We start from the raw sequence: 57,671 nt of genomic DNA on the forward strand, positions 1-57,671 counted from the left end.
CTTCGACCAGGCCGGAAACGCCGGTGAGGTCCGCACCTACCAGTTCCGGGTCAAGGCCGGACAGCCCGAGCGCGCGATGTGGCAGATGGACGAGGAGGCGGGGGCGAGCCAGGCCGTGGGTTCGGCGCCGGAGCGTGTGCTCGAGCTGCGCGGCGGCGCCACACCGGGCGTGCCCGGGGCCAAGGGTACGGCGGTGTCCTTCAACGGAGTCGACGGCTACGCGGTCTCCGACATTCCCACCGTGGACACCTCGGTCGGGTTCTCCGTCTCAGCATGGGCGAAGCTGTCGAAGATGCCGGACCAGGCGGCCATCATCGCCGCCCAGCCCGGCAATTACGCCCCGGGCTTCGAGCTGTACTACTCCAAGTCCTATGACCGGTGGGTGTTCAACCAGTACAAGGCCGATGCCACCGGCGCGGGCATCGTGCGGGCCATGGCGCCTTCCCCGGGTGGGGTCAAGGCGGGGCAGTGGACGCATCTGGTGGGCGTTTACAGCCTGGGCGACAAGGAGTTGAGGCTCTACGTCGACGGTGCACTGGTCGGGAGCACGGCCTACAGCACGCCCTGGGACGCCCGCCGGGGTCTTCAGATCGGCGCCGGCTTCTATGACGGCGGCAGGCTGGCCTCGTTCTTCCCCGGGGCGATCGACGAGGTGCAGATCTTCGAGAAGCCGCTGTCGGCCAATGAGGTGACTCGCCTGTACGGCAAGCAGTCGCTCACCGCGGGCCGTCCGGCGCGGGCGGTGTTCTCGATGGACGAGCCTGCCGACGCGACGCAGCTGGCCGGGAAGGCGGAGGTGCCGGCGGCCACGTTCGTCGGAGGTGTCACCTCCGGGCAGTCGGGTGTCGCGGGCAGGGCGCTGACGCTGAACGGGATCGACGGTTACGCCACCACCAAGCGGCCGCTGCTGTACAACCAGCGCAGCTTCGCCGTGTCCGCGTGGGCCAAACTGCCGAAGACCAAGCCGGACCACGCGGCGATCATCGCCACGCAGACGAGCACGCACAGGCCGGGGATGGAGCTGTACTACTCGGCGGCGTACGACCGCTGGGTGGTCAACCATTACGTGACGGACACGCCGGACGCCAAACTGATCCGGGCCATGCAGCCTGAGGGGCAGACCGCCTACGGGGATACGTGGACGCATCTGGTCGGGGTGTACGACGAGGTCGCGGGCAAGCTGATCCTGTACGTCAACGGCGTGAAGGCCGGCGAGACCGAACTGAAGGTCAACTGGTACGCGGGTGAGGCGGTGCAGATCGGGGCCGGTTCCTATGACGGCAAGCCGGGCTCGTTCTTCCCGGGCCAGATCGACGACGTACGCCTCTTCGACCGTGTGGTGGGCGCCGAAGAGGTCCAGCAGATGTTCCAGCAGCGCCCGCTGGTCGAGAGCCGGTGGATGTTCGAGGAAACCACCGGGACCGGCCCGGTAACCACCCCGAACGCGGTGACAGGAGGCAGCGCGCTCACGCTGTACGGGGGCGCGAAGAAGTCGGACTTCGCCTTCATCGACTGGGGCAGTCTGGAACTGAACGGCGTCGGCGCCTACGCGGCCACGACCTCTGTACCGGTCGACACCAGCGGCAGCTACACCGTCACCGCCTGGGCCCAGGCCGCCGCGCTGCCGACCAGCGGTGTCGCGCTGGTCAGCGCCGAGGGCTCCCACCAGAGCGCCCTCACCGTCCGCTTCGTACCGGACACCGCGAACCCGGAGGGCCTCGGCCACTGGGAGCTGACGCTGCCGGACAAGGACGGCGCGGACGCGACGGTCGTACGCGTGAAGAACAGCGAGTTCTACGACGCGCGGGACTGGAACCACCTGGCCGTCGTCTACGACGGCTTCACCAAACAGGCCCGCCTCTACGTCAACGGAACGCTCCAGGAGGTCTCCTGCGGCAACGGTGACGACGGCGAGGACTGCGGAGGCGGCCAGGTCTCCTGGGCCGAGAACACGCTCGCCTTCAAGGCGGCCAAGTCCTTCCAGGTCGGCCGCGCCAAGACCGACGGGGCCTGGGGAGAGTACTTCCCCGGCCTGGTCGACGACGTCTGGGCCTTCCAAGGCGCGCTGACCGACGAACAGGTCCAAAAGCTGGCCGCCAGCTGGTTCGACGTGCCCACCGAGGTACCTGGCCTCGGCTGACCCGCCCCTTTCCTTCGTTCCTTCTTTCTTCCGCCGGCCACGCCCCTCCGGGGGCGTGGCCGGCCTGGACATCCACGAGGAATTCAACCGCATATGTCTGGAAAAACCAGATCTCGACTGCGCAGGGCAGTGCGACGAAGGGTGGCACTGACGCTGTCCGCCGTCATGGTGGGCACAGTGCTGCAGACCGCCGCCGCATCAGCGGTTCCGACCGCCGGCCGTGACCTGCCCGGTCTTCCGTCGGCCGAGAAGCCGGTCAAGGGCGCCGACATCCGCACCGGTGAACCACGTACCGTCGCGAAGGGACCGCGGACGCCCAAGGGCAAGCCGCGGGCGGCCTGGCCCAAGGCGGGCGAGGCGGTCATCACCGTGACCCGGGCCGCCACGGTGAAACCGTCCGCACGGTCCACACGGAGTAACGCCCAAAGCGACGTCGACGCCCGCGTCCTGGGCCACGCCGCCGCCGAGCGCGCCGGTGTGAACGGCATGGTCTTAACCCTTGAAGCCAGGACGAGCCAAGGCAACCGACCCGGTACGGTCGACGCCTCCCTCGACTACTCCTCCTTCACCGAAGCCTTCGGCGGCAACTACGGTTCCCGGCTCACCCTGGTCGAGCTGCCCGCGTGCGCCCTGGACAAGCCCGACAAGGCGGAGTGCCGTACAGCGACGCCCGTCGAGACGGTCAACGACACCGAGCGGCACACCCTGACCGCGCCCGACCTGGCTCTGCGCCAGTCCGGCCCGACGGTCCTCGCGGCCGTCGCCGCGGAGACCGCCGGCAAGGGCGACTACACCGCCACCCCACTGTCCCCGTCCGCGACCTGGGACACCAACCTCAACACCGGCGACTTCACATGGTCGTACGACATCCCGGTGCCCGATGTCCCCGGCGGCCTGACCCCGGACCTCGGCCTGTCGTACTCCTCCGGCTCCATCGACGGGCGCACCAGCAACACCAACAACCAGTCGTCCTGGGTGGGCGACGGCTTCGACCTGTGGTCCGGCTTCATCGAGCGCCGTTACAAGCCGTGCTACGACGACGGCGTCAAGAACGCCGACGGCAACAAGCCCGGCGACCTGTGCTGGGGCTACGACAACGCGTTCATCGCCTTCAACGGCAAGGGCGGCGAGCTCGTTCCCGACGGTGACGACAAGTTCAGATTCAAGCAGGACGACGGCAGCCGAATCGAGCGCCTGCGCTCGACCGACCGGGGCAACGGCGACAACGACGGGGAGTACTGGCGCCTGACCGATCCCGACGGCGTGCGCTACTACTTCGGCTACAACAGGCTGCCCGGTTGGACGGACGGCAAGGAGACCACCAACTCCACCTGGACGGTCCCGGTCTTCGGCAACGACTCCGGCGAGCCCTGCCACAAGACGGCCTTCGCGGACTCCTGGTGCCAGCAGGCCTGGCGCTGGAACCTCGACTATGTCGAGGACCCGCACGGCAACGCGGTCGCCTACTACTACAAACAGGAGAAGAACTCCTACGGCCGCAACCTCGACCCCAAGAACAACACCCCCTATGTGCGCGGTGGTTCTCTGGACCGCATCGAGTACGGCCTGAAGTCCGGCTCCGTGTACGGCACCAAGCCGCTCGCCAAGGTCGGCTTCACGACCTCGGAGCGCTGCCTGCCGGACACCAGGACCGACTGCTCGGACATCGGCAAGGACGCCTTCTACTGGTACGACACGCCCTGGGACCTCAACTGCGACAGTGGCAAGGACTGTGACAAGGGCCGCCTCTCCCCCGTCTTCTTCACCCGCAAGCGGCTGACCGGCATCACCACCGAGGTGCTCAAGGGCGACACCCACACCAAGGTCGACTCCTGGACGATGGGCCACCGCTGGGGCATGGCGGACACCGACTACCAACTGCTGCTGGACTCCATCCAGCACACCGGTCACACCGCGACCCCGGCAGTCACCCTGCCGAAGACCACCTTCGCCTACACCCAACTGGCCAACCGGCTCGACAGGACCGGCGACGGCTACGCGCCGTTCATCAAGGCGCGGCTGTCCACCGTCGCGGACGAGTACGGCGGCCAGGTCGACGTCAACTACTCGGCGCCCGCCTGCTCCTGGGACGCGCTGCCGACCCCGGAGAAGAACACCACACGCTGCTTCCCGCAGTTCATCGGCGGCGACTCGCAAGACGATCCGGAGCGGCAGTGGTTCAACAAGTACGTCGTCACCTCCACGACCACGACCGACCGCACCGGCGGCGCTCCGGACGGCGTGACGCAGTACGAGTACCTGGGCGGCGCGGCCTGGCACCACGACGATGACGACGGGCTGACCAAGCAGAAGCACAAGACGTGGTCGCAGTGGCGCGGCTACGGCCAGGTCCGGGTCACGTCCGGCGGCCAGGGCGGTGCCTCGGCCATGAAGACCCAGCAGGACAGCTACTTCCTGCGCGGCATGGACGGCGACCGCGAGAGCACCTCCGGCGGCACGAAGAAGGTGTCCGTCCCGCTCGGCAGCGGCGAGGGCGACCCGATCACCGACCACGAGTCGGCGGCCGGCTTCGCCTACAGGACCGTCACCTACTCGGGCGTCGGAGGAAAGGTCCTGTCGAAGACCGTCAGCCGGCCCTGGCACCACGAGACGGCCCGGAAGGTCCGCGACTGGGGCACCGTCACCGCCAACCTCACCGGGACCGCCCGGGCCGCGTCCTGGACCTCCCTGGACGACGGCGCCGGCAACTCCTGGGCCACCACGGCGTCCGAGTCGACCCACGACTCCGTGGCCGGTCGTGTCACCCAGGTCGACGACCTCGGCGACACGACAACAGCGGCCGACGACCGCTGCACCCGCACCACCTACGCCCCCGGCGGCATCCTCACGCTCGTCGCGCGGCAGGAGACCGTCATCGGCGCCTGCGCCCGTACCCCGGACCGCACCAAGGACGTCGTGTCCGACGTCCGTACGGCCTACGACGGCGGTGAGTACGGCGACGCCGCCACCAAGGGCGACGCCACCGCGTCCGCGACGCTCAAGAGTCACGACGGCACCAAGGCCACCTACCTGGAGTCCAACGCCACGTTCGACTCCGACGGCCGGCAGCTGACCACCACGGAGCTGACCGCCGACGTCACGGTGACCGGCACGGGCAAGCCCGTCCGCACGGCCCGCAAGGACGGCCGTACGACGACCACCGCCTACAGCCCCGCCACCGGATTCCCCACCAAGGTCACCGAGACGACCCCGCCCGCCACCGCGGGCGTCGCCTCGACGGCCCAGTCCACGGTGACCGAGTTCGAGGCGCTGCGCGGCCGGCCGTCCGCCCAGGTCGATCCCAACGGCAACCGATCGGAGTTCACCTACGACGCCCTCGGCCGGTCCAGCCGGATCTGGCTCGCCGACCGGCGCACCAGCCAGACCCCGAGCTATGAGTTCACGTACTTCATCGACGAGAACAAGCCGGCCGCGATCCGCACCCAGACCCTCGACAACAACGGAGGCCAGCGCGCCTCCTACGTGATCTACGACGGATTCCTGCGCGAACGGCAGACGCAGGAACCGGGTCCGGACGGCGGCCGTGTCCTCACCGACGTCTTCTACGACGAGCGCGGCCTGACGGCGAAGACGTTCGCGCCCTACTACAACGACGAAGCAGCCCCGAACCGCGCCTTGTTCGGCCCTGACGACGCGCTCAGCGTGGAGACCCAGACCCGGCTCACCCATGACGGGCTCGGCCGCGAGACGGAGATCCGGGACATCGCCGGCAACGGTGACGGCGGCGCCGTCCTCGGCATCACCAGGAAGATCTACGGCGGTGACCGCACCACCGTGATCCCGCCGGAGGGCGGGACCGCCACCACCGTGATCGCCGACGTCCGCGGCCTCGTGACGGAGCTGCGCCAGCACCACGCCCGCAGCGCCGACGCCGCCTTCGACACCACCAGGTACACGTACACACCCAAGGGAGAGCTGGAGAAGGTCACCGACCCTGCGGGCAACACCTGGCGCTACGGCTACGACCAACTCGGCCGCGAGACCAGCGTGGACGACCCCGACCGGGGTACGACCATCCGCACCTACGACGACCGCGGCCTGCTCACCACCACGAAGGACGCCCGCGGCACCGTCCTCGCCCACGTCTACGACGGCCTCGACCGCCAGACCGAGCTCCGCGAGGGCTCCGGCACGGGCACGCTCCGCTCGAAGTGGACGTACGACACCGTCAGCGGCGCCAAGGGCCTCCTCGCCGAGGCCACGCGCTACGTCGACGGAGCCGCGTACACCACCAAGGTCACCCAGTACGACCGCCTCTACCGGCCGGTCAGGACCTCCGTGGTCATCCCCGGGCAGGAGGGCAGTCTGCAGGGCACCTACCAGACCGGCACCTCCTACCTGCCCTCCGGGTTGATCGGCGGTGTGAGCTACTCCGCGGCCGGCTCGCTCCCGGGCGGCAGCCACTCGCTTACGTACCAGCCGGAGACGCTGCGGCCCATCTCCCTGCTGGGCGACGGCTTCAAGGCGGAGACCAGCTACTCCAAGACCGGCAAGCCGCTCCAGTACACGATGTACGGCACGGCCGCCGGCGCCAAGCCGGTCCAGGTCACCAACACCTACGAGTGGGGCACCCAGCGTCTGGCGACCTCACGGGTGGACCGGCAGGACGTGGCCGGAGTCGACCGGTACCACACGTACCGCTACGACCAGGCGGGCAACGTCCTGTCCGTCTCGGACACCTCCCGATCCGGCACGGACACCCAGTGCTTCAGCCACGACTACCTCCAGCGCCTGACGGAGGCATGGACCCAGGGCGACAAGACCTGTGCCGCCGCCCCGTCCGGCGGTGTGCTGGGCGGCCCTGCCCCGTACTGGCAGTCGTACGCCTATGACAAGACCGGCAACCGCCTCACCGAGACCCTGCACGACCCCTCGGGAGCCAGCGGCAAGGACACCCGGCGGACCTACGGCTACCCGGCGCCGGGCAGCGCCCAGCCGCACGCGCTGACGTCGGTCACCACGCAACACCCCGACGGCACCAGTGCCGAGGAGTCCTACGACTACGACGCCATCGGCAACACCACGACCCGCGGCGCGCAGAAGCTGGACTGGGACGCCGAAGGCCATCTGGCCAAGGTCGTCGAGCCCGCGGCGGACGGCACCGAGAAGGTCACCGAGTACCTCTACGACGCCGACGGCAACCGTCTGATCGGGCGCACCGACTCGACGACCACGCTCTATCTCGGCGACACCGAGGTCACCCTGGCCCAGGGCGCCGCCAAGGGCAAGGCCACCCGCTACACCTCCCTCGGCGGCGGCCACCAGGCGGTCACGTCCGACGACGGGACCATCACCTTCGTCCTCGCCGACCACCAGGGCACCGGCCAGCTCGCGGTCGACGCCGCCACCCAGGGACTGACCCAGCGCCGCACCCTGCCCTTCGGAGGCATCCGGGGAGCCGCATCCGGCTCCTGGGCCGGCACCAGAGGGTTCGTCGGCGGAACCGACGACACCTCCGGCACCGGGCTGACACACCTGGGCGCCCGTGAGTACGACCCCACGACGGGCCGCTTCCTCAGCGTGGACCCGGTCATGGATCTCACGGATCCGCAGCAGCTCAACGGCTACGCCTACGCCGAGAACGCGCCCGTCACCTTCAGCGACAGCACCGGCCAGTGGAAGTGGCTGGACAACGTCATCAAGAAGGGCAAGCAGGCCGCGTCCGGCTTCAAGAACGGTGTCGTCGACGGCTACTACGACCTGGCCGAAGGCTTCTACTCGTTCACCGACACGATGGGCTGGACCCAAGGCAGCGCCCAGAAAATCAAGAACGACCGCGCGGGCAAGGGTCTCGTCAGCGTCTACAAGACCGTCCGGGGACCGGATCAAAGCGGCTCCTGGTACAAGGTCGGGTACTGGGTCGGGAAGTTCGTCACGCCCTTCATCCCCGGGGCCGGCGGGGCCGGCGCGGGGGCCAGGGCAGCTTCGAAACCCGGCACCGTCGCGAAGATCGCACGGGGTGTGCTCAGCAAGCTGTTCTCCGGGGCCGTGAAGAAGGCGGAGCGGCCGAGAGCGGCACCGAAGATCACCTTCGTTCCGGACGTCAGTACGCGCGGCATCGGCGGCAAGAGCATGCCCGCACTGGAGATCCAGAAGGCCCCCGCCGGCTGGACGCATGCCGACCGGATGCAGGAGGCGTCTTCCCAGGTCGCCGATTTCGCCCTCAAGAACTATTCGAGGAAGAAGAGGCTCAAGACCTATGCGGGCGGCTACAACATCGAGACGGGCGACATAGCCCTGGCCCAGTCGGGCGGCTGCAAACCCGGTCCCAGCTACTGCGCCGAGGGCAACGTCGTACGTGCCCTGGGCGGTGACCCCACAAAGGTACGATTCACCATCGCCTACACCGTGGAGTCCAAACCCGACAAGAGCCTCGTCGCTGTCGTGAAGCCCGTGTGCTGGGAATGTCAGTTGGACTACCCGTCTCCGTTCCAGTTTGAATTGGGCGCCGTGCCGGAACCCGGCGGCATCTGGGAGAAGCAGCACTTCTGAGGGGGACAGCAATGGGCACCATGGAGATGGAACTGAGCCTGTACGACTGGGCCCGCCTTCCGTGCCGCCGATGCAAGTCCGCGGAGCACGTCCCGGAAGATCTGCTGCGGATGGCCGGTGGGCACACACGGGAGGAGACCGAGCCACGGGGCATCGAAGGCCATGTCTTCCAGGAGACCTGGGGGACGGAGACCGTCGTGCCGGTCGCCCGCGTTCTGATGGCGGGGCTGGCCGGGCACAGTCTCTCCGTCGAGGCCCGGCATCGGTTCCTGGATCTGCTGTGGGGCTTCGTCGTCCTGGACGACGACCATCTCGCCGAAGCGTGCAAGGACGTGGTGCGGAGCGGGATCTGGTCCCTGTACGAGGAAGTGCTCTCGGGCCGGGACAAGGGCAGCGCACGCTTCGCCTACTGGCTCCTGGAGGAGGTGGAGACCGCTCCGGCACGGGTGCAGCGGCTCCTCCAGGTGGCGAGAGACCTGCTGCCGGAGAACCTCGACTAGCCGACGGCTGAGCGCTCCATGAGCGGGCAGGAGTCACGCCGAGAAGGCGGGGCCCTGCCCGTTCTGTTTCACGGGGCTACGAACACATCGACGGCCCGGCCTCTCTCCGTGATGATGGGCCGTAGCCGCCCCAGCGCTGGGCGCGCCATCGTGGACCAGAAAATCGCAACAGCTCAGTGGCGATGAGGGACGCGAGGGGCCTGAGGGTCGTAGTCGAGTGCCCAGGCCATCGCACCGGTCATGACGTCTCCTGCAGCCCAGCGCTGACTCAGTACACGTGTCAGGAAGGCGTCGGGGCTTGACTTGATGTACGGCATGCAGCGGCGTCCGTGCGTGGGGACCCGGACGCCGGCGGAGACCGGCCTGCCCAGGATCTCCTCGCCCCACGGGTCGAGCTCATTGGCAAGCCGCCCGTCGAACTGCATCTCGTCGAAGTCGAGTTCTCCCCTTCCGACCCTGACGACGTGATCGAAGACTTCCCGCTCGATTGAGACCCACACGCCCACGGTTGCCGTCCTGCCGTCGTCGAGGCCGATGGGCAGCAGCGCACGGGCGAACGCACCGAGGTTGTCGGTCACGACAATCGCATCGTTGACCAGCTTGACGTGCTGCTCGTAGTCGGCTTCGCCCAGGGCCGCAACGGGCTGCGGCAGCGAGAGATCGAAACGAGGATCCGAGACATCCACAAGCCCACCGCAGCAGGGACACGGGGGGACGTCGTGCTGGGGGTGTGCGATTTTGCCGGTCTTGTGCTTGCGCTGCCATATCGCCATGGAGCAGCAGTGAATCACCTCGACCAGCCGACGCCCAACTGGTGGTCGTGCGGGGCGGCCGGTGCGGTTCACCGCACCGGCCGCCCTGGCACATCTCCCGGAAGGGCGACGCGTCAGAGGAACGAGTTGATCTCGATCGTCTCGTCGCGGCCCGGGCCCACGCCGATCGCGGAGATCGGGGCGCCGGACATGTCCTCCAGGGCCTTGACGTAGGCCTGGGCGTTCTTCGGGAGGTCGGCGAAGGTCTTGGCCTTCGTGATGTCCTCCTGCCAGCCGGGGAGGTACTCGTAGACGGGCTTCGCGTGGTGGAAGTCGGTCTGGGAGTACGGGAGTTCCTCGACGCGCTCGCCGTCGATCTCGTAAGCGACACAGACCGGGATCTGCTCCCAGCCGGTGAGGACGTCGAGCTTGGTGAGGAAGAAGTCGGTCAGGCCGTTGACCCGGGTGGCATAGCGGGCGATCACCGCGTCGAACCAGCCGCAGCGGCGGTCGCGGCCGGTCGTCACGCCCCGCTCGCCGCCGATCCGGCGCAGCGCCTCGCCGTCCTCGTCGAACAGCTCGGTCGGGAAGGGACCGGAGCCGACGCGGGTGGTGTAGGCCTTGAGGATGCCGATGACGCGGCTGATCTTCGTCGGGCCGACGCCGGCGCCCGTGCAGGCACCGCCCGCGGTCGGGTTGGAGGAGGTGACGAAGGGGTACGTGCCGTGGTCGATGTCCAGCAGCGTGCCCTGGCCGCCCTCGAAGAGGACCACCTTGTTCTCGTCCAGCGCCTGGTTGAGGATCAGGACCGTGTCGGCGACGTACGGCTTGATCTGGTCGGCGTAGCCCAGCAGCTCCTCGACCACCTGGTCCACGGCGATCGCGCGCCGGTTGTACAGCTTGGTGAGGATCTGGTTCTTGGCGTCGAGGGCCGCCTCCACCTTCTGGGTGAGGATCGACTCGTCGTACAGGTCCTGCACCCGGATGCCGACGCGGTTGATCTTGTCCGCGTAGGTGGGGCCGATGCCCCGGCCGGTGGTGCCGATCTTCCGCTTGCCGAGGAAGCGTTCCGTCACCTTGTCGACGGTGACGTTGTACGGCGTGATGACGTGGGCGTTGCCGCTGATCAGCAACTTGGACGTGTCGACGCCGCGCTCGTTCAGACCGCTCAGCTCGGAGAGCAGGACAGACGGGTCGACGACCACACCGTTGCCGATGACCGGCGTGCAACCGGGCGAGAGGATTCCGGAAGGAAGGAGGTGCAGTGCATACTTCTGGTCACCGACGACGACCGTGTGGCCGGCGTTGTTGCCGCCTTGATATCGCACTACATAGTCCACGGAGCCACCGAGCAGGTCGGTGGCCTTCCCCTTGCCCTCGTCACCCCACTGAGCACCGAGCAGCACAAGTGCGGGCACGCGCGTACACCCCTTCCGGGCGGGGCATGTCCAGGGTCAGGGGCGTACGCGGAGGGTTCACCGCCGCGTGCACCGCGACCGTCGTCGGCCGCTCAACCGTCGGACCGGATGCCCCGGAATAGACGAAGCCCCCGGCGCAATAGCGCAAAGGGGCTCTTGCACAAAGATGCTACCCGAGGAAGCGAGGCAGGACCGAGGTGGCGACTTATCCGACGTCCGATCAGCTGCTGGTGGTCATCGACCCGGTCGCCCGGAGGACGGACGGGGAGTCCGTACGGATCGCGAAAGACGTGCTCAGCGCGGGTGCGTCCGCCAAGGTGTGCCTGCCGGACGGGCCGGAGGAGTTCACCCGTGCGCTGGCACGGCGCGGCTCACGGCGGCCCGTGGTGATCGGCGACGACCGGGCACTGCTGCGGGCGGTGTCGGCGCTGCACCGGCAGCGGGAGCTGGCCGGATGCGCACTGTCGGTGGTGCCGGTCGGGGGTGCCCTGTCGCTGGCCCGTTCGCTGGGGGTGCCGACGGGACCGGTGGCTGCGGCACGGGCCGTGCTGGAGGGCGCCGAGCGACGGCTGGACCTGCTCGTCGACGACAGCGACGGAGTGGTGCTGGGCACGCTGCGCATCCCGCCGGTCTCCCCGCGTCAGGAGGATCCGGCGGGGCCTGCGGCGGTCTCGTCCGCAGCCGGACATCCGTGGCTGCGGACCTGCCAGTCCCTCGTACGGACGCTGGTGACCCGCCCGCCGAGGGCCACGGCGGTCGCCGGGCCGGGCGGCCCCTCCCGGCTGCGGGTGGAGGTCGACGGGGAGACGGTCGTGGACCTGGAGCAGCCGGTGGAGGCGATCTCGGTCACGCCGGGCGGCGGCACGGGGAAGGCCGAGGTGGAGGTGCGGCGGCTGTCGGTGGGCGCGGAGGCGTCGCCGCTGCTGGCCCGGGGGCGCACGGTGACCGTCTCGGGAGCCGGCTTCCACTACCGGGCGGACACGGTGGTGTCGGGGCCGGTGCGAACACGGACATGGCGGGTCGTGGAGGGGGCCTGGGGCCTGACGCTGCCGGTGACGGGGTGACGCGCGCCACCGGTGACGGGATGACGCCGCCGGTGACGGGGTGAGCCGGATCCGGGAATGCGGCAGGCCGCGTCACCCGCGGGCGTTCTCCTCCCGGTGGCGGCGCCAGCGCTCCAGCATTCCGGCGACGTCCTGCTCGATGAACTCGAAGAAGGCCAGCGTGTCGGCCAGCCGGCGTCCCGCCGGGGTCTCGGCCCCCAGGCTGGCCACACCTTCCCGCAGGGCGTCCTCCCACCGCTTGATGATCGCGTCACGGCTGGTGAGCGCCTCGTACCACTGGTCACTGTGAACCCGGTAGCGCTCCCGCCGCGAACCGGGCTCCCGCTCGCGGGAGACCAGGTGCACCTGGGCGAGGTAGCGCACCGCGCCGGAGACGGCCGCGGGGCTGATCTTCAGCTGACCACCGAGCTCGGCGGAGGTCAGGGCGCCGGCGTCGGAGGCGAGCAGCGCGGCGAAGACCCGGGCGGGCATGCGCGGCACGCCCGCCTCGACGAGTTGGGCCGCGAAGTGCTCCACGAACTGCGACACCACCTCGGGATCCCGCTCCACCGCCGCTTCCCGCTCCGTCATTCCGGACCCTCTCCCCTGCTCTCCCCTGTTCGGACAACCACCGTCGAGTCTAACCTCGCTTTTATACGCTTCCTTAACTTCACAACTTTGTGAAGTTAGCGTACGTTCCAAAGCATGACCAAGGCAAACCCCGCCATCGAGGTATCCGGCCTGCACAAGTCGTTCGGCGGCACGCGGGCGCTGGACGGCCTCGACCTGAATGTCGCCGCCGGCGAGGTGCACGGCTTCCTCGGCCCCAACGGCGCCGGCAAGTCCACCACCATCCGGGTCCTGCTCGGCCTGCTGCGCGCCGACTCGGGCGCCACCCGGGTACTGGGCCGCGACCCCTGGGCGGACGCGGTCGAGGTGCACCGCCGGATCGCCTACGTGCCCGGCGACGTGACCCTGTGGCGCAACCTCTCCGGAGGAGAGGTCATCGACCTGTACGGCAGGCTGCGTCAAGGGGGCCGCGAGAAGCGCGTCAGGCAGGGTGGTGGTGGACGACGGGCGGGCGGTCTCGACCGGCGGCGCCGGGACGAGCTGATCGAACGGTTCGAGCTGGACCCGACCAAGAAGGGGCGGACGTACTCCAAGGGCAACCGGCAGAAGGTCGCCCTGGTCGCCGCCTTCGCCTCCGACGTCGACCTGCTGATCCTGGACGAGCCCACCTCGGGCCTGGACCCGCTGATGGAGGAGGTCTTCCAGCGGTGCGTGGAGGAGGAGCGCGACCGGGGCCGCACCGTCCTGCTCTCCTCCCACATCCTCAGCGAGGTCGAGGAGCTGTGCGACCGGGTGAGCATCATCCGCAAGGGCCGCACGGTGGAGAGCGGCTCCCTGGCCGACCTGCGCCACCTCACCCGCACCAGCGTCACCGCCGAACTCGCCGGCCCGCCCAACGGACTCGCCGGGCTGCCCGGCGTGCACGACCTCGACGTCCAGGGACACCGGGTCCGCCTCCAGGTGGACACCGACAAGCTGAACGCGGTGCTGCGCTCGCTGAGCGAGTCGGGCGTGCGGTCGCTGACCTCCACCCCGCCGACGCTGGAGGAGCTGTTCCTGCGGCACTACCAGGACGAGGCCGAGGCCGAGGCCGGCTCCGGAACCGACGCGGAAGCCGCGGAGGTGGCGCGATGACCGCCGCCGTCTCCACGCCCGCCGCCGCGCCCGCCGGCCGCTCCCGCAACCTGGCCGGCACCGGCACCCTGCTGCGGTTCGCCCTGCGCCGCGACCGCGTGATGATCCCGGTGTGGGTCGCGGTGAACGCGCTGATGGTCCTGTCCATGCCGAACACGCTCAAGGGTCTGTACGCCACCCCGGCCGAGCGCGCCGACCTGGTGCGCCAGATGGCGACGAACGCCTCCCTGCGCGCCATGGTCGGCCCGGTGTTCGGCGACTCGCTGGGCGCGCTGACGGCCTGGCGGGTGGGGGTCTACGCGGGTGCCCTCGCCGCCGTCATGAGCCTGCTCGTCGTCGTCCGGCACACCCGGGACGAGGAGGAGAGCGGACGGCAGGAACTGGTGTCGTCCGGGATGGTGGGCCGCCGGGCACCGCTGACGGCGGCACTGCTGGCCGCGGCGGTCGCGAACGCGGCCCTGGCCCTGCTGATCACGGCCGGCCTGGCCGGGCAGGGCGCCGCCGGCGCCCTGGCCTTCGGGCTCGGGGTGGCGGGCGTGGGCATGGTCTTCGCCACGATGGCGGCGATCGTCGCCCAGCTCACGGAGAGCGCCCGGCTGGCCCGGGGCCTGACCTCCGCCGTCCTGGGCGCCGCCTTCGTGCTGCGGGCCGCGGGCGACTCGGGGACGGACGACGGCTCGTCGGTGCTCACCTGGCTGTCCCCGCTGGGCTGGCTGGAGGACCTGCGCGCCTTCGCCGCCGAACGCTGGTGGGTGCTGCTGCTGTTCGCGGCGGCGACCGCCCTCCAGGCGGGCATCGCCTACGAACTCGCCGGACGCCGGGACCTCGGCATGAGCTTCCTGCCCACCAGGCCGGGACCGGCCCGGGGCCGCCTCGCCACGGCGGGCGCGCTGGCCTGGCGGCTGCAACGCGGCAGCGTGCTGGGCTGGAGCATCGGCTTCTTCGTCGCCGGAGTCGTCTACGGCGGGATGGCGGACGGCGCGGCCCAGCTCGTCGGCGACAACGCCAAGGCGCGGGAGATCTTCCAGCGGATGGGCGGGCAGTCCGGTCTGACGGACGCCTTCCTCGCCGCGATGGCCGGGATGCTCGGCCTGGTCGCCGCGCTCTACGTCGTGGCGTCCGTGCTGCGTCTGAACGGCGAGGAGACGTCCGGCCGCGCCGAGCCAGTGCTGGCGGGCGCGGTGGGCCGGCTGCGCTGGGCCGCCGGGCACCTGCTGATCGCCTTCGGCGGGTCCGCCCTGATCATGCTCCTGGCCGGGCTGGGCATCGCGGTCGGCCACGGCAAGCAGGTCGGGCCGGTGCTCGGCGCATGCCTCGTGCAGGTGGCCGGGGTGTGGGTGATCGGCGGCATCACCGTCCTGCTCCACGGCGTCCTGCCGCGGGGGGCCGTGGCCGCGTGGGGCGTGGCCGGAGCGATCCTGCTGATCGGCTGGATCGGCCCCGCGCTGAACGTCCCCCAGCTCGTGCTGGACCTCTCCCCCTTCGGCCACCTGCCGAAGCTGCCGGGCGGACGAATGGAATGGGGCCCGGTCGCCACCCTGCTCGCCCTCGCCGCGCTCCTGGTGACCGGAGGACTGGCGGGCCTGCGCCACCGCGACATGGGCGGCTGACCGGCTCAGTCCGGCTGAACAGGTGAACCGGGCGCCGGTGTCAGCCCACCGCCACGCTCAGCCCGTCCAGCCCGCGGATCACGAAGTTCGGCTTCCGGTTCGGCTCCGCCGCGAGCTTGAGGGTCGGGGCCCGCTCCAGCAGGGCCGTCATGGAGGCGGCCAGTTCGATGCGGGCCAGGGGGGCGCCGATGCAGTAGTGGATGCCGGCGCTGAAGGAGATGTGGGGGTTGTCCCGGCGGGTGAGGTCCAGGCGCCCGGGGTCGGTGAACACGGCCGGGTCGTGGTTGGCCGAGCCGAAGAGCATGGCGATCTCCGCGCCCCTCGGGATCGTGGTGCCCGCTATCTCGATCTCGTCCAGCACCCAGCGCTCGAAGAGCTGGAGCGGGGTGTCGTAGCGCATCAGCTCCTCGATCGCGGACGGGATCAGGGAGTGGTCCGCGCGCAGGGCCGCCAGCTGCTCCGGGTTGCGGAACAGCGCCCACCAGCCGTTGACCGTGGCGTTCACCGTGGCCTCGTGACCGGCGTTGAGGAGCAGCACCGCCGTGGAGATCATCTCCTGCTCGGTCAGCCGGTCGCCCTCGTCATGCGCCGCGATCAGCCCCGAGATCAGGTCCTCACCCGGCTCCTTGCGGCGCTCGGCGATCAGCTCCCGCAGACAGTCGGAGAACTCGACCGACGCCCGTACCGCCTTCGCCGCCGTCTCCTCGGACGGGTTCAGCTCGTACATCCCGCAGATGTCCGCCGACCAGGGCCGCAGCTGCGCCCGGTCCGCCTCGGGGATGCCCAGCATCTCGGCGATCACGGCCACCGGCAGTGGTTCGGCCACGTCCCGCAGCAGATCGCCGCCGCCCGCCGCCACCAGCTCGGCGACCAACTCGTTCGCCAGGTCGTGCACGTACGGCTTGAGCCGCTCCACCGTGCGCGGCGTGAACGCCTTCGACACCAGGCGCCGGATCCGGGTGTGGTCCGGCGGCTCCAGGTCGAGCATCCCGTGGTCGTTGAGGACGTGGAACGGCTCGTGCTCCGGCTGGGGCGGCGTACGGCCGAACTCCTCGTGCGTGAAGCGGTGCTGGTACGTCCGGCCCAGCCGCCGGTCCCGCAGCAGCGCCGAGACGTCCACGTGGTGCGGCACCAGCCACTGGTCGGTCGGCTCGTAGTGGAGCACGCGGCCCCGCGCGCGCAACTCGGCGTAGGCCGGGTAGGGGTCGGCGAGGAACGCCGGATCCCACGGGTCGAAGGCGAGGCCGGAAGGACCAGAAAGAGCGGACATGCCCGGACGTTAGCCCGGCCACCCCTGATCCGACCAGGGGTGTCGCCGACCTCGCGCGGCTCGGCCCGGGGACCGCCCGGGGCGGCTCACCCCGGCGTGACCAGCCGCGCCTCGTAGGCGAACACCGCCGCCTGGGTGCGGTCCCGCAGGCCCAGCTTGACCAGGATGCGGCTCACATGGGTCTTGACGGTCGACTCGGCGACCACCAGCCGCTCGGCGATCTCCACGTTCGACAGGCCCTGCGCGATCAGCACCAGCACCTCCGTCTCCCGCTCGGTCAGCTCCCCGTACGCCGCCTGCGCGGTGGCCGCCAGCCGCGGGGGCTCGGTCAGCTTCGAGAACTTCGTGATCAGCCGTCTGGTGACCGAGGGGGCGAGCAGCGCCTCGCCCGCCGCGACCACCCGCACCCCGTCGGCGAGCTGCCGCGCCGAGGCGTCCTTGAGCAGGAACCCGGAGGCCCCGGCCCGCAGCGCCTGGTACACGTACTCGTCCAGGTCGAACGTGGTCAGCACCAGCACCTTCGCCGTGCCGTCCGCGGCGACGATCTCCCGGGTCGCCTCTATGCCGTTCAGCTCCGGCATGCGGATGTCCATCAGTACGACGTCCGGGGCCAGTTCGCGTACCCGCTCCACCGCGTCGCGGCCGTTGACGGCCTCGCCGACGACCTCGATGTCCGGCATCGCGTTCAGCAGGACCGAGAAGCCCTCGCGCACCATCATCTGGTCGTCCGCGACCAGCACCCGGATCGTGCCCGTCCTCATGCGCCGCCCTCGTCGTCGTCCGCGGGCTCGACCACCGTGGCGACCGGCAGGAACACCGCCACCTCGTACCCGCCGTCGCCGGCCGGGCCCGCCGTCATCTCGCCGCCGAGCATCGACACCCGCTCCCGCATGCCGGTGATGCCGTGTCCGGATCCGGGCGAGGGCTTGAGCAGGGACGGGTTGGGCGGCGGGCTGTTGACTATGCGAAGGGCCAACCCGCCGAGGACGTAGCCGATCTCGACGCGGGCGCTCGCGCCGGGCGCGTGCCGCAGGGTGTTGCTCAGGGCCTCCTGGACGATCCGGTACGCCGACAGCTCCACGCCCTGGGGGAGTTCACGCACCGCGCCCATCGTGGTCCTGTCCACCGCCAGACCGGCCTCCCGCACGTTCGCCAGCAGGGTGCCGAGGTCGGCGAGGGTGGGCTGCGGGGCGTCGGGGGCCTCGTAGTCCTCCGCGCGGACGACACCGAGGACGCGGCGCAGCTCGGTGAGGGCCGCCACCGCGTTCTCCCGGATGGTGGCGAAGGCCTTCTCCAGCTCCGGCGGCGGGTTCTGCACCCGGTAGGGGGCGGCCTCGGCCTGGATGGCGACGACCGACATGTGGTGGGCCACGACGTCGTGCAGCTCGCGGGCGATCGTGGTGCGCTCCTCCAGCAGGGTGCGGCGGGAACGCTCGTGCGCGGTCACCGTCTGCTGGGCGGTCACCTCCTCCTCGGCGTCCTTGCGTATGTGCCAGACGGTGACCGCGAGGAGGGCGAGCGCGGAGAGGACCAGCAGGGGCGTCGAGTTGTTGCCGTAGACGTAGCCGAACAGCGCGTTGGCGAACACTGCGTAGAAAGCGGTGGCCGCCCACATCCACGCCGCCGTGCGCGGCCGGGTGCGTATCGCCACCACCGTGAGCACCGTCAGGTGCGCGATGTAGCTGCCGGGCTGCCACGGCCAGGTCGTGTAGCTGTCGACGAGCCACGCCGAGATCACGGCCGCCATCAGGGAGACCCAGAACGCTCCGACCGGGCGGGTCAGGGTGAGCAGCACCGGGGCGAGGGACAGCAGGCCCACCACTGGGGCCGCCCCACTGCCCGAGCCGCTCGCCCAGCCGACGAACAGCGCCAGCAGGCCGGCCCCCGCCACCATGGCGTGCGGCCTCCAGGCTGCGTAGGGACGGAGGCGGCCTGGCAGCCGCCGGGACAGCGGGCCGTCGACACCCACGGGCCGCAGCGGACGGTAGGCGAAGGCGTCGTGGAACAGCCCCTCCCGCAGCCCGTGCAGAGCTTTCGCGGCGAGCTTGTACTCCGGGCTGCGCGGCTTGTACGGGCTGAAGGCGCCGTCCGGCGTCGTCTGCTGCGTCTGCTGCGTATCGGTCACGCTGAAAACGGTAGGCGCAGGCGGCGGTCGCGGTCGTCCCCTGTGAGAAGGGTCCTTCGCGGTCCGTCTCAAGTACTACGGGTATCGCCCTGCTGCCCGCGTTCAGTACCCGGAGGGGCGGACCAGTCCCGACTCGTAGGCGAACACCGCCGCCTGAGTGCGGTCCCTGAGGCCCAGTTTCACCAGGATGCGGCCCACGTGGGTCTTCACGGTCTGCTCGGCGACGACGAGATGCCCGGCGATCTCCGCGTTGGACAGGCCCTGCGCGATCAGGGCGAGCACTTCCGTCTCGCGTTCGGTCAGTACGCCGATCCGCGACTTCAGCGGCGCGCGCGGTGTGTCCTTCAGCCGGGAGAACTCCGCGATCAGCCGGCGCGTGATCCCCGGTGCCAGCAGCGCGTCGCCGGCCGCGACCACCCGGACCGCCTCGGCGAGTTGGTCCGCGGACGCGTCCTTGAGCAGGAAGCCGGACGCGCCGGCGCGCAGCGCCTCGTACACGTACTCGTCCAGGTCGAAGGTGGTGAGCACCAGGACCTTCATGTCCGGGGTGGCGGTCGTGATGCGGCGGGTGGCCTCGATGCCGCCGAGTTCGGGCATGCGGATGTCCATCAGGACGACGTCCGGGGAGACTTCGGCGGCCCTGGCGATGGCGTCCAGGCCGTCCACCGCCTGGCCCACCACCTCGATGTCCGGCTGGGTGTTGAGCAGCACGGTGAAACCCTGACGGACCATCTGCTGGTCGTCGGCGATGAGTACGCGGATGCTGCCGCTCGTCATGGAGTGTCTTCTCCTGTCGGGGACGGTGTGCCGGGAGCGGGCGCGGCGTCGGTGCCGCCGTCGGAGCCGGGGCCGGAGCCGGGATCGGGGTCGGGGTCGAGGCCGGGGCCGGAGCCGGGATCGGGGTCGGGGTCGAGGCCGGGGCCGGAGCCGGGATCGGGGCCGGGGTCGAGGCCGGGGCCGGAGCCGGGATCGGGGCCGGGGTCGAGGCCGGGGCCGGAGCCGGGATCGGGGCCGGGGCCGGGGCCGGAGCCGGGATCGGGGTCGGGGCCGGAGCCGGGATCGGGGTCGGGGTCGGCGGGCGCGCCGGGCGGTTCGACGTGGACGACGAGGGTGTCGGCCGGGTCGGTGTAGATGACGGGCAGGCGGGGTGGGCCGATCCCGGTCACGGGCGCGATGCCGTCGCGGGGGAGGAAGGCCGAGACCGCGAAGCCGCCGTGCAGTGTCCTGACCGCCGTGACGTGCCCGCCCAGCATGGTCGCCCGCTCGCGCATGCCGAGCAGGCCGTGCCCGGCGCCCGGGGAGGGCTGGACGGCCTGCCGGGGGCGGGAGTTGACCACGCCCAGGAACAGGCCGTCGGGAACGTGGCAGACTTCCACGCGGACCGTCGACCCCGGGGCGTGCCGCAGGGCGTTGCTCAGGGCCTCCTGGACGATGCGGTACGCCGACAACTCCACGGCCGGCGGATACGGCCGGCGCTCGCGCCGCGAGTCCTCGGTGTCCATGGTGACCGTCAGACCGGCGGCGCGGGTGTTCTCGACGAGGGCGCCGAGGCGGTCGAGGGTGGGCTGCGGGGCGTCCGGGGCGGCCCTGGTGCCGGGTTCACCGAGGCCGTACGGGTCCTCGGGGTTCTCCGAACGCAGCACGCCGAGCACCCGGCGCAGTTCGGCGAGCGCCTCCAGCGCGTTCTGCCGGATGCCGTCGAGGTTCTCCTTCAGTTCCGGCGAGGGGTTCCGCGTGAGGTGCGGTGCCACCTGCGCCTGGATGGAGATCACCGACATGTGGTGGGCGACCACGTCGTGCAGCTCACGGGCGATGCGGCTGCGCTCCTCCAGAAGCGTGCGGCGGGCCCGCTCCTCCGCGGTGAGCGTGGTCTGCTGCACCAGTTCCGCACGGGCCTCGCGGCGGCCGCGCAGGGCCGTGCCCAGCACCACCACCACCGCGAACAGCACCATCGCGAGAACACCGGTGGGCTGGTAGTACGCCGCGCCCCACGCGCCCTGGAGAACATAGGTGAGCAGCGCGGTCAGGGCCAGCGCCTCCGCGGCGACGCGGGTGCGCACCCGCAGGGCGAGCAGCAGCAGGACGAACAGGTGGGCGATGATCCCGGACGCGGTCCAGGGCCAGGTGAAGTCGTTCACCTCGCGGGCGAGCAGCGGGCCGCGCAGCGCCACCGCCCCCAGCACCGTGGCCGCCGTCGACAGCCACCACGCCGGGACGGGCCGCCACAGGGCGAGCGCCACCGCACCGGCCTGTCCGAGCGCGATGAGGAAGGCGTACCCGGAGGCCAGTCCCGCGTCCCCCTGGAGTTGGGCCGCTGCGCCCAGCAGCACCGCGAACGCGACCAGCCATACGATCCCGTGCGGCAGCCAGCGCAGCCAGACGGAGGGGGGCAGCGGATCCAGCCGCGCGGTCCACAGGTCGTCGCGCAGCACCCGCAGTCCATGCCTGACGCGGCTTTGCCATCGCATCACGCGCCCACTTTAGGGTCTGGCGTGTGGGCCGCCCCGGGGCGATGGGACCGGACCACCCGGGAACGGCGCCGGCCACCGCCCTGCTCACAGGTGCGGAAAGCGGCCCAGCAGACGGTCAGGGCGAGGGCGAAGACCGGGAGCCAGGCCAGCCGGGCCGCCACCCAGCCGAGGTCGTCGGGGAGTGTGTGCAGACCCGGGACACGGCCGGCGAACAGGCCCATGGCGGTGGTCGCCATCAGGGCCGTCTGATGCCAGAGGAAGATCGTCATCGCGGAGAGGTTGACCAGCGCCACCGCCGCCCAGGCGAGCGGGCGGCACATCGCGCGGCGCAGCCGCTCGCGCAGGAGCAGGGCCAGGCCGCACTGGGCCAGGCCGAAGGTGACGGCCGCCAGGGTCGGCGGGTTGAGGTTGGAGACCGCGGCCCCTGGGACGCCGACCATCGACGCCGGGTAGCCCGCCCAGGCGACGAGGGCCGCGGTCGCCGTCGCGCCGCAGGTCAGCAGGATCCAGCCCGCGCGGCGGCGGTCCAGCTCACCGCGGGTCCACGCCGCGCCCAGGGTGTACGGCACGAGCCAGCCTGCCGGCAGGTTCAGCCAGCCGAGCCAGGAGGGGGCGCCGAGGCCGAAGCGAAGGAGGTCCACGTGCAAAACGACGGCCAGGGGCCACAGGGGACTGAGCCGGGTGAGCAGGGGGGTCGCCGCCGTCAGCAGGGCGAAGACCAGGAGGAACCACAAGGGGGACAGAGCCAGCTTCACGAGGGTGCGGACCGTGTCGGGGTCCGCACCGGTCAGGAGGAGGGCGGTGGCGGTGACCGTCCAGAGGGCGAGTACGGCCGCGACCGGCCTGAACAGCCGGGACAGGCGGGCGCGGAGCCACCGCGGGTAGCAGGTCCCGCGGGCGCGGGCCGAATGGTAGCCGCGGGTGGCGACGTGCCCGCCGACGAGGAAGAACACGGCGAGGGTCTGGAACACCCAGGAGACCGGGGCCAGGGCGGGCAGGTAGTGGAGGGGGCTCGCGGTGCGCAGGGTGGGGTGGGACTGGGTGCGGGTGTCCGCGACCAGGGCCGTGACCAGCCAGTGCCCCAGGACCACGCCGAGGATGGCAACGGCGCGCAGAGCGTCCACCGCCCGGTCCCGGTGCGGTGGGGTCTGGATGTGGAGGCGGTCGGCGGAGGCTCGTACACGGGTGAGTACCGGTGTGAGGCGGTCAGTCACCTTGCACCTCGTTCGTGGCGCCCAGGACGATCCGGGCCAGGTTGGTCAGTGACGAGGAGCCGGGCGCGAAGTAGGCGCTGTGGCCGCCGCTTCCGGCCGTGAACCGGCGGGCGCCGAAGGCGGGGTCCATGGGGTCGGTGCCCAGGCCGACGGTCGTGCCGAAGAGGTCGGCGTGGACGTGCGGCACGTTCGCCACCCAGTCGCCGGTGCCGCGGGCCGCCCAGACCCGGGCCCGGGTGTTCAGCGCGGACGCGGAGTCCGCGCCGGTGCCGGGGCTGCCGATGAGGGCGATGTCGTTCACGTCCAGGCCTGCCGCGGCGCGCCCGCACACCACCGAGCCGTAGGAGTGGCACACCAGGGTGATGTGCGGTGCCCGCCCCGCCACGGCACGCAGGTCGCGTATCAGCTCCCGCAGGTGCGGGGCCGCCTGTTCGGCGCGGCCCGCGGTGAGCACCGAGGTGCTCACCGTGCCCGGCGTCTCGTAGCCGAGCCAGGCGACGACCGCTGGGCGCGGACCGGCCGCGGTCTCGCGGCCGAGTTCCTGGTAGAGGGCGAGTGCGCCCTTCCGGAAGCGGTCGTAGGTGTCCAGGGAGGTGTCGGAACCGGGGACGAGGACCGCTGTGCGGTCGGCGTGCGCCAGGTCGCCGAACACCTCCGTCACGCGACCGGAACCGCGGCCGTCGAAGGAGAGCAGATGACGGGAGGGGGACGCCAGCGCGTGGTCCACGGCCGCGCGGTGGGTGTCGCCGTGCGCCGCGGCCATGCCGGAGGCGCGGGCCGCGTCGGCGCGGTTCGCCCCGTAGGCCGCGTCGAGGGTGGTCCGGGTCAGGGGCGCGAGCACCGCCGGGGCGGGCGCGGGGATCCGGGGGCGGGCCGCGGCCGACAGAGGCACCACCACGGCGGCCATGACGAGGAGGGCGAGCAGGGCCCGCCGCCGCCGACCGGTCTTCGTCCCGATCCCCGGCACCGTCTCCCGCCCGGCACGTGGACCCGCTGCGGTCCCGGCACTCGGGCCCGCTCCCGGCCCGGCACCCGGACCGGTCTCCGAGCCCGCGTTCGCGCCGCGCGGCCGCGGGCCCCGCCCTGAACCGGCCGCCGAGCCGGCGTTCCAACCCGCACGCGGCCCCGCGTGCAGACCCGCAACCGCATCCCGGTCCGGCCGCGGCCCCACGTCCAGGCCCACGCCCGAATGCTCGACCGCGCCCGCAAGCGGAGCCGCCCCCGAACCGACCCCCGAACCCGCAATCGGAGCCGCACCCGCACCCCGCCTCGCGGCTATGCCCCGTCTCTCCCGCCCACGCCCCACGGCTCATCCCCTCCGGCTCCGACCGGCCGTCGGGCCGGTCCGGAAGGGAAATTACGGATCCGGAGCAGTAGCTCGCGTCACGCCAGGGAGGTGTTCGCGGCCGTAGCTCTCAAGTACTACGGGTACGACCCGCACCGGGTCGCCCGGCCGAAGTCACCACGCCAACTGGGCGATTTCCTCCGCCACCACCGCGCACGCGTCGGCCGCCGGGTCGATCAGGGGGAAGTGGCCGACCTCCTCCAGGAGGGTCAGGCCCACCACCTCGCCCGCCTTCGCCGCGGCCTCGGTGTAGGACTCCGCGACCACCTGCGGTACGACCAGGTCGTCGCGCCCTTGGACGAGGGTCGTGGCGATACCGGTCGGCAGTAGCAGAGCCGGGTCGGCGTAGGGCTGCCGCTCGACGAACCCCTCTTCTCCGCCCAGCAGTTGACGGACCGCCCCGCCGCACACGTCCAACTTCTCGGCGACCGCGAAGTCGGCGATGGGGGCGAGCGCGACCACGCCCCGCAGCGCGGCGGGACGGTCCGTGCGCCAGGGCGCGTCCGCGGGCAGGACGTGCCGGGCGGCCGCCCACAGGGCCAGATGGCCGCCCGCCGAGTGCCCGGCGAGCACCGTGCGCCGCGCGTCGGCCTGCGGGAGCGCCTCACGGGCCAGCGCGGGCAGCGCGTCGAGCGCCGCCGCCACGTCGTCGAACGTGTCCGGCCAGCGGCCGGCGACCGGGTCCTCGCCCGGCGCCGCCGGGGCGGCGCTGCCGCGCCGGTACTCGACGCAGGCCACGGCGAAGCCCCGGCGGGCGAGGAAGTCCGCGAACGGGGTGATGTGGCGACGGTCGTACGGGGCCCGCCAGGCGCCGCCGTGCAGCACCACCACGAGCGGGGCGAGCGGGGAGGACTCCGCGGAGCCGACCGCCCCGCGCGGGCGGTAGAAGTCGACGACCTGGTCGGGGTGGTCGCCGTAGGCGGCCGTGCTGTCGGGTGCGACGGGCGCGTGCGAGAAGACCGACTCCTCCTCCGCTGCGGCGCGCGCGGCCGCGTCACGGCCACCGGTGTTCCCCGGTTCCGCGGCGGTGGGGGTTCCCTCCGCACGCTCGGACGCGCGCGCTCGGGGGACGGGGGCGTCGGCTTCCGGCATGCTCCAACCTCTCAGCGGCGAAACGGTTTTGGCGGTCCGGGAAGGAAATCAACCGGCCGTTGGCCGGGACGGTATCAGGCCGGTGACATGCGCCGACATGGGGATGTCACGCTGGGTGAGGCTGAACGGTTCTGCCGCACGATCCGGGACCGTGCGGCAGGAGACCTCCGTTCCGGTACGCCCGTGGGAGCGGGCGTACGGCGGTGTGTCAGCCGGCCAGCACCTCCGCCAGCACCCGCGCCGCCCGCTCGACGTCCGCGAACCCGACGTAGAGCGGGGTGAAGCCGAAGCGCAGGACGTCGGGGTGCCGGAAGTCGCCGACCACGCCGCGTTCGATCAGCCGCCTCATCACGTCCCCGGCGTCCGGGCAGCGCAGGGCCACCTGGCTGCCCCGCTCCTCGTGGACCGCCGGGGTCAGGGACTCCACGCGTCCGGCGGGGACGTACTCGGCGACGCACTCCAGGAAGAAGTCCGTCAGCGCCAGGGACTTGGCGCGTACGGCCTCGATCGGCACCCCGTCCCAGACGTCCAGCGCCGCCTCCAGGGCGAGCAGAGAGAGGATGTCGGGGGTGCCGACCCGGCCGCGGAGCGCGCCCCCCGCCGGTTCGTACTCGGGCCGCATGCCGAAGGGCTCGACATGCGAGTTCCAGCCGGGCAGCGGGGAGTCGAAGCGGTCCTGCACATCGCCGCGGACGTACAGGAAGGCCGGTGAACCCGGGCCGCCGTTCAGGTACTTGTAGGTGCACCCGACCGCCAGGCGCACCCCGTGCTCGTCCAGCCCCACCGGCAGGGCGCCCGCGCTGTGGCACAGGTCCCAGACGGCGTACGCGCCCGCCGCGTGCACCGCGGCGGTCAGGGACGGCAGGTCGTGCAGCCGGCCGGTGCGGTAGTCGACGTGGTTCAGCAGGACCGCGGCGGTGCGCGGGGTCAGCGCCCCGGGCACCTCGGCCGGCGTCACCGGGCGCAGCGCGCAGCCCGTCATCCGGGCCGCCGACTCCGCGATGTACCCGTCCGTGGGGAACGTCGTCGCGTCGACCACGATCTCGTCCCGGTCATCGCCGCCGCTCTCCTCCCGGGCCATCCGGACCGCCGCCACCAGCGCCTTGAACACGTTGACGCTGGTCGAGTCGCCCACCACGACCTGGCCCGGCGCGGCCCCGACCAGCGGGGCGATCCGGTCACCGACCCGCTCGGGCGCGGTCCACCAGCCGCTCTCCGTCCAGGAACGGATGCGCAGCTCGCCCCACTGGCGGCGTACGACGTCGGTGATCCGGTCCGGGACGTTCGCCGGGAGCGCGCCCAGCGAGTTGCCGTCCAGGTAGACGCCCCCGTCAAGGACGAACCGGTCGCGCAGCCCGGCGAGTTCGTCGGCGGCGTCCAGCTTCTCCGCTCGGATGGCCGACTCAGACATGGGACCTCGCCGTCCACAGCTCGGGGAAGACGTTCTTCCGGGCCCGCTTCTCCAGCCAGGCCACCCCGGCGGAGCCGCCCGTGCCGGGCTTGGCGCCCATCGCGCGGCGGGTGGCGACGAGGTGGTCGTTGCGCCAGCGCCACACCAGTTCGGCGACATCGGTCAACGCCTCGCCGAGCCGGGCGAGTTCGTCGTCCTGTTCACCGGAGTAGAGGGCCGCCCAGACGGCCTCGACCTCCTCGCTGGGCTCGTAGCGCAGCGACACGTCACGGCGCAGCACCGCGTCCGGGACCGCGTACCCGCGCCGGGCGAGCAGCCGCAGCACCTCGTCGTACAGGCTCGGCTCGTGCAGCGCCTTCTCCAGTTCCGCGTGGACGCGGGGGGCGCCGCGGTGCGGAACGAGCATCGAGGCGGACTTGTCGCCGAGCAGGAACTCCATGCGGCGGTACATCGCCGACTGGAAACCGGAGCCCTCGCCGAGGGCGCCGCGGTAGCTGTTGAACTGGGCCGGAGTGAGCGCGGCGAGCGGCTTCCAGGAGGCGTTCAGCGCCTGCAGCTCCCGTGCGGACCGCTTCAGCGCGGCGACCGCCGTCGGCACGTCGTCCGAGCGCAGGGCACCGGCAGCGGTCTCCCACTCGTGGACGATGACCGTGAACCACAGCTCCATCACCTGGGTGGTGACCAGGAAGACCATCTCTCCGGGGTCGTCGGAGAGGGTGTGCTGGAGGTGGGTGAGCACGTCCGCCCGGACGTAGTCCTCGTACGGCGTCGTGCCTGCGAAGTCGAGATGCGGGGTCTCGGGCTCAGGGACCTCAGCCGGCTGAGGGATCGGGTGAGCCGGTTGGGACATCGCTGTCTCCTGTTGTACTCCGGGTAGCGGTCCGCCCCTGCCGATGCCGGCACGGGGGCCCCGGTCCCCACCCGCATCCTGCGCATCACGTGGACAGATCGCAAGGCCCGCCCGGTCGCACGGGCGGGCCTCACACTCGTACGGGGTCAGCCCAGCGTCCGCGCGGCCGCCTCCGAGGAGTCCTTCAGGAACTGCGTGCAGCGCTCGTACTCCTCCTGCTCGCCGATCGCCTGCGCGGCGCGCGCGAGGGCGTGCAGGGCGCGCAGGAAGCCGCGGTTGGGCTCGTGCTCCCAGGGGACCGGACCATGGCCCTTCCAGCCGCTGCGGCGCAGGGCGTCCAGACCGCGGTGGTAGCCCGTACGGGCGTACGCGTACGACTCCACGGCCGCCCCCCGCTCGAAGGCGTCGTCGGCCAACTGCGCCCAGGCCAGCGACGACGCCGGGTACCGCCCGGCCACCTCGGCCGGCGAGGTCCCCTTCGCGAGGAGCTCGCGGGGCTCGGGGTCGTCGGGGAGGTGCGTGGGCGGCGGACCGCCCAGGAGGTTCTCGTGAATGGTCATGGGGTCCAGTCTGCTGCATGGTCCGTGATCGGTGACGGCTGCTACCCGCCGTCGCGGAACGGCCCCTTCCACGGCTCACGAGGCCGGACCGGTACCGGAGGCCGCACCACCCCCGCGGCCCGTCTCCAGCGGCGGTGTCGTCACGCTGCCGTGGGTGCGGCACTCGGGCCGGCGGCAGCCCGGAGCCGGGCGGCGGACGGTCGTGAAGGCGAGGACCGCCCCCACCACCAGGACGGCCGCGCAGATGGGCATGGCCCGGCGGAAAGCGGCGTCGAAGGCGTCCGCCGAGCGGTACGCCTCCGGGCCCATCCCGGCCAGCAGCGGGAGGGCGGCCACCGCGATCAGGCCGGCCGCGCGGGCGGCGGCATTGTTGATGCCGCTGGCCAGTCCGGCGCGGGAGGTGTCCACCGAGGCGAGCACGGTGGCGGTGAGCGGGGCGACCAGGGTGACCATCCCCGCGCCCATGACCAGCAGGGCCGGCAACACGTCCGTGAGGTAGTCCGCCCCCTTGCCGACCCGCAGCATCAGCAGCATCGCCACCGCGCACAGCAGCGGCCCGGCGGTGAGCGGCAGGCGCGGTCCGATGCGGTCGGCGAGGGCGCCCGAGCGGGCCGAGAACAGCAGCATGAGGGCGGTCGTGGGGAGCAGGGCGGTGCCCGCCTCCAGCGGTGAGTAGCCGGCCACCACCTGGAGTTGCAGGGCGGTGAGGAAGAAGAAGCCGCCGAACGCCGCGTACACGCACAGGGTGACCAGGTTGACGGCGGTGAACTGGCGGGAGGCGAAGATGTCCGGCGGCATCATCGGATCGCGGCGGTGCTTCTCCACGTACACGAAGGCGACGGCGGCGAGCACGCCCGCGACGGCGGTCAGGGCGACGGCCACGGTGCCGTTGCGGGCCTCGATCAGGGCGTACGTCACCAGGGCCAGGGACAGGGCGCCGAGGGCCGCGCCCAGGACGTCGAAGCGGCCGTGGGCGGTGCCCCCGCTGGACTCGGGGACATGGCGCACGGCGATGGGAGCGCAGACCAGGGCCAGCGGGACGTTGAGCAGGAACACCCAGCGCCAGCCGGGCCCGGCCACCAGCCAGCCGCCGAGGAACGGGCCGACGGCCGCGCCGATGCCGCCGAATCCGGACCACAGGCCCACGGCCCTGCCCCGGTCGTCCGGGTGGAAGGAGGCCTGGATGAGGGCGAGCGAGCCGGGGGTGAGGAGGGCGCCGCCGATCCCTTGCAGGGCGCGGGCGGCGACGAGGATGCCCGCGTTCGGGGCGAGGCCGCACAGCAGGGAGGCGGTGGCGAACCAGACGACGCCGAGCACGAAGATCCTGCGGCGGCCGTAGCGGTCGCCGAGCGAGCCGCCGAGGAGGATCAGGCCGGCCAGGGTGACCATGTAGGCGTTGACCGTCCACTGGAGCGCGGCGAGGTTCGCGTCCAGGTCGCGGCCGATGCGGGGCAGGGCGACGTTGACGACGGTCGAGTCCAGCATGGCCATGCTGGAGCCGAGCACGGTGGTGAGCAGGATCCAGCGCCCGGTGGGGCTGGAGATCCTCACGGCGGGGGCGTGCTGTGCGGTGACCGCCATGAGGGGATCATCCCGCGCCGGGCGGCTCCGGGCCAGAGGAAGGACGGGCGGCCCGCGGACGGACGAACGTCCTGCGGACGGACGAACGGACGACGGGCCCGGTGCCGAGGCACCGGGCCCGTCGCGGGGAACCGGGAGTTACTTGATCTTCGTGCCGGTCGAGCGGAGGTTGCCGCAGGCCTCCAGCACGCGCTTGGCCATCGACGTCTCGGCCAGCTTGCCCCAGGTGCGCGGGTCGTAGGTCTTCTTGGAGCCGACCTCGCCGTCGACCTTGAGGACGCCGTCGTAGTTCTTGAACATGTGGTCGGCCACGGGACGCGTGAAGGCGTACTGGGTGTCGGTGTCGATGTTCATCTTCACCACGCCGTTCTCCAGCGCCGTGCGGATCTCCTCCTCCGTGGAGCCGGAGCCGCCGTGGAAGACGAAGTCGAACGGCTGGCTGCCGGCCGGGCGGCCGAACTTCGCCGCGACGCCCTCGTTCAGCTCCTTGAGCAGGTCGGGGCGGAGCACGACGTTGCCCGGCTTGTAGACGCCGTGCACGTTGCCGAAGGACGCGGCCAGCAGGTAGCGGCCCTTGTCGCCCAGGCCCAGGGCCTCGGCGGTGCGGATCGCGTCGTCGACCGTGGTGTACAGCTTGTCGTTGATCTCGTGGGTGACGCCGTCCTCCTCGCCACCGGTCGGGGTGATCTCGACCTCGAGGATGATCCTGGCGGCGGCGGTGCGGACGAGCAGCTCCTGGGCGATCGCCAGGTTGTCGGCGAGGGTCTCCGCGGAGCCGTCCCACATGTGGGACTGGAACAGCGGGTTGCGGCCGCCCTTGACGCGCTCCTCGGAGATCGCGATCAGCGGACGCACGTACCCGTCGAGCTTGTCCTTCGGGCAGTGGTCGGTGTGCAGCGCGATGTTGACGGGGTACTTCTCGGCGACGATGTGCGCGTACTCGGCCAGGGCGACGGCGCCGGTGACCATGTCCTTGCTGTACTGGCCGCCCAGGAACTCCGCACCACCCGTGGAGATCTGGACGATGCCGTCGCTCTCCGCCTCCGCGAAGCCGCGCAGGGCCGCGTGCAGGGTCTGGGAGGAGGTGACGTTGATGGCCGGGTAGGCGAACTTGCCTGCCTTCGCCCGGTCGAGCATCTCGTTGTAGATCTCGGGGGTTGCGATGGGCATCTGTCCGCTCCTTGTATGTGCGGGGTGCGTTCTGCGTACTTACGGCCCTGACCTAGGGAGTGACGTCATCGTCGGCCCCATCTTCGCAGACGTTGACGGATGTGTCGGACACCCTGCCCGGCCGGTGGACGACCGGGTCGCGCGACACGGACTCGGGGCCGTCTCAGTCCAGTCCCAGCTCGTCCTTCGAGTACGCGAAGACGTACGGCACACCGGCGCCCTCACTGATCTTCTGGGCCGCGCCCGTGGCCCGGTCGACGATCGTCGCCACGGCGACCACCTCGGCGCCGGCCTCGCGCACCGCCTCGACGGCGGCGAGCGGAGAGCCGCCCGTGGTGGAGGTGTCCTCCACCACCAGGACGCGGCGGCCCCTGATCTCCGGGCCCTCCACGCGCCGTTGCAGACCGTGGGCCTTGGCGGCCTTGCGGACCACGAAGGCGTCCAGCCTGCGCCCGCGCGCGGCGGCGGCGTGCAGCATCGAGGCCGCGACCGGGTCGGCGCCCATCGTCAGGCCGCCCACCGCGTCGAAGTCGAAGTCGGCGGTCAGGTCCAGGAGCACCTGACCGACCAGCGGAGCCGCCTCACCGTCGAGGGTGACGCGGCGCAGGTCGACGTAGTAGTCGGCCTCCAGGCCGGACGACAGCGTCACCCTGCCGTGCACCACGGCCTTGTCCTTGATCTGCTGCAGCAGCTCGCCGCGAACGTCGCTCATGACAGCCAGCTTAAGCGCGGCGCCAGGTCCAGGTCGTCGAGGCCTCCAGCGGTTCCAGCGGGGTGACCAGGCGCGGGAGGGTGTTCAGTCCGTCGGGCGGACCGGTCTGCGGTTCCACGCACACGGCGGGCTGCTGCTCGTCGTAGACGACGACCCACTCCTCACGGCTGGTCACCCTCAGCTCCAGCTGGCCGGGCCAGGTGAGCGTGACGTCGACGCCGCCGGGCATGCCGAAGCAGTCGTCCCAGGGACCGGGCTTGGGCTCGACACGGTGACCGGTGGGCAGGTGGTCGTCACCGCGCTCCTCCTGCCAGGCGGGCCGGAAGTCGACGCGGACGTCCTGGGCGCCGGCTCCCCCGAGGTTGCGCTGGAACCACGGGTGCCAGCCGATCTGCGCCGGGAAGGACGACTCGTACGTCTCCACGGACATCGTCAGGGTCAGGGCGTCCTCGGTCAGGGTGACGGCCTGGGTGACGCGGCCGGAGTAGGGCCAGGGGTCGACCAGGTCGTACGTGATCACCGCCTCGCCCGCCGAGGTGCGGGCGGTGCGCCAGGCGCCGTCGCGGGCGGTGCCGTGGATGGCGTGCGGTGGGGAGTTGAGCGGCATCTGGTGGACGGTGGCGCCGTCCCGGAAGCGGCCGTCACGGACCCTGCCGCACCAGGGGACCATCGGGAAGCAGCCGAACCGCTCTCCCTGGCGGAGCAGTTCGAGGCCACCGACCCGCAGACTCCCGACGCGCCCGCCGTTCCCCGGCTGCACGACCGCTTCCGCGTCGCCCGCGGTCAGCGTGATGTCTTCGTTACTCACCCCACGAGGCTACTTGGCCGATCAAGACGGCGTTCCGCAACGCGGTCGAGCGGATGGGCCGCGCGCGGTGGGAGAACCAGGACTGGGGCGGTGGGGGGAACAGGACTGGGGCATCACCGGGGCGGCCCGGCGGAGACGGTCGGCGGGGCGGGAACGGGGGCGTGACGCCCGCCGGGGCGGCGCCGAGCGACGGCGTCGGAGAGTCCGGCCCATGACGATCACGGAGAGTGGGTCTGGCAGAACGGTCGACGGCGCGGGAACGGGCGCGTAACGGCCACGGGGGCGGGGCCGGGCGCCGCTCAATGACGTCGTCTCAGGGCCCGGCCCACGACGATCACCGACGCCACCACCAATGCCGCAGCGGGCGCCGCCCAGCGGGGCGTGGGCCCGGAAGCGGTGACAGGAGCAGGAACGGGGGGCGCCCAATGGAGGCTGGGCCCGGCGGAGACGGTCGGCGGAAGGGGGACAGGGGCCCCACGCCCTCGGGGCGGAGCCGGAGGCCGCTCAACGACGGTGCCGCAAAGCCCAGCCCACGACAATCGCCGACGCCACCACCAGCGCCGCCGCAGGTGCCGCCCACCGGAGGGTGGGCCCGGCAGAGGCGGTCAGCGGAACGGGGCCCAACGCCCTCGGGCGAGGACGGGCTCCGCTCAGCGACGGCGCCTCAGGACCCGGCCCACGACGATCACCGACGCCACCACCAGCGCCGCCGCAGGTGCCGCCCACCGAAGGGTGGGCCGGCAGAGGCGGTCAGCGGAACGGGGCCCAACGCCCTCGGGCGAGGACGGGCTCCGCTCAGCGACGGCGCCTCAGGACCCGGCCCACGACGATCACCGACGCCACCACCAGCGCCGCCGCAGGTGCCGCCCACCGAAGGGTGGGCCCGGCAGAGACGGTGAGCGGGGCGGGGACAGGGGCGTAACGGCCGCGGGGCGGAGCGTGGTCCACCTCCTCGGCGCTGCGCCCGATCATCGTGCGCCGCGCGTGCGCCGCCTCGGCGGGCGGCTCGGCGGCCTCGGCGAAGTCCTCGGAGACGGGGGGCTCGTCGTCCTCGTCCTCCTCGTCGGCCAGCGGGTCGAGGGCGGAGGGCGGAACCTCGGCGTCGAAGACGGAACCGCGCCCGCCCGGCCCGGCCGGGTGCGCCTCGCCTTCGTTCCCGAGCGGCGGGGCCGGGGCATCGTCCGCGTCCGGAGTGGCCTCGAAGTCACCACTCGCCAACGGAGCGAAGTCCTCGGTCGCCTCATCGGCCAGCCCCACGACACCATGGACCCCGGGCACCTCGGGCCCGGCGTCCCGCGACTCGGAGGCTTCCGCCTCGGGAGCCGCCGCCTCGGAGGCTTCCGCCTCGACGCCACCCGCCCCGGCGGCAGCCGTCCCGGCGGCCTCCTCCTCAGCGCCGTCCGATCCAGCGGCGGACGACTCGGGCCCCTCCGCCCCTCGGCCCACCGGCTCAACACCATCCGACCCGGCGGCAGCCGGTCCCGTGGACAGGTTTTCCGCGAAGCGGTTCAGGAGGCGGGTCGTGGCCGTGTGTACGGAGTCCGGGGGCAACTCGGTGACGCGGCCTTCGGCGGAGGCCGTGCCCTCGAAGGTGAGGGTGGAGCCGTCGTCGGTGTCGCGGAGGCGGAGCGTGAGCGCGAGTTTCACCGAGCCGGTGCCGCGGGACTCGGTCGCGTCGCCCTCGACGGCGTAGGAGCCGTCGTCGAGCGCACGGACGCGCAGCGTGCCGCGGTAGGTGATGGAGTGACCGCCGATCCGCATCTTGAGCCGGCCGCTGACGGGCTCACCGCCCGCGTCCTGCTGGAGCCCGGGAACCGCCCGGGCAACCCGCGCGGGATCGGCGAGCGCCCTCCGCAGCCGCCGAACCGGAACCGGAACGAACACCTCGTGCTCCATGTCAGCCGAGGGTACCCAGTGCCGCCCCCGATTACCCTCCCCTCGCCCAGAACCCGTCCCCCCACCCACCGCACATGCCGAGGGCAGACCCTGGTCAGTCCGCGTACCGGGGGTGGACCAGCGTCGAGGGCGGAAGGCCGGGAACACGGGTGCGGGCCGCGTCGCGGGCGGCCGCAGCGAGCGACGCCGTCGTCAGCGTGCGAGGAGCGGGGGCCCGCGGGTCCAGGCGGAGGGCGGGCGGCATACGGGCCGCCAGGACGAACCCCCAGTCGCGGGGGGCACGCAGGGCGCCGGCCGTGCGATCGGGCCCGGCCGCGAAGCCGGCGTCGCGGCCGTCCACGCGGTACGGCAGGGTGCGCAGTCCGGCGGCCCGGACCGTGGCCTCCACCGTCCAGAACACCCGGGGCCGGGAGGAGACCGGCCCGGCGTGCACCACCAGCCGCCCGCCGGGCGCCAGGGTCCGCCGGGCCAGGCCGTAGAACTCCTGCGCGTACAGCTTCGTGCTCGCCGTGATGCCCGGATCGGGCAGGTCCTCGATCACCACGTCGTACGCCGCCGCCGGCACCCCGCGCAGCCAGTCGAAGGCGTCGGCGGTGCTCACGTGCACACGCCGGTCGTCGAAGGCGTGCTCGTCCAGCCCGGCCAGTACCGGGTCGTCGCGCGCCAGCCGGACGAGGGCCGGGTCGCGCTCGACGACGTCCACCCGCTCCACGCCGGGGTGCCGCAGCACCTCGCGCGCGGCGAGCCCGTCGCCGCCGCCGAGGATCAGCACCCGCGCGTGCGGCCCGGTCATCGCGGGGTGGACCAGCGCCTCGTGGTAGCGGCGCTCGTCGCGGCCGCTGACCCGCAGCCGCCCGTCGAGGAACAGGCGCAGCGGGCGGCCCCGGCCGCCGCCGGTGAGGACCACCTCCTGCTCGCCGGTCCGCAGCGCCACCCGGACGTCCCCGCCGTACATCGCCTGCCGCGCGGCCCGTTCGAAGTCGCCGACCAGGGCGGTGAGGGAGGCGAGCAGACCGAGCACGACGAGGTTGGCGACGATCAGCAGCCAGCGGCCGCGCGGGGTCAGGTCCCGCGGGAACAGGCCGAGCACGAGGACGCCGCCCGCCACGGCGTTGACGGCGCCGGTCACCAGCGCCCCGGTCAACTGCCCCAGCAGCGGCAGCAGGAGGAACGGGAAGGCGAGCCCGCCGACGAGTGCGCCCACGTAGTCCGCCGCGAACAGGTCGGCGACGGCGCCGCCCGCGTCCTGGCGGCGGATCCGCTGGATCAGCTCCATCAGCAGCGGTACTTCCGCCCCGATCAGCAGGCCGATGGCCAGGGAGAAGGCGACCAGCAGACAGCGCGGGCCGTCCGCCCACATGCCGCCCCAGCCGCCGGTCCAGGCGAACACCGCGTACAGCGCCATGGCACTGCACCCGCCGACCAGCGCGAGCGTCGCCTCGATCGCGCCGAAGGCGAGGGCGGCGTGCCGGCGCAGCCGCTTCGCGGCGAGCGAGCCGATGCCCATCGCGAACACCATGACGGACAGCACGATCGACGCCTGGGTGACCGAGTCGCCGATCAGGTACGAGGCCAGGGCCACGAGTTCGAGCTCGTACACGAGTCCGCAGGCCGCGCAGACGAAGACACCCGCGAGGACGAGGAACCGGCCGGTTCCCGGCCGGACGGGCAGTCGCGCGGGGCCGCTGAAGGGCGGCGCCGCGCCGGTCGGGGCCGGGGCGTGCGGTTCGATCACACCTGTGACGTTACGTCACATCTGCGGGACGCTTCGTCACCCACACTTGTGGAAAAGAAAGTTGTGGCGCTGCGCAGGTTTACCCGCGCTCACCTCGCTCCGGCCAGCGCGGAGCGGCGTACCCCCACCCTGGTCCGGGTCGCCACCAACTGGCCGTCCTGCGGGTAGGCGTGCCAGGTCCGCCAGTGCACCTGGCCCTCGTGCCACTGCGCCAGCATCGCGGTGAACGCGTTCGGGCTGCCCGGGAAGACCCCCGCGAGACCATGCGGATGGTCGGAGACGAGGGCCAGCAGTTCCTGGGCGCGGCCGGTGAACGACCCCGGCGAGAGGAACTCGACGCGGGCGGCGAACTCGTACTCCCAGTCGTCGGCCCGCTTGGCGACGCCGAGCGGCAGGGGTGTGCTGGAGCCCGGGATGCACGCCACGGTCTCCGAACAGCTTCCCCGCTCCTCCTCCAGGAGCACCTGGTGGGACGCGCCGAGGAGTCTCAACTGGACTTTCGCGCCGGTCAGTTCGAGGTCCAGGGTGGCAAGTGCGGGCAGCGGCTCGCGCCCCAGGGCCCAGGCGAGGTCGGCCGCGCGCGTGTCGGTGTAGGAGGTGTTCAGGGTCGTGAGCATGGATCGGCTCCGCTAGCACGCAAAGAAAAAGAAGGGAGGAACGGGCCGGCACGCCCCGGTGGGCACGGGGACAACGGCCCGGCTCAGCCGAGCTCGGGAGGGGGGTGTGCGAGACGTCCGAGGGGCTGCGTCGGTAGAGGCAATCATGAACAGCGGTTCTGCCACAGGGTTTTTACCCAACTTCGTGCGGTTTCCATCCCTCAGAGGGCTCCACAGCTCAACTGTTCAACCCTGGCAGGTGCGAGGGCGTACGCGTGGGGCCGGCGCACCCGCCGGAGACTGCCTCCCGACGGGCGCCGGCCCGGATGCGGTTCCCCCACGGAACTCGGCTGCCCCGTCTCAACTGCCCGGATCAGTTGCCTCCCCCGCATCCGCCCCCGCACGACGACCCTCCGCCGCACGAGGAGTTCCCCCCGCAGGAGTGACCCCCACACGAGTGGTGACCCCCTCCCGAGTGACCCCCTCCCGAGTGATGGCCGCCGCCGGACGAGCACGTACTGGTGCCGCCCTCCGACCCGGCCCACCAGCCGGCGCCCCCGCCGCTCGCGCTGCCCCCGACCGACCCCGTGCGCCGGCCTCGGTACGACTTGGCGTACCGGTCGCGGTGGGCCCTGCGGCGCCCCGCCGCCACGGCGGTCACGCACAGCACCGCGATCACCGCCAGGACGATGCCCGGAACCATGGCGTCCTCCCTCCGATCCCCGGGGCCCGCCGACCGCGCCCGAGCCCGTTCCCCGGACGCCGCCGGACACTCCCGGGGCGTTCGCCGAAGCGACCCCCCGTGGGCGCCTCGCAGCGTGCCCGGGAGATGCCCGGCCACCGGAGCGGCCAAAGCACACTTGAGGAACTCCAGAGCTTGGACGGAGGATGGCCGGCATGACCTCCAGCGCACGCCCGCTCCTCAACCGCCGGCTCGCCGAGTTCGGGACGACGATCTTCGCCGAGATGTCCGCGCTCGCCGTACGGACCGGGTCGATCAACCTGGGGCAGGGATTCCCCGACACCGACGGCCCCGAGGAGGTCCGGGAGGCGGCCGTCCGCGCCCTGCGCGACGGGCGGGGCAACCAGTATCCGCCGGGCCCGGGCATCCCCGAGCTGCGCACGGCGGTCGCGGAGCACCAGCTGCGGCGGTACGGGCTCTCCTACGACCCGGACACGGAGGTGCTGGTCACGGCGGGCGCCACCGAGGCGATCGCGGCGGCGCTGCTCGCGCTGCTGGAGCCCGGCGACGAGGTGATCGCCCTGGAGCCGTACTACGACTCCTACGCCGCCTGCATCGCCATGGCGGGCGGGAAGCGGGTGCCGGTGACGCTCCGGCCGCACCACGGGGAGGATGCCGGGTTCCGGCTCGACCTGGACGAGCTGCGCGACGCGGTGACCCCGCGGACCCGGCTGCTGCTCCTGAACACCCCGCACAATCCGACCGGCACCGTCCTCACCCGCCCCGAACTGGCCGAGATCGCACGGCTCGCCGTCGAGCACGACCTGCTCGTGGTGACGGACGAGGTGTACGAGCACCTGGTGTACGACGACGCCGAGCACATCCCGCTCGCCACCTTCCCCGGCATGCGCGAACGCACGGTCTGCATCTCGTCTGCGGGCAAGACGTTCTCGTTCACGGGCTGGAAGGTCGGCTGGGTCACCGCCGCCGCTCCCCTGGTCACGGCGGTCCGCTCGGCCAAGCAGTTCCTGACCTACGTGAGCGCCGGGCCGTTCCAGTACGCGGTCGCCGAGGCGCTCGCCCTCCCCGGCAGCCACTTCACCGGCTTCCGCGAGGACCTGCGCGCCAAGCGCGACCTGCTCGCCACCGGCCTGACCGAGGCGGGCTTCGAGGTCTTCCGCCCCCGGGGCACGTACTTCATCACCACCGACATCGCCCGGCTCGGCGAGAAGGACGGCATCGCCTTCTGCCGGGCCCTGCCCGAACGCTGCGGCGTCGTCGCCATCCCCAACGCGGTCTTCTACGACGACCGGGAGGCGGGCCGCACCCAGGTACGCTTCGCCTTCTGCAAGCGTACCGATACGTTGCGCGAAGCAATCGACAGGCTGTCTGACCTGAGGAAACGCCTCTAACAGCGTGGGCCCCGAACGGCACCACGGGGGAGACGCGCAGGCGGGGCCGGCTCTGTGGGGCTCAGTGCTTGCGCGGCTGGACAGGCGCCCGGGTGACAGCGTTGCGCCACCACCACAGCCCATTGCAGGTTGCCTGGACGAGGTTGAAGAAGGCCCCGCACTGCGCCACCAAACTCTCCGGCCTTGATGGCGTCGACCAGCGTGGTCCACTGGCCGGGCGTCATGGTGACGATGATGTCGGGCCGCTCGCGCCATGACTGCGATCAGCGCTGCGGCGAAGCGATCAGCGAGGACTCGAACTGTGGAACCGGCGTCGCCGCCACCGGAAAAGCGGGGTGCACAGCACAGACCACGCAAATGTCACGGTCAGGAACTTGAAGGCGTTGCGCGGAACCAAGTCAGTCCAACCGGTGATCACCGCGAAGAAGGCAGTGGAAGCCACCCACCAGACGCTGAACAGCAGCCAGTTGATCAGCAGCTCCTGCCACCAGGGGCGGGTACTCAGCCATTCCCTCATGGCGGCCATCATGCACGATCAGCCGCAAGGCGACTCCAGCGAGTCGCCGGCAGAGGCGGGCCGGATGGCTCACCAGCGGGTCGGCCCGGACGGACGTCCTGCACGAGGCCGTGTCCCGCCTCCGGAGCCTGTGAGCCGGGCTGCGCGCGGGTCCCGGTCCGCACGGCCCCGGATGGAGCGCGGGCCCGGCTGCGCACAGCGAAGAGCCCGGTCCCGGTACGCGGCCAGTGATGGCCTGCGTCCCGGGCCGGGCTCCCGTCCGGCTACGGCACGTATCCGCGCGCGCTCACGTGGGCACGCCGTGCGTGACCGCCGCGGAACTACTCCTCGTCGTCGTCCCCGGGCTGGTCCGCCTCGTTGACGTCCTGCTCGAGGCCGAGCTGCTCGACGAGCCACCGGTCGAACTCGATGGCGGCCCGCACCCAGCTGACCGTCGAGGAGACGAAGTGCTCCAGGCTCACGCCCATGCCGATCAGCATCTGCGCCTCGCCGATGAGGCGGACGGTGCCGTCGTCGTGGGTGTGGCTGTACACCTTGGGCCACAGGGTGCGCCGGTTCCAGTCGTCGATGGACTCCAGCAGCTGCGGCTTCTCGTCGATCTTGTGGGGCCGGTCGTAGAACGTCCGCACCGAGAAGACCTGCTGGTCGCCCTCTCCGCGGAACATGAAGTACGTACGGAACTGCTCCCACGGCGCCGCGAGGTCGCCCTCGTCGTCGACGACGTACTTGAGCTCCATCTGGTCCAGGAGCTGCTTCACGAGGTCCTGATCCGGGACGACGGGGCCCGCCGCTCCCTGGGGCTGCGGCTCGGGCTGGCCCCCGAAGTTCGGAATCGAGGACGGGTCGATGCTCACCGTGTTTTTCCCTTCGTACGGATCTCGCCATCCTCCCTCATGCAGGGAGGGGGGTGGCAAGCCCTCCGGGAGGCTGTCAGCCCTGGGCTGACACGATCCGGCCGCCAGGTGGACGTCCGGCAAACGGAGGTGGGAGGTCATGACGCGGACACGGGACGGGACGAAGGGACCGCACGCCCTTCCTCGCCGCCTTCGCGGGCATCGTGCTGTCCGCCTCCGAGTACCCAATGAGCGCCGGACCCACGGAGATCTCCGCACCGGCCCCGACGCGGTTCCCGGCGTTCACGGTGTGACGCGGTCCGCCACCCACCGTGGTGGCGGACCGCGCCGGGGCTCACAGCGTCTTGCCGGTCGCCGGGCCCACCAGCAGGCCCTCGCCGAAGCGGTCGACGCGGACCGTGTCGCCGTCCTTGATCTCGCCGGCCAGGATCTCCTTGGCGAGGCGGTCGCCGATGGCGGTCTGGACCAGGCGCCGCAGCGGGCGGGCGCCGTAAGCCGGATCCATGCCCTCCTCGGCGAGCCAGGCCAGGGCGTCGGGGGTGACGATCAGGGTCAGCCGGCGCTCCGCCAGGCGGCGGGCGAGCCGGTCGATCTGGAGCCCGGCGATCCGGCTCAGTTCCTCCTTCGTCAGGGCCGAGAAGACCACCAGGTCGTCCAGCCGGTTGAGGAACTCCGGCTTGAAGGAGACCCGGACCGCTTCGAGAACCTGCTCCTTCTTCTCCTCCTCGCTCGTCAGCGGGTCGACCAGGTACTGGCTGCCCAGGTTCGAGGTCAGCACCAGGATGGTGTTGCGGAAGTCGACCGTGCGGCCCTGACCGTCGGTGAGGCGGCCGTCGTCCAGCACCTGCAACAGGATGTCGAAGACCTCCGGGTGGGCCTTCTCCACCTCGTCGAGCAGCACCACGCTGTACGGGCGGCGGCGCACCGCCTCGGTGAGCTGACCGCCCTCCTCGTAGCCGACGTAGCCGGGCGGGGCGCCGACCAGCCGGGCCACGCTGTGCTTCTCGCCGTACTCCGACATGTCGATGCGGACCATGGCGCGTTCGTCGTCGAAGAGGAAGTCTGCGAGCGCCTTGGCGAGTTCGGTCTTGCCCACGCCGGTCGGGCCGAGGAAGAGGAACGAGCCCGTCGGCCGGTCCGGGTCCGCGATACCGGCCCGGCTGCGGCGTACGGCGTCGGAGACGGCCCGCACGGCCTCGGCCTGGCCGATGAGCCGCCTGCCGATCTCCTCCTCCATGCGCAGCAGCTTCTGCGTCTCGCCCTCCAGCAGGCGGCCGGCCGGAATCCCGGTCCAGGAGGCGACCACGTCGGCGATGTCGTCGGGGCCGACCTCCTCCTTGACCATGGTGTCCCTGGCGGCCTCCTCCTCGGCCTGCGAGGCGGCCTCCAACTCCTTCTCCAGGTCGGGGATCTCGCCGTACAGCAGCTTGGAGGCGGTGTCGAAGTCGCCGTCGCGCTGGGCGCGTTCGGCCTGGCCGCGCAGGTCGTCCAGCCGCTCCTTCAGCTCACCGACCCGGTTGAGGGCCTGCTTCTCCTTCTCCCAGCGGGCGGTCAGGCCGCGCAGCTCCTCCTCCTTGTCGGCGAGGTCGCGGCGCAGCTTCTCCAGCCGCTCGCGCGAGGCCGCGTCGGTCTCCTTGTCGAGCGCCAGTTCCTCCATGCGCAACCGGTCGACGCCGCGCTGGAGTTCGTCGATCTCCACCGGGGAGGAGTCGATCTCCATGCGCAGCCGGGAGGCGGCCTCGTCGACGAGGTCGATCGCCTTGTCGGGCAGGAAGCGGGAGGTGATGTACCGGTCGGACAGGGTCGCGGCGGCCACCAGCGCGGAGTCGTTGATCTGCACCTTGTGGTGGGCCTCGTAGCGGCCCTTGAGCCCGCGCAGGATCGCGATGGAGTCCTCCACGCTGGGCTCGGCGACCAGCACCTGCTGGAAGCGCCGCTCCAGCGCCGGGTCCTTCTCGATCCGCTCCCGGTACTCGTCGAGCGTCGTCGCGCCGACCATGCGCAGCTCGCCGCGGGCCAGCATGGGCTTGAGCATGTTGCCGGCGTCCATCGCGGAGTCGCCGCCGGCGCCCGTGCCGACGACGGTGTGCAGCTCGTCGATGAAGGTGATGATCCGGCCGTCGGAGTCCTTGATCTCCGCCAGTACGGTCTTGAGCCGCTCCTCGAACTCGCCGCGGTACTTCGCGCCCGCGACCATCGCCCCGAGGTCCAGCGCCACCAGCCGCTTGTCCTTCAGGGACTCGGGCACGTCGCCCTTGACGATCCGCTGGGCGAGTCCCTCGACGACGGCGGTCTTGCCGACGCCGGGCTCACCGATGAGGACCGGGTTGTTCTTGGTGCGGCGCGACAGCACCTGCACGACGCGGCGGATCTCCTGGTCCCGGCCGATCACCGGGTCGAGGCGGCCCTCGCGCGCCGCCGCGGTGAAGTCCGTGCCGAACTTCTCCAGGGCCTTGTACTGGCCCTCGGGGTCGGGTGTGGTCACCCGGCGTCCTCCCCTCGCCTTCGAGAAGGCGTCCTGAAGCTTCTTGGCGCCGGCGCCCTGGCCGGACAGCACCTCGCCGGCCGCACCGCCCTTCGCGGCGATGCCGATGAGCAGGTGCTCGGTGGACAGGTACTCGTCCCCGAGGTCCCGCGCCCTGCTCTGCGCGTCCGCGATCACGGCGAGCAGCTCGCGGTTGGGCTGCGGCGGCGCGACCGTGGACCCGGTCACGCTGGGCAGGGACGCGAGCACGCGCTCGGTGCCGGAGCGGATGGAGGCCTGATCGGCGTCGACGGCCGACAGCAGGTCGATGATGTTCTCGTTCTCCTGCCCCTCGAGCAGCGCGAGGAGCAGGTGGGCGGGGGTGAGGTCCGGGTGCCCCTCCCGTACGGCCCGGTTGCCGGCCGCGTTGATCGCGTCACGGCTCCTGTTGGTCAGCTCGGCGTCCACGGTCGCTTCTCTCCTCCTTGACGAGCGCTCTCAGCCACATCTCCCAGTGCTGACTCAGTCAGCGTACACAAACTTGAGTCTATTCCACTCAAGGTGAGCCCGGGAGCTTTCGCGGGGAAGGGGGTCCGCGGCTCCCGGGGTGCCGGGCGGGTTAGGTTGCGGGTCATGGCCACCACCACGTATGCCCTCGACCCGGGCGCCCCCGACGCGCCGTATCTCGGGTTCTGGCGGGAACGGCACCTGTGCACGCTGACCACCCTCCGCCCGGACGGCACCCCGCACGTCGTTCCCGTCGGGGTGACCTACGACCCGCAGGCGCGGCTGGCCCGGGTGATCACGAACAAGACGAGCGCGAAGGTGGCACACGTCCTGGCGGCCGGCCCGCAGGGCGCGCCGGTCGCGGTGTGCCAGGTGGACGGGCGGCGGTGGGCGACGCTGGAGGGACGCGCGTTCGTCCGCACGGAGCCGGAGCGGATCGCGGAGGCGGAGCGGCGGTACGCCGAGCGCTACGAGCGGACCCCGGGACCCAACCCGTCCCGCGTGGTGATCGAGATCGAGCTGACCCGGGCGCTGGGGCGCGGCTGAGCGGCGCTCTTTTTCGGCCAGTGATCGAATCCGCCGATACCCGGAGATTCCCAGGGAAAACTACAGCGGCGTCACCGTGTTCAGGTCACGGTGACGCCGCTGCGGGGGGAAGCACCTGAGCGATCTGTTACGACGGGGGAATCGCGTCAGGCACTGCGGGGGGTGGCGGTGATGGTCCTGAGGACCGAGGGTTCCGCCGCCACCTGGCGGTGGTCCCTCTGGTCCAGGTTCACAAAGATCATTCCGTAACGGACCGCACACCGTACGGGCTGCGGCGCCCCCCGAGGCCGCCGCAGACACCGGTACGCCCGTACGTCTCCGTCCTCGTCCCGCGTAACGACGACCGGCTCACCGAAGACGGTCACCATCAGCGAGTCACCGCTGTGGGGGATGGCGGTGACCAGGTCGATGAAGTGCCAACCGGAGCGGTAGGCCGTGGCCATCTCGCGTCGGAAGGAACGGTCGTCGGGTGGAGTGCTCACATCAGCTCTCCGGAGTCAACTGCCGCGGGAGAGCCCGGCCAGTGCGAGTCGGGAGGACCCGCGACCACGACTGCCGGCCAGTGGCTGTCCGCCTGAACATCACTCTTCGCACCGGAGTGACCACCCAGCGCCCCAAAAACCGCAACGGCGGAGAAGGCGGCCACAAGCACCGAGCGAAGCATTGTCTTACGCATAGTCGGCTTCGTCCTCACTTGAAAGTCTCCCTTTCCCCCGTCGGATAAGACGATGGCTCATTCCGGCACGTCATGGCCACAGGATCGATGCATCATGTTCCTGCACGTTCAGGACCCTGGGGGGTGGAGATTTCGTGGCAAATCAGACTAAGGCGACGCATCCCCATGCGGTGACCGAACTTTGTGAGGAAGGTGGCCGACTTTATGCGAACGCCCTCCGTCTGGGGAGGATCGGCCGGGCGGATGCCGAAGGCGCCCCCTGCCTCATGGAGTTCGACCTTCTCCACCCGGATCCGGACGACCCGGACTGGCTACGCCCGGTGCACCCGTCGGTCGCCCTGGCCGAGCGACTCCACCCGATCGAGCGGGAGATCACGGAACGCCGGCGGCTGTCCATCCAACTTGCGGACTTCTTTGAGCCGTTCCTCGCTCTCAGCGCGCAGTCGGTGACGACCGACCACTCGATCACGGTGCTGGAGGGAGGCACGCGGATCAACGCGGCGCTCAACGCCGCCACGGCCCAGTGCCGCACCGAGATGCTCACCATCCAGCCGAGCGACGACCGCTTCTCCGAGCGCAGCCTCACCCAGGGCCTCGAACGGGACCGGCCGCTGATCGAGCGCGGCGTGCGCATCCGGACCCTCTATCAGCACACCGCGCGCTACAGCCCCGAGAAGCTGGCCTACGTGGACCAGTTGTCGAGCGGGAAGGCCGAGTACCGCACCATCGACGAGGTGGTGGAACGGCTCATCGTGTGCGACGAGACCGTCGCCTTCATCCCCACCCGCGACGATCAGCAAGTCGCTCTGGAACTCCGCCACCCGGGCCTCGTCCGTTACCTGATCAAGGTCTTCGAGTTCATGTGGGGCCGATCGGTCCCACTGAGCGCAGGCGCCCCCTACGAGACCGCGCCCGGCGGCATCAACGACATCCAGCACTCCATAGCCAAGCTCCTCGTCGAGGGCCACGTCGACGAGGCCATCGCCCGCCGCCTCGGAATGAACGTCCGTACCTGCCGGGCCCACATCGCCAAGCTCGCGGCCATCCTCGGCAGTGGCAGCCGCGCCCAGCTCGGTTATCTCATAGCCCAGTCGGGGATTCTGCAGCAGAAGCACTGAAGCCACAGGGAGGACCGGGGTGGGCCCGACACGTCATCCGGAGCACGGCGCGGAGGACCTGTGCCCAACGGGCGCGGAGTTGTACGAACGCGCCCTGCGGAACGGATGGGTGCGCGCAGGCGAGGCGGACGGCGCCCCCTGTCTCATCGACTTCGGTCTGCTGCACCCGGCGGTCGAGGATCTCGGCCGGCTGGAGCCCGTGGCGCCCGCCGCCGCCCTCCACCGACTGCTGCGCGCCACCGAGGAGCGCATCGCGGAGGAGCGACGGCGCGAGGACCGACTCGCCCAGACCTTCGAGCCCCTGATGCGCATCGACGGCCGGCGCACCGGGGAGGCGGACACCTCGGCGCTCGTGATGCTCAGCGGTACCCGCCGGATCAACCAGGCCATCACCGAGGCCATGGCCGAAGCGAGCCAGGAGATCCTGTGCGTGCAACCGCACGCGGGCCTCATCGGCCGCCGCGTCGAGGAGGCCCGTGCCGTGGCGCTGGTGCGCGACCAGGCGCTGCTGGACCGGGGTGGCCGCATCCGCACCCTCTACCAGCACACTCTGCGCCATGTGCCCTCGGTGCCCGCCTACCACGAGCAGTTGACCGGCGACGTCGAGGCCCGCTCCCTCGACGAGGTCACCGCCCGTCTCATCGTCGTCGACCGCCGGATCGCCTTCATCCCCGCCAACGACGACCGCACGATGGCGCTCGAAGTGCGCCACTCGGCCCTCGTGGGGTACTTCGCCACCACCTTCGACCGGCTGTGGCGGCTGGCCACCCCCATGTACCCCCTGGCCGTCCGGCAGCCGTCCGCGGACGGCGTCACGCCCCGCCAGCGCGCCATCGCCGGCCTCCTCGTCGAGGGGCACACCGACACCGTCATCGCCGACCGTCTCGGCATGAACGTACGCACCGCCCGTGAGCACATCGCCAAGCTCGCCGCCACCCTCGGCAGCGGCAGCCGGGCCCAGTTGGGCTACCTCATCGGGCAGTCGGGAATTCTTGACCCGGAAGCGTGATCAGCCCCGCCACGGCGGTGCGCGGCGGCCCGTCCAGCCCCGCCTGGGCGATGCGCACGCCCAACTGCGTACGGCTGGCCGCGCCCAGCGTCTCCGACAGCCGGGCGATGTGGGCCCGGCAGGTGCGGACGCTGATGCCCAGCCGCTCGGCGATCACCGCGTCCTGGTGGCCCTCGGCCAGCAGCGCCGCGATGGACTGCTCACGGTGGGAGATGCCCTCGATGCCCGTCTCGGGCAGCGGCGCGGTCAGCGGGATCGCCAGCCGCCAGAGCCGCTCGAAGACCGTCCCCAGGTACTCCACCAGCGCGGGATGGCGCAGTTCCAGCGCCATCGTGCGGTCGGCGTTGGCGGGCACGAAGGCGACCGTGCGGTCGAAGAGGATCAGCCGGTCGATCACCTCGTCCAGCGTGCGCGCCTCGACCGCGTCGCCCATCAGCTCCAGGTAGTTGAGCAGCCCCTGGCCGTGCCGGGCCACGTGCGTGTACAGGTCCCGCATCCGCACCCCGCGCCCGCGCAGCGCCAGCGCCCGGTGCAGCCCCTCGGACAGTTCGTGCTCGCGGCGGATGCCGCCCGGCTGGACGGTCAGCACCTCGGTGGTGCACGCCTCGGTCGCCTCGTCCATTGCCGCCTGGATGCGGGACAGGCCGTCCAGGACCCGGATCGCCGTGCCCTCCACGGCCGTGGCGGACACGCGCACCTGGCGGCCCAGTCCGGCGTACCGCTCGACGGCGGCCACCACCGAGCCCACCCGCCGGTGGCTCTCACTGACCTCGTCGTACATCCCGCGCAGCAGCCGGGTCATGACCTCCTGCGGCGCGGTCGGCACCAGGAAGTCCATGTCGTCGGGGTCCGGGTGCAGCAGGGCGAGTTCAAGCAGGCAGGGCACCGGCTCGGCGAGCCGGCGCGGCACCCGGCCCCGTCGTACGGCCCGGGAATACACGTGCTCGCCGGCCTCGCACAGTCGCTCGGCACCGTGTGGATGCTCCGCCGTCCCGTGCCCGGTCATGCCCCATCACACCCCCGGTTTCCGCGTCTTCCGCAGCGCAACTATGCGCGGAGCGGACCGGCTGTGCAACACGGCTCCTACCGGCGCGGCCCCCGAGAACCAGCGGTTTCGACCGGTGTGCACCAGCTTCCACTTGACGGAACGCAGCGTGGCCGGAACCGGCCGTTGAACCCGAACGGGCCATGACCGCAAGGGAGTTACTTCAGGCCGATCGCCGCGCAGGCCTCCCGGTACTTCGCGGTGCAGATGTCGGACACCCCGTAGATGCCGTCCTCGATGACCGTGCCCTTGATGTTGGTCTTCGTCAGGGCGACCACGGAGACCAACTGGGCCGGAATGTTCTTGTGGGTGGGGCTGCTGATCCGGTCCCGGGTGAGGGAGTCGAACTGGATGTCCTTGCCCTGGACCTTGGCGACCGCCATCTGGGCGGCGGTCTCGGCCTCCGTCGGGTAGGACTTGTACACGCTCATGTACTGCTCGCCGGTGACGATCCGCTGCACGGCGTCGAGTTCGGCGTCCTGGCCGGTGATGGCCGGCAGGTCGGTGATGCCCGCCGCCTTGAAGGCCTTGATGACGCCGCCCGCCATGCCGTCGTTGGCGGAGTAGACGGCGTCGATGTTGTCCTTGCCGAGCGAGGCGAGCGCCTGGGCCATGTTCGCCTCGGCGTTCTCGGGCTTCCAGTCCTTGGTGTCGTAGGACTTGGCGATCGTGACCTTCCCGCTGAGCTGGGAGAGCGCGCCCTCCTTGAACTGCTTGGCGTTCGGGTCGGTGGGCGAGCCGTTGATCATGACGATCTTGTCGGTGGTGTCGACACCGGAACCCAGCGCCTCGAGCAGGGAACGGCCCTGCACCTCGCCCACCAGTTCGTTGTCGAAGGAGATGTACGCGTCGATCGGGCCCTCGGAGAGCCGGTCGTAGGCGATGACCGGGATGTCCGCGTCCTTGGCCTTCTGCACCATGTCGGCGATGGCGTGCGAGTCGACGGCGTCGAGCAGGATGACGTCGACCTTGTTGTCGATCATTCGCTGCATCTGGCCGGCCTGCCGGCCCGCGTCCGCGTCCGCGTTGGCGTACTCGACCTTGCCCTGATTCCGGGTCAGGGCGGCGACCTTCTCCTTGATGATGGGGTAGTCGAACTTCTCGTACCGGGTGTTGGCCGTCTCCGGCAGCAGCAGACCCACCGTCAGGTCGTTGCCCTTGGTCGGGCTCGCGGCGCTGCTGCTCCCCGACCCGCCGAGGGCCCCGCAGGCGGCGAGCGAGAAGGTCAGCGTGGGCGCGGCCACGGCTATGGCGATACGACGCATCGAGGTGCTCACTTCTGGTGCCTTCCGGACGAGGGTGCAGCATTGCAACCCAGGTGACTGAAAAGCCAACGCGGAGGCGACCACCGGCGTCAAGCGGAACCACTTAACGAGATGACAACGCAACGCTCCGCTGTGCCTGTGAAGACCTTGCGGAGTCTTGCGGAATCGCCTCCAAACGCCCTTTACGGGCCCGCCACTCGACGACCGCCCACCGCCGGACCGGGATCCGTACAACCAACTCCCCGCCACGCGAGTCATGATCACGGGAGCCCCGCTCCGGCGTTCCCGTCACGACCAGAGGGCCGAATGACGCCAGCCGGCCGCACCACGGCCACGACCCCCGTGCTCACCGCCGCATGCGGGCTGCTCCCGGCGACCGCGAACTGCGTCTCGCCCGTCCACAAGCGGCAGTTCTGTGCGAACACCACGTTTTCCGGCAATCCGAAGAAGACGGACTGCGACAGCGCGGTCAACGAGAACGGGGGCACCGGCGCGCCCGCCGAGGGCCTGCCGAAGGACACGTTCGGCGTGCGCCGGACGGTGACCCGGAACTTCGGCTCCGGCGGGCCGTTCGCGGTCGCGGTCGCCGTGCAGGACACCGGGCCACCGTCGTCCACCCGGACGGGACCGAGTCGGCGCCGGTGGGCACCCACGCGTTCACCTGAGCCGGGGCCGCCGGCGGCACGACGAGGGGCCGGGAGGCTGTACGGCCTCCCGGCCCCTCGTCGTCGCTCGTGCCCGAGTGGTGTCGTGTGTCGCCCGCGGCTGGGTGCGGGTCAGTCCGGCTGCTGCCGCTTGGGCCGCCACACCACCAGCGCGCTGGTCTGCTGGACCTCCTGGTAGGGGACCAGGTCCCGGCGGTAGGAGGCGTGGACGGCGGCCTCGCGCTGCCGCATCGCCGCCGCGGCGCCGTCCAGCGCCGCCTGGAGCTCCGCGATCCGGGACTGGAGCGCCGAGACCTGGTTCTCCAGTTCGATGATGCGCTTGATGCCGGCCAGGTTGATGCCCTCGTCCTGCGACAACTGCTGCACCTGGCGGAGCAGTTCGATGTCACGGGCCGAGTAACGGCGCCCTCGGCCGGCGGTGCGGTCGGGGGACACCAGGCCCAGCCGGTCGTACTGGCGGAGTGTCTGCGGGTGCAGTCCGGACAGCTGGGCGGCCACCGAGATGACGTACACCGGTGTGTCTTCCGTCAGTTCGTACGGGTTGCGACGGCGGCCGTCCATCTCACTCATGCTCCCTTCGCGGCCTCGAACAGCTCGGCCCGCGGGTCCTCGCCCGCGGTGGCCTCGCGATACGCCTGAAGCGCGTCACGAGCCTTCCCCGACAGGTCCTTCGGGACACTCACCTCCACGGTGACCAGGAGGTCGCCGTGGCTGCCGTCCTTGCGGACCGCGCCCTTGCCGCGGGCCCGCATCGTACGTCCGTTCGGTGTACCCGGGGGCAGTTTCAGCGTCACCGAAGGACCGCCCAGGGTGGGCACGCGGACCTCGCCGCCCAGGGCCGCCTCGGCGAACGTGACCGGCACGGTGACAGTGAGGTTGTCGCCCCGGCGGCCGAAGACCGGGTGCTCCCCGACGTGCACCACCACGTACAGGTCGCCGGCGGGTCCGCCGCGCTCGCCCGGGGCGCCCTTGCCGCGCAGCCGGATGCGCTGGCCGTCGCTGACCCCGGCCGGGATGCGGACCTGCATCGTCCGGGACGACTTGGCCCGCCCGGAACCCATGCAGACCTCACAGGGGTTCTCCGCGATGAGCCCGCGGCCCTTGCAGTCCGGGCACGGGTCCGTCAGCGAGAATCCGCCGCCCGAGCCGCGCGCCACCTGTCCGGTGCCGACGCAGGTCGGGCACACCCGCGGTGTGCCGTTCTTGTCGCCGGTGCCCGAACAGGCCTTGCACGGCTGCTGGCTGGACATGCGCAACGGCACCGTCGCGCCCTCGATGGCCTCCGTGAAACTCAGCGTGACCTCGGACTCGATGTCCTGGCCGCGCCTGGGCTGGGCACGCGTGGTGCCCGTGCCGCCCCGGTTGAACAGGCCCCCGAAGACGTCACCGATTCCGCCGCCGAAGCCGCCGCTCCCGCCGCCGCCACCCTGGGCGCCTCCGAAGAGGTCGCCCAGGTCGAAGTTGAAGGAGCCGCCGCCGGCGCCCGGTCCGGGGCGGAAGCCGCCGTTGCCGAACAGGGTGCGGGCCTCGTCGTACTCCTTGCGCTTCTTGGCGTCGCCGAGCACGTCGTTCGCCTCGGAGATCTCCTTGAAGCGCTCCTCGGCCTTGGCGTTGCCCTTGTTGGCGTCCGGGTGGAACTCGCGGGCGAGCTTCCGGTACGCCTTCTTGATCTCGGCCTCGGTGGCGTCCTTGGGGACGCCGAGGACCTTGTAGTAGTCCTTCTCGATGAAGTCCTTGGTGCTCATCCCCGACGTCCCTCCTCTCGTGCGTCGTCCGTTATTACGTCAGCCCTCCTCCGGGCCACCGTTCTCCTTGTCCTCGCCCTGCTCGGCGGCCTGGGCCGTGCCGGACTCCTCGGCCGGCTTGACCGTCTGCGCGCCGGGCTGGGGCTCGGCCACCGCCACCCGCGCGGGGCGGATGGTGCGCTCGCCGATCCGATACCCGGGCTGCAGAATCGCCACGCACGTCGTCTCGGTGACGTCCGGCGCGTACGAGTGCATCAGGGCCTCGTGGATCGTCGGGTCGAAGGGCTCGCCCTCCTTGCCGAACTGCTGGAGCCCGAGCTTCGCCACCACGGTCTCCAGCGACTCGGCGACGGACTTGAAACCGCCCACCAGTTCGCTGTGGTCCCGCGCGCGGCCGATGTCGTCGAGCACGGGCAGGAGCTCGGACAGGATGTTCGCGACAGCGACCTCCCGTACCGCGATCCGGTCGCGCTCGACCCGGCGCCGGTAGTTCTGGTACTCGGCCTGGAGCCGTTGCAGGTCCGCCGTGCGCTCGCCGAGCGCCGTGCGCACCTGGTCCAGCTGGGCCGTCAGCGCGGCCGACTGGTCCGCTTCACCGGCCGGGGCCGCGCCCTTGTCCTGGGCGGCGGCCTGCGCGGCGTCATCGGAGGTGCCGGAGGCGGCGTCGGACGGCGGCGGAGGCTGCGGCTGGTGTTCCTCGAAGCCGGGAGTCTCCTCCGTCACGCCGCACCGTCCTTGCGCTCGTCGTCGACGATCTCGGCGTCCACGACGTCGTCGTCGGCCTTGGCCTGGCCCGCACCGGCGTCACCGGCACCGCCCGCGGCCTGCGCGGCCTGGGCGTCGGCGTACATGGCCTGGCCGAGCTTCTGGGAGACGGCGGCGACCTTCTCCGTGGCGGTGCGGATCTCAGCGGTGTCCTCGCCCTTGAGCTGTTCCTTCAGCTCGGCGATGGCGGACTCCACCTCGGTCTTGATCTCGCCGGGGACCTTGTCCTCGTTGTCCTTGAGGAACTTCTCGGTCTGGTAGACGAGCTGCTCGCCCTGGTTGCGGGTCTCGGCGGCCTCGCGACGCTTGTGGTCCTCCTCCGCGTAGCGCTCGGCCTCCTCGCGCATGCGGTCGACCTCGTCCTTCGGGAGCGAGGAGCCGCCGGTGACGGTCATCTTCTGCTCCTTGCCGGTGCCGAGGTCCTTCGCCGTGACGTGCATGATGCCGTTGGCGTCGATGTCGAAGGACACCTCGATCTGCGGGACGCCACGCGGCGCCGGCGGCAGACCGGTCAGCTCGAACATGCCGAGCTTCTTGTTGTACGCGGCGATCTCGCGCTCGCCCTGGTAGACCTGGATCTGCACCGACGGCTGGTTGTCCTCGGCCGTGGTGAAGATCTCCGAGCGCTTGGTCGGGATCGTGGTGTTGCGCTCGATCAGCTTGGTCATGATGCCGCCCTTGGTCTCGATGCCGAGGGACAGCGGGGTGACGTCGAGCAGCAGGACGTCCTTGACCTCACCCTTGAGGACACCGGCCTGGAGCGAGGCGCCGATGGCGACGACCTCGTCCGGGTTCACGCCCTTGTTGGCCTCCTTGCCGCCGGTCAGCTCCTTGACGAGCTCGGCGACCGCGGGCATACGGGTGGAACCACCGACGAGCACGACGTGGTCGATGTCGCTGACGGAGACGCCGGCGTCCTTGATGACGTTGTGGAACGGCGTCTTGCAGCGCTCCAGCAGGTCGGCCGTCAGCTGCTGGAACTGGGCGCGGGTGAGCCTCTCGTCCAGGTGCAGCGGGCCCTCGGCGGACGCGGTGATGTAGGGCAGGTTGATCGAGGTCTCGGTGGACGAGGACAGCTCGATCTTGGCCTTCTCCGCCGCCTCGCGCAGACGCTGCAGGGCCATCTTGTCCTTGGACAGGTCCACGCCGTGACCGGACTGGAACTGCTTGACCAGGTAGTCGACGACGCGCTGGTCCCAGTCGTCACCACCGAGGTGGTTGTCTCCGTTGGTGGCCTTCACCTCGACGACACCGTCGCCGATCTCCAGCAGCGAGACGTCGAACGTACCGCCACCGAGGTCGAAGACGAGGATCATCTGCTCGTCCTTGTCGAGGCCGTACGCCAGGGCGGCGGCCGTCGGCTCGTTGACGATGCGCAGCACGTTCAGACCGGCGATCTCGCCGGCCTCCTTGGTGGCCTGGCGCTCGGCGTCGTTGAAGTACGCCGGGACGGTGATGACCGCGTCCGTGACCTTCTCGCCGAGGTAGGCCTCCGCGTCCCGCTTCAGCTTCTGCAGCACGAAGGCGCTGATCTGCTGCGGGTTGAAGTCCTTGCCGTCGAGGTTGATCCTCCAGTCGGTGCCCATGTGGCGCTTGACCGACCGGATGGTCCTGTCGACGTTGGTGACGGCCTGACGCTTGGCCACCTCACCGACCAGCACCTCGCCGTTCTTGGCGAAGGCGACGACGGACGGCGTGGTCCTGGCACCCTCGGCGTTGGTGATGACGGTGGGCTCGCCGCCTTCGAGAACGCTGACGACGGAGTTAGTCGTGCCCAGGTCGATGCCGACCGCACGTGCCATGGTGAATTCCTCCAGCTGACTTGAGTGGAACGGACTCAAGTGTGCCCGAGGCTCACCGCCGGGTCAACAGACCTGAGCCGCCTCGACTCAAGTCTTATCCATCCCTTATGCGCAAGGGCGCTCTGACCTGCGGCGATGTGGATTGCCGGGGCGGAGGAGGCGGATATTCAAGTTGACGACGAGGGACCTGAACGCCGGGTGCGCCCGTCTCCGCGTCGTACGGAGCCCTGCCGCGCGGTGCTCCCGGAGCCCCCGCGCCGGACTGCCTCAGGACACGGAAGGCCCGGAAGGGCTCGGCGCGGGAACGGACGCCGGAGGCGTCCCCGCGCACGCGTGGCGGCGCCCCGGAACCGGACACGTCGGCACGCGCGCGCGTGGCGCCGCCGGCGACGAGAAGACCCCGGGCAGTCCGCTCCTCGGGCCGCCCGCGGGTTCCGGGCACCCGGGTCTGCCCCCGGGTGCCCGGAAGCCGGGACTGCGTGCGCGTACCGGAACCCGGGCTCTGTGCGCGGGTGCCGTTGAGTTCGGTGTGCCGCCGCGGCGCGTACGCCGGCACCCGCAGCAGCCCGAGGACGACCGCCAGGGCCGCCCCGGCCACCCACAGTACGGCCGTCGGCTTCGCCCAGCCCGTGTGCGCCAGCACCCCGACCAGCACCGCGGCGAAGGTGGCGAGACCGAGCAGGACGGTCGCGCCGGGCGGAGTCGGCCCCAGCCGGCGCAACCGGTGCGCGAAGTGGTCGGGGGCGCGGCGCAGCAGGGGACGCCCGGCCAGCTTCCGCGACACGAGGACCAGCACGGCGTCGGCGCTCGCCGTGGCGGTGAGCGCGAACAGCACCGCCACGGTGGAGCCCGTGTCGTACCCGGTACGGGTGAGGAGGGCCGCGGAGGCGAGCACGAAGCCGGTGAACAGCGAGCCGCCGGACCCGAACGCGACCCGCGCCGGATGCCAGTTGTGCATCAGGAAGCCGGTGAGGGCGGCGGCCAGCACGCTCAGCAGCACCGCGAGGTCGTCCATCACCTCGGCCGCCGCGCACGCGCCCACCCCGAACGCGGTGAGCACTCCCACCGTGCCCGCGAGACCGTCCGAGTGGTCGAGTCCACGGAAGGCGGCGGCCACACAGGCGATCCAGGCCACGGCGGCGATCCCGGCCACCGGCCCGATCTCGTCGTACGGCACCACGCAGGCTGCCGCGAGGGCCGTGCCGACGAGCAGGAACGGCGTCTTCAGCCGCCATACGTCCGCGGCGGTCCCGAGCACGGCGACGGCCGCGCCCGCGGCGAGCAGCCTGCCCACCCCGTCGCCCAGCGGGGCGGTGCCCGTCCAGCCGCCGGCCGCGGCGACCAGGCAGGTGCTGAGCACCACCGCCAGGCCGCCGAGCAGCGGCAAGGGGCGGGCCCGCCTCCTGCGGTCGACGAGGCCCAGCCGGAGCGCGAGCACTCGGAGCAGCGCCGAGAGCAGGGCGGCGAGGAGGAGAGCGGTGATGGCGGTGGTGATCCCGTAGAGCACGGTTCTTAAATTAGGGGTATATGGGGCGATCGGGTGCGAATAACACGATCGGAACGCGACTGGATTCCCGGGCGGCCCCCCGGCACCCCCCGGACGGCCCTCAAGGGGGCTTCTCAGCGACCCAGATCACCCCGCGCCCGGCTGCATTGCGACAGATGATGGGGGTAGTCTCAGACGGACTACATAAGTTACCGCTCAGTAATCTAGAGGCCGCCTCAGGAGCCCCCATGCAACTCGCCGCGATCATCGTGTCGCTGGTCCTGACCGTGGTCGGCGTCGCGCTGCTCGCCCGTGCCATCGGCCAGTTCGTCCGGTACTTCAAGCTGGGCCAGCCCGTACCCGCCGGCACCCGTACCGACAACCCCTACCAGCGCAGCGTGACCCTGGTCCGGGAGTTCCTCGGCCACACCCGGATGAACCGGTGGGGCATCGTGGGCGTCGCCCACTGGTTCGTGGCCATCGGCTTCCTGACGCTGCCGCCCACCCTCGCGCAGGCGTTCGGCCAGTTGTTCCGGGCCGACTGGACGCTGCCGGTCATCGGTGACTTCCTGCCGTTCGAGATGTACACCGAGTTCATCGGCGTGATGACCGTCCTCGGCATCGCCGTGCTCATCGCGATCCGGCTGCTGAGCCTGCCGTCCCGGCCCGGCCGCAAGTCCCGCTTCGCCGGCTCCAAGGCCGGCCAGGCGTACTTCGTCGAGTACGTCATCCTCACCATCGGCCTCGCGATCTACGTCCTGCGCGGACTGGAGGGCGCGCTGCACCACGTGGAGCACTACGAGGCCGGGTACTTCGCCTCGTACCCGCTGGTGCTCGCCTTCAAGGGCCTGTCGGTCGGCACCCTGCAGAACCTGGTCTACCTGACCGCGATGATCAAGATCGGCACGTCCTTCGTGTGGATGATCGTGGTCTCCCTGAACACCAACATGGGCGTGGCCTGGCACCGCTTCCTGGCCTTCCCGAACATCTGGTTCAAGCGCGAGGCCGACGGCGGTACGGCCCTGGGCGCCCTTCAGCCGATGACCTCCGGCGGCAAGGCGATCGACTTCACCGACCCCGGCGACGACGACGTCTTCGGCGTCTCCCAGGTCGAGCAGTTCTCCTGGAAGGGCCTGCTGGACTTCTCCACCTGCACCGAGTGCGGCCGCTGCCAGTCGCAGTGCCCGGCCTGGAACACCGGCAAGCCGCTCTCCCCCAAGCTGCTGATCATGTCGCTGCGCGACCACGCGCACGCCAAGGCCCCGTACCTGCTGGCCGGCGGCGGCAAGTCGATGGAGGGCGAGGAGAAGGCCTCCGCCGAGCAGCTGAAGGACGTCCCGGCGGCGGCGCTCGCCGAGGCCGAGCGCCCGCTGATCGGCACGCTGGAAGCCGCGTCCGACAGCGGCTCCGCCGCGGGCGGCGTCATCGACCCGGACGTCCTGTGGTCCTGCACCACCTGCGGCGCCTGCGTCGAGCAGTGCCCGGTCGACATCGAGCACGTCGACCACATCGTCGACATGCGCCGCTACCAGGTCATGATCGAGTCCTCGTTCCCGTCCGAGGCGGGCACGATGCTCAAGAACCTGGAGAAGAAGGGCAACCCCTGGGGCCTGGCCAAGAAGCAGCGCCTGGAGTGGACCAAGGAGGTCGACTTCGACGTCCCGGTGGTCGGCAAGGACATCGAGGACCTCTCCGAGGTCGACTACCTGTACTGGGTCGGCTGCGCCGGCGCCCTGGAGGACCGCGCCAAGAAGACCACCAAGGCCTTCGCGGAGCTGCTGCACATCGCGGGCGTGAAGTTCGCGATCATGGGCGGCGACGAGAAGTGCACCGGTGACTCCGCCCGCCGCCTGGGCAACGAGCCCCTGTTCCAGGAACTCGGCATGGAGAACGTCGCCACGCTGAACATGGCCTTCGGCGAGGAGACGGACGACGAGGGCAACGTCACCGAGGAGTCCCGCAAGCCGAAGTCGGCGAAGAGGATCGTCGCCACCTGCCCGCACTGCCTCAACACGCTCGGCAACGAGTACCCGCAGCTCGGCGGCGACTACGAGGTCATCCACCACACCCAGCTGCTCCAGCACCTGGTGGACGAGGGCAAGCTGGTCCCGGTCACCCCGGTCGAGGGCATCATCACCTACCACGACCCCTGCTACCTGGGCCGCCACAACAAGATCTACACGCCTCCGCGCGAGATCATCGGCAAGGTCCCGGGCCTCAGGAACGAGGAGATGCACCGCCACAAGGAGCGCGGCTTCTGCTGCGGCGCCGGCGGCGCCCGGATGTGGATGGAGGAGCGGATCGGCAAGCGCATCAACGACGAGCGCGTCGACGAGGCCCTTTCGCTGAACCCGGACATCGTCTCGACGGCCTGCCCGTTCTGCCTGGTCATGCTCACGGACTCCGTGAACGGCAAGAAGAACGACGGCAAGGCCAAGGAGTCCATCCAGGTCGTGGACGTCGCCCAGCTGCTGCTGGACTCCGTCCGGACGCCGGTCGACCCGGCGGGCGAGGCGGCCGACGAGAGCGAGCCGGAGCCCGCGCCCGTGAAGTAGGCGGCCCGGCCGTCCCGCGCCCGGCGCCCCCGCGTCCGACGC

43 protein-coding genes and 1 pseudogene are annotated in these 57,671 nt (G+C 71.4%); 11 read left to right on the forward strand and 33 right to left on the reverse strand.

Features of this window, described 5'->3' with window-relative positions:
- The 3 genes from ACIQMV_RS35680 to ACIQMV_RS35690 all read left to right on the forward strand — a co-directional run.
- The coding region (locus tag ACIQMV_RS35680; RefSeq protein WP_402597265.1) for a LamG domain-containing protein at positions 1-2,140 on the forward strand (2,140 nt) is incomplete at its 5' end.
- A 165-nt stretch (positions 2,141-2,305) separates the two neighbouring features.
- Entirely contained in the window at positions 2,306-8,653 is a 6,348-nt protein-coding gene (locus ACIQMV_RS35685) for an RHS repeat-associated core domain-containing protein (RefSeq protein ID WP_402597266.1), read from the forward strand.
- 11 nt (positions 8,654-8,664) lie between these two features.
- Entirely contained in the window at positions 8,665-9,153 is a 489-nt protein-coding gene (locus ACIQMV_RS35690) for a hypothetical protein (RefSeq protein WP_141359698.1), read from the forward strand.
- A gap of 173 nt (positions 9,154-9,326) precedes the next feature.
- Here ACIQMV_RS35690 and ACIQMV_RS35695 read toward each other — a convergent pair whose 3' ends face one another.
- Both ACIQMV_RS35695 and ACIQMV_RS35700 read right to left on the reverse strand, forming a co-directional pair.
- Positions 9,327-9,926, reverse strand: coding sequence for a DUF2199 domain-containing protein (locus ACIQMV_RS35695; protein ID WP_402597267.1), 600 nt, complete (start codon positions 9,924-9,926; stop codon positions 9,327-9,329).
- A 113-nt stretch (positions 9,927-10,039) separates the two neighbouring features.
- Positions 10,040-11,323, reverse strand: coding sequence for an adenylosuccinate synthase (locus ACIQMV_RS35700; RefSeq protein WP_141359700.1), 1,284 nt, complete (start codon positions 11,321-11,323; stop codon positions 10,040-10,042).
- Between the two features lie 197 nt (positions 11,324-11,520).
- Between ACIQMV_RS35700 and ACIQMV_RS35705 the strand changes: the two genes are divergently transcribed.
- Positions 11,521-12,387, forward strand: a complete 867-nt coding sequence (locus tag ACIQMV_RS35705; RefSeq protein WP_402597268.1) for a diacylglycerol kinase family protein — start codon at positions 11,521-11,523, stop codon at positions 12,385-12,387.
- Positions 12,388-12,459: 72 nt separating this feature from the next.
- On the opposite strand, the gene ACIQMV_RS35710 is transcribed toward ACIQMV_RS35705, so the two are convergent.
- Entirely contained in the window at positions 12,460-12,957 is a 498-nt protein-coding gene (locus ACIQMV_RS35710) for a GbsR/MarR family transcriptional regulator (RefSeq protein ID WP_141359702.1), read from the reverse strand.
- A 114-nt stretch (positions 12,958-13,071) separates the two neighbouring features.
- On the opposite strand from ACIQMV_RS35710, the gene ACIQMV_RS35715 reads away from it, so the two are divergent.
- Complete coding sequence (locus ACIQMV_RS35715) at positions 13,072-14,070, forward strand: ATP-binding cassette domain-containing protein (protein WP_402597269.1); 999 nt, start codon at positions 13,072-13,074, stop codon at positions 14,068-14,070.
- Complete coding sequence (locus tag ACIQMV_RS35720) at positions 14,067-15,680, forward strand: ABC transporter permease (RefSeq protein ID WP_402597270.1); 1,614 nt, start codon at positions 14,067-14,069, stop codon at positions 15,678-15,680. The genes ACIQMV_RS35715 and ACIQMV_RS35720 overlap by 4 nt, the downstream gene beginning before the upstream one ends.
- A gap of 40 nt (positions 15,681-15,720) precedes the next feature.
- On the opposite strand, the gene ACIQMV_RS35725 is transcribed toward ACIQMV_RS35720, so the two are convergent.
- The 18 genes and pseudogenes from ACIQMV_RS35725 to ACIQMV_RS35810 all read right to left on the reverse strand — a co-directional run bounded on the left by ACIQMV_RS35725 (position 15,721) and on the right by ACIQMV_RS35810 (position 36,537).
- A complete protein-coding gene (locus tag ACIQMV_RS35725) occupies positions 15,721-16,950 on the reverse strand; it encodes a cytochrome P450 (protein ID WP_402597271.1) in 1,230 nt (409 codons plus the stop codon).
- An 86-nt stretch (positions 16,951-17,036) separates the two neighbouring features.
- Positions 17,037-17,711 carry a response regulator gene (locus ACIQMV_RS35730; RefSeq protein ID WP_402597272.1) on the reverse strand — a complete coding sequence of 225 codons (675 nt, stop codon included), beginning with the start codon at positions 17,709-17,711 and terminating at the stop codon, positions 17,037-17,039.
- On the reverse strand, positions 17,708-19,075 hold the full coding sequence (locus ACIQMV_RS35735) for a sensor histidine kinase (protein WP_402597273.1): 1,368 nt from the start codon (positions 19,073-19,075) through the stop codon (positions 17,708-17,710). The genes ACIQMV_RS35730 and ACIQMV_RS35735 overlap by 4 nt, the downstream gene beginning before the upstream one ends.
- A gap of 102 nt (positions 19,076-19,177) precedes the next feature.
- Positions 19,178-19,852: a response regulator transcription factor gene (locus tag ACIQMV_RS35740; protein ID WP_141359708.1), complete on the reverse strand. Its 675-nt coding sequence runs from the start codon at positions 19,850-19,852 to the stop codon at positions 19,178-19,180.
- A 371-nt stretch (positions 19,853-20,223) separates the two neighbouring features.
- A pseudogene (locus ACIQMV_RS35745) lies at positions 20,224-21,543 on the reverse strand (sensor histidine kinase); the annotation flags it as partial.
- On the reverse strand, positions 21,543-22,760 hold the full coding sequence (locus tag ACIQMV_RS35750) for an acyltransferase (RefSeq protein ID WP_402597274.1): 1,218 nt from the start codon (positions 22,758-22,760) through the stop codon (positions 21,543-21,545). The gene ACIQMV_RS35750 and the pseudogene ACIQMV_RS35745, both read right to left, overlap by 1 nt.
- Positions 22,753-23,667, reverse strand: a complete 915-nt coding sequence (locus ACIQMV_RS35755; RefSeq protein ID WP_402597299.1) for an alpha/beta hydrolase — start codon at positions 23,665-23,667, stop codon at positions 22,753-22,755. The genes ACIQMV_RS35750 and ACIQMV_RS35755 overlap by 8 nt, the downstream gene beginning before the upstream one ends.
- A 552-nt stretch (positions 23,668-24,219) precedes the next feature.
- Positions 24,220-25,197 (reverse strand): alpha/beta hydrolase, encoded by a 978-nt coding sequence (locus ACIQMV_RS35760; protein ID WP_402597275.1) that lies wholly within the window; start codon positions 25,195-25,197, stop codon positions 24,220-24,222.
- A 208-nt stretch (positions 25,198-25,405) separates the two neighbouring features.
- Positions 25,406-26,608: a kynureninase gene (gene kynU, locus ACIQMV_RS35765; protein ID WP_402597276.1), complete on the reverse strand. Its 1,203-nt coding sequence runs from the start codon at positions 26,606-26,608 to the stop codon at positions 25,406-25,408.
- Entirely contained in the window at positions 26,601-27,458 is an 858-nt protein-coding gene (locus ACIQMV_RS35770) for a tryptophan 2,3-dioxygenase family protein (protein WP_141359713.1), read from the reverse strand. The genes kynU and ACIQMV_RS35770 overlap by 8 nt, the downstream gene beginning before the upstream one ends.
- A gap of 146 nt (positions 27,459-27,604) precedes the next feature.
- Positions 27,605-28,018 carry a DUF3151 domain-containing protein gene (locus ACIQMV_RS35775; RefSeq protein WP_141359714.1) on the reverse strand — a complete coding sequence of 138 codons (414 nt, stop codon included), beginning with the start codon at positions 28,016-28,018 and terminating at the stop codon, positions 27,605-27,607.
- A gap of 75 nt (positions 28,019-28,093) precedes the next feature.
- The gene (locus ACIQMV_RS35780) at positions 28,094-29,599 is read right to left on the reverse strand and encodes an MFS transporter (protein ID WP_402597277.1); all 1,506 of its coding nucleotides are present in this window, start codon (positions 29,597-29,599) and stop codon (positions 28,094-28,096) included.
- 138 nt (positions 29,600-29,737) lie between these two features.
- Positions 29,738-30,769 (reverse strand): class II fructose-bisphosphate aldolase, encoded by a 1,032-nt coding sequence (gene fbaA / locus ACIQMV_RS35785; protein ID WP_141359716.1) that lies wholly within the window; start codon positions 30,767-30,769, stop codon positions 29,738-29,740.
- A 163-nt stretch (positions 30,770-30,932) separates the two neighbouring features.
- A complete protein-coding gene (gene pyrE / locus ACIQMV_RS35790) occupies positions 30,933-31,481 on the reverse strand; it encodes an orotate phosphoribosyltransferase (protein WP_141359717.1) in 549 nt (182 codons plus the stop codon).
- A gap of 10 nt (positions 31,482-31,491) precedes the next feature.
- Positions 31,492-32,289, reverse strand: coding sequence for an aldose 1-epimerase (locus ACIQMV_RS35795; RefSeq protein WP_141359718.1), 798 nt, complete (start codon positions 32,287-32,289; stop codon positions 31,492-31,494).
- Positions 32,290-33,084: 795 nt separating this feature from the next.
- Positions 33,085-34,185 (reverse strand): SRPBCC domain-containing protein, encoded by a 1,101-nt coding sequence (locus ACIQMV_RS35800; protein WP_402597278.1) that lies wholly within the window; start codon positions 34,183-34,185, stop codon positions 33,085-33,087.
- A 94-nt stretch (positions 34,186-34,279) separates the two neighbouring features.
- A complete protein-coding gene (locus tag ACIQMV_RS35805) occupies positions 34,280-35,920 on the reverse strand; it encodes a polyamine aminopropyltransferase (protein ID WP_402597279.1) in 1,641 nt (546 codons plus the stop codon).
- A gap of 89 nt (positions 35,921-36,009) precedes the next feature.
- Entirely contained in the window at positions 36,010-36,537 is a 528-nt protein-coding gene (locus ACIQMV_RS35810) for a DUF2617 family protein (RefSeq protein WP_402597280.1), read from the reverse strand.
- A gap of 867 nt (positions 36,538-37,404) precedes the next feature.
- On the opposite strand from ACIQMV_RS35810, the gene ACIQMV_RS35815 reads away from it, so the two are divergent.
- On the forward strand, positions 37,405-38,610 hold the full coding sequence (locus tag ACIQMV_RS35815) for a pyridoxal phosphate-dependent aminotransferase (protein WP_402597281.1): 1,206 nt from the start codon (positions 37,405-37,407) through the stop codon (positions 38,608-38,610).
- Between the two features lie 283 nt (positions 38,611-38,893).
- Here the strand turns inward: ACIQMV_RS35815 and ACIQMV_RS35820 are convergent, their stop codons facing one another.
- The 3 genes from ACIQMV_RS35820 to clpB form a co-directional block, all read right to left on the reverse strand.
- Entirely contained in the window at positions 38,894-39,127 is a 234-nt protein-coding gene (locus ACIQMV_RS35820; protein ID WP_402597282.1) for a hypothetical protein, read from the reverse strand.
- Positions 39,128-39,447: 320 nt separating this feature from the next.
- On the reverse strand, positions 39,448-39,981 hold the full coding sequence (locus ACIQMV_RS35825) for a YbjN domain-containing protein (RefSeq protein WP_141359725.1): 534 nt from the start codon (positions 39,979-39,981) through the stop codon (positions 39,448-39,450).
- A gap of 334 nt (positions 39,982-40,315) precedes the next feature.
- Complete coding sequence (gene clpB, locus ACIQMV_RS35830) at positions 40,316-42,913, reverse strand: ATP-dependent chaperone ClpB (protein ID WP_402597283.1); 2,598 nt, start codon at positions 42,911-42,913, stop codon at positions 40,316-40,318.
- Between the two features lie 165 nt (positions 42,914-43,078).
- Between clpB and ACIQMV_RS35835 the strand changes: the two genes are divergently transcribed.
- Positions 43,079-43,498: a pyridoxamine 5'-phosphate oxidase family protein gene (locus ACIQMV_RS35835; protein ID WP_402597284.1), complete on the forward strand. Its 420-nt coding sequence runs from the start codon at positions 43,079-43,081 to the stop codon at positions 43,496-43,498.
- A 146-nt stretch (positions 43,499-43,644) separates the two neighbouring features.
- Here ACIQMV_RS35835 and ACIQMV_RS35840 read toward each other — a convergent pair whose 3' ends face one another.
- Complete coding sequence (locus ACIQMV_RS35840) at positions 43,645-43,980, reverse strand: hypothetical protein (protein WP_141359728.1); 336 nt, start codon at positions 43,978-43,980, stop codon at positions 43,645-43,647.
- Between the two features lie 310 nt (positions 43,981-44,290).
- On the opposite strand from ACIQMV_RS35840, the gene ACIQMV_RS35845 reads away from it, so the two are divergent.
- Complete coding sequence (locus ACIQMV_RS35845) at positions 44,291-45,292, forward strand: helix-turn-helix transcriptional regulator (protein WP_373996239.1); 1,002 nt, start codon at positions 44,291-44,293, stop codon at positions 45,290-45,292.
- A gap of 19 nt (positions 45,293-45,311) precedes the next feature.
- Positions 45,312-46,301, forward strand: coding sequence for a helix-turn-helix transcriptional regulator (locus ACIQMV_RS35850; RefSeq protein WP_402597285.1), 990 nt, complete (start codon positions 45,312-45,314; stop codon positions 46,299-46,301).
- On the opposite strand, the gene ACIQMV_RS35855 is transcribed toward ACIQMV_RS35850, so the two are convergent.
- The 8 genes from ACIQMV_RS35855 to ACIQMV_RS35890 form a co-directional block, all read right to left on the reverse strand.
- Entirely contained in the window at positions 46,264-47,307 is a 1,044-nt protein-coding gene (locus ACIQMV_RS35855) for a LuxR C-terminal-related transcriptional regulator (protein ID WP_402597286.1), read from the reverse strand. The genes ACIQMV_RS35850 and ACIQMV_RS35855 overlap by 38 nt on opposite strands.
- Positions 47,308-47,504: 197 nt before the next feature.
- The gene (locus ACIQMV_RS35860; protein ID WP_402597300.1) at positions 47,505-48,611 is read right to left on the reverse strand and encodes a sugar ABC transporter substrate-binding protein; all 1,107 of its coding nucleotides are present in this window, start codon (positions 48,609-48,611) and stop codon (positions 47,505-47,507) included.
- Between the two features lie 260 nt (positions 48,612-48,871).
- Complete coding sequence (locus ACIQMV_RS35865; RefSeq protein ID WP_402597287.1) at positions 48,872-49,228, reverse strand: hypothetical protein; 357 nt, start codon at positions 49,226-49,228, stop codon at positions 48,872-48,874.
- Positions 49,229-49,387: 159 nt separating this feature from the next.
- The gene (locus ACIQMV_RS35870) at positions 49,388-49,837 is read right to left on the reverse strand and encodes a heat shock protein transcriptional repressor HspR (protein ID WP_141366410.1); all 450 of its coding nucleotides are present in this window, start codon (positions 49,835-49,837) and stop codon (positions 49,388-49,390) included.
- A 5-nt stretch (positions 49,838-49,842) separates the two neighbouring features.
- Entirely contained in the window at positions 49,843-51,021 is a 1,179-nt protein-coding gene (dnaJ, locus tag ACIQMV_RS35875) for a molecular chaperone DnaJ (RefSeq protein ID WP_141359735.1), read from the reverse strand.
- A gap of 39 nt (positions 51,022-51,060) precedes the next feature.
- A complete protein-coding gene (gene grpE / locus ACIQMV_RS35880) occupies positions 51,061-51,744 on the reverse strand; it encodes a nucleotide exchange factor GrpE (protein ID WP_141359736.1) in 684 nt (227 codons plus the stop codon).
- Entirely contained in the window at positions 51,741-53,588 is a 1,848-nt protein-coding gene (dnaK, locus tag ACIQMV_RS35885) for a molecular chaperone DnaK (RefSeq protein ID WP_141359737.1), read from the reverse strand. Before dnaK ends, grpE begins: the two co-directional genes overlap by 4 nt.
- Positions 53,589-53,682: 94 nt before the next feature.
- A complete protein-coding gene (locus tag ACIQMV_RS35890; protein WP_402597288.1) occupies positions 53,683-55,095 on the reverse strand; it encodes an undecaprenyl/decaprenyl-phosphate alpha-N-acetylglucosaminyl 1-phosphate transferase in 1,413 nt (470 codons plus the stop codon).
- Between the two features lie 227 nt (positions 55,096-55,322).
- On the opposite strand from ACIQMV_RS35890, the gene ACIQMV_RS35895 reads away from it, so the two are divergent.
- Positions 55,323-57,629, forward strand: coding sequence for a (Fe-S)-binding protein (locus tag ACIQMV_RS35895; protein WP_402597289.1), 2,307 nt, complete (start codon positions 55,323-55,325; stop codon positions 57,627-57,629).
- Positions 57,630-57,671: the final 42 nt, after the last annotated feature.

Source organism: Streptomyces sp. NPDC091412, assembly GCF_044756885.1.
In the GTDB taxonomy this organism is placed as follows: domain Bacteria; phylum Actinomycetota; class Actinomycetes; order Streptomycetales; family Streptomycetaceae; genus Streptomyces.

Excerpts from the sequence above, each read along its gene's own strand:
- ACIQMV_RS35715 (WP_402597269.1), top strand. The coding sequence starts at position 13,072 with ATGACCAAGGCAAACCCCGCCATCGAGGTATCCGGCCTGCACAAGTCG.
- ACIQMV_RS35685 (WP_402597266.1), top strand. The coding sequence starts at position 2,306 with ATGGTGGGCACAGTGCTGCAGACCGCCGCCGCATCAGCGGTTCCGACC.
- ACIQMV_RS35740 (WP_141359708.1), bottom strand. The coding sequence starts at position 19,852 with ATGACGAGCGGCAGCATCCGCGTACTCATCGCCGACGACCAGCAGATG.
- fbaA (WP_141359716.1), bottom strand. The coding sequence starts at position 30,769 with ATGCCCATCGCAACCCCCGAGATCTACAACGAGATGCTCGACCGGGCG.
- ACIQMV_RS35835 (WP_402597284.1), top strand. The coding sequence starts at position 43,079 with ATGGCCACCACCACGTATGCCCTCGACCCGGGCGCCCCCGACGCGCCG.
- ACIQMV_RS35760 (WP_402597275.1), bottom strand. The coding sequence starts at position 25,197 with ATGCCGGAAGCCGACGCCCCCGTCCCCCGAGCGCGCGCGTCCGAGCGT.
- ACIQMV_RS35820 (WP_402597282.1), bottom strand. The coding sequence starts at position 39,127 with ATGAGGGAATGGCTGAGTACCCGCCCCTGGTGGCAGGAGCTGCTGATC.
- ACIQMV_RS35755 (WP_402597299.1), bottom strand. The coding sequence starts at position 23,667 with ATGGCCGCCGTGGTGGTGCCTCTGTCGGCCGCGGCCCGCCCCCGGATC.
- ACIQMV_RS35730 (WP_402597272.1), bottom strand. The coding sequence starts at position 17,711 with ATGAGGACGGGCACGATCCGGGTGCTGGTCGCGGACGACCAGATGATG.
- dnaJ (WP_141359735.1), bottom strand. The coding sequence starts at position 51,021 with ATGAGCACCAAGGACTTCATCGAGAAGGACTACTACAAGGTCCTCGGC.
- ACIQMV_RS35855 (WP_402597286.1), bottom strand. The coding sequence starts at position 47,307 with ATGACCGGGCACGGGACGGCGGAGCATCCACACGGTGCCGAGCGACTG.
- ACIQMV_RS35695 (WP_402597267.1), bottom strand. The coding sequence starts at position 9,926 with ATGGCGATATGGCAGCGCAAGCACAAGACCGGCAAAATCGCACACCCC.
- ACIQMV_RS35710 (WP_141359702.1), bottom strand. The coding sequence starts at position 12,957 with ATGACGGAGCGGGAAGCGGCGGTGGAGCGGGATCCCGAGGTGGTGTCG.
- kynU (WP_402597276.1), bottom strand. The coding sequence starts at position 26,608 with ATGTCTGAGTCGGCCATCCGAGCGGAGAAGCTGGACGCCGCCGACGAA.
- dnaK (WP_141359737.1), bottom strand. The coding sequence starts at position 53,588 with ATGGCACGTGCGGTCGGCATCGACCTGGGCACGACTAACTCCGTCGTC.
- pyrE (WP_141359717.1), bottom strand. The coding sequence starts at position 31,481 with ATGAGCGACGTTCGCGGCGAGCTGCTGCAGCAGATCAAGGACAAGGCC.
- ACIQMV_RS35895 (WP_402597289.1), top strand. The coding sequence starts at position 55,323 with ATGCAACTCGCCGCGATCATCGTGTCGCTGGTCCTGACCGTGGTCGGC.
- ACIQMV_RS35860 (WP_402597300.1), bottom strand. The coding sequence starts at position 48,611 with ATGCGTCGTATCGCCATAGCCGTGGCCGCGCCCACGCTGACCTTCTCG.
- ACIQMV_RS35720 (WP_402597270.1), top strand. The coding sequence starts at position 14,067 with ATGACCGCCGCCGTCTCCACGCCCGCCGCCGCGCCCGCCGGCCGCTCC.
- ACIQMV_RS35810 (WP_402597280.1), bottom strand. The coding sequence starts at position 36,537 with ATGCTCACGACCCTGAACACCTCCTACACCGACACGCGCGCGGCCGAC.
- ACIQMV_RS35800 (WP_402597278.1), bottom strand. The coding sequence starts at position 34,185 with ATGGAGCACGAGGTGTTCGTTCCGGTTCCGGTTCGGCGGCTGCGGAGG.
- ACIQMV_RS35770 (WP_141359713.1), bottom strand. The coding sequence starts at position 27,458 with ATGTCCCAACCGGCTCACCCGATCCCTCAGCCGGCTGAGGTCCCTGAG.
- ACIQMV_RS35780 (WP_402597277.1), bottom strand. The coding sequence starts at position 29,599 with ATGGCGGTCACCGCACAGCACGCCCCCGCCGTGAGGATCTCCAGCCCC.
- ACIQMV_RS35870 (WP_141366410.1), bottom strand. The coding sequence starts at position 49,837 with ATGGACGGCCGCCGTCGCAACCCGTACGAACTGACGGAAGACACACCG.
- ACIQMV_RS35775 (WP_141359714.1), bottom strand. The coding sequence starts at position 28,018 with ATGACCATTCACGAGAACCTCCTGGGCGGTCCGCCGCCCACGCACCTC.
- ACIQMV_RS35815 (WP_402597281.1), top strand. The coding sequence starts at position 37,405 with ATGGCCGGCATGACCTCCAGCGCACGCCCGCTCCTCAACCGCCGGCTC.
- ACIQMV_RS35725 (WP_402597271.1), bottom strand. The coding sequence starts at position 16,950 with ATGTCCGCTCTTTCTGGTCCTTCCGGCCTCGCCTTCGACCCGTGGGAT.
- ACIQMV_RS35690 (WP_141359698.1), top strand. The coding sequence starts at position 8,665 with ATGGGCACCATGGAGATGGAACTGAGCCTGTACGACTGGGCCCGCCTT.